General features: G+C 61.7%; 43 protein-coding genes (2 of these 43 running past the window's edge). 27 read left to right on the forward strand and 16 right to left on the reverse strand.

Annotated elements, in window-relative coordinates; genetic code table 11:
• The 16 genes from FM101_RS13525 to FM101_RS13600 all read left to right on the forward strand — a co-directional run.
• A protein-coding gene (locus FM101_RS13525; RefSeq protein ID WP_143269296.1) for a helix-turn-helix domain-containing protein crosses the window boundary here: on the forward strand, positions 1-310 show its end. It extends 2219 nt beyond the left edge of the window; the window shows 310 of its 2529 coding nt (coding positions 2220-2529); its start codon lies off the left edge, out of view; it ends in the stop codon at positions 308-310.
• Between the two features lie 107 nt (positions 311-417).
• Positions 418-2973: a LuxR C-terminal-related transcriptional regulator gene (locus FM101_RS13530; protein WP_179204335.1), complete on the forward strand. Its 2556-nt coding sequence runs from the start codon at positions 418-420 to the stop codon at positions 2971-2973.
• Positions 2974-3540: 567 nt separating this feature from the next.
• Complete coding sequence (locus tag FM101_RS13535) at positions 3541-5112, forward strand: sugar transferase (protein ID WP_087000526.1); 1572 nt, start codon at positions 3541-3543, stop codon at positions 5110-5112.
• Positions 5112-6206 carry a Gfo/Idh/MocA family protein gene (locus FM101_RS13540; protein WP_087000528.1) on the forward strand — a complete coding sequence of 365 codons (1095 nt, stop codon included), beginning with the start codon at positions 5112-5114 and terminating at the stop codon, positions 6204-6206. Before FM101_RS13535 ends, FM101_RS13540 begins: the two co-directional genes overlap by 1 nt.
• 8 nt (positions 6207-6214) lie before the next feature.
• Complete coding sequence (locus FM101_RS13545; protein ID WP_087000655.1) at positions 6215-7225, forward strand: NAD-dependent epimerase/dehydratase family protein; 1011 nt, start codon at positions 6215-6217, stop codon at positions 7223-7225.
• Positions 7226-7274: 49 nt separating this feature from the next.
• The gene (locus tag FM101_RS13550) at positions 7275-8396 is read left to right on the forward strand and encodes a DegT/DnrJ/EryC1/StrS family aminotransferase (RefSeq protein ID WP_218778286.1); all 1122 of its coding nucleotides are present in this window, start codon (positions 7275-7277) and stop codon (positions 8394-8396) included.
• A gap of 2 nt (positions 8397-8398) precedes the next feature.
• A complete protein-coding gene (locus tag FM101_RS13555) occupies positions 8399-9076 on the forward strand; it encodes a NeuD/PglB/VioB family sugar acetyltransferase (RefSeq protein WP_087000532.1) in 678 nt (225 codons plus the stop codon).
• Positions 9073-10269, forward strand: coding sequence for a glycosyltransferase (locus FM101_RS13560; protein ID WP_087000534.1), 1197 nt, complete (start codon positions 9073-9075; stop codon positions 10267-10269). Before FM101_RS13555 ends, FM101_RS13560 begins: the two co-directional genes overlap by 4 nt.
• Positions 10266-11375, forward strand: coding sequence for a DegT/DnrJ/EryC1/StrS family aminotransferase (locus FM101_RS13565; protein ID WP_087000536.1), 1110 nt, complete (start codon positions 10266-10268; stop codon positions 11373-11375). The genes FM101_RS13560 and FM101_RS13565 overlap by 4 nt, the downstream gene beginning before the upstream one ends.
• Before the next feature lie 80 nt (positions 11376-11455).
• Complete coding sequence (locus FM101_RS13570) at positions 11456-12856, forward strand: oligosaccharide flippase family protein (RefSeq protein WP_087000538.1); 1401 nt, start codon at positions 11456-11458, stop codon at positions 12854-12856.
• The gene (locus FM101_RS13575; RefSeq protein WP_087000540.1) at positions 12853-14118 is read left to right on the forward strand and encodes a glycosyltransferase; all 1266 of its coding nucleotides are present in this window, start codon (positions 12853-12855) and stop codon (positions 14116-14118) included. The genes FM101_RS13570 and FM101_RS13575 overlap by 4 nt, the downstream gene beginning before the upstream one ends.
• Positions 14115-15257, forward strand: coding sequence for a glycosyltransferase (locus tag FM101_RS13580; RefSeq protein ID WP_087000542.1), 1143 nt, complete (start codon positions 14115-14117; stop codon positions 15255-15257). The genes FM101_RS13575 and FM101_RS13580 overlap by 4 nt, the downstream gene beginning before the upstream one ends.
• Positions 15254-16555 (forward strand): hypothetical protein, encoded by a 1302-nt coding sequence (locus FM101_RS13585; protein WP_143269297.1) that lies wholly within the window; start codon positions 15254-15256, stop codon positions 16553-16555. Before FM101_RS13580 ends, FM101_RS13585 begins: the two co-directional genes overlap by 4 nt.
• Entirely contained in the window at positions 16552-17427 is an 876-nt protein-coding gene (locus FM101_RS13590) for a glycosyltransferase (protein ID WP_087000546.1), read from the forward strand. Before FM101_RS13585 ends, FM101_RS13590 begins: the two co-directional genes overlap by 4 nt.
• A 75-nt stretch (positions 17428-17502) precedes the next feature.
• Positions 17503-18309: a hypothetical protein gene (locus tag FM101_RS13595; protein WP_087000548.1), complete on the forward strand. Its 807-nt coding sequence runs from the start codon at positions 17503-17505 to the stop codon at positions 18307-18309.
• Between the two features lie 37 nt (positions 18310-18346).
• Positions 18347-20287, forward strand: coding sequence for an O-antigen ligase family protein (locus FM101_RS13600; protein ID WP_087000550.1), 1941 nt, complete (start codon positions 18347-18349; stop codon positions 20285-20287).
• 182 nt (positions 20288-20469) lie between these two features.
• Here the strand turns inward: FM101_RS13600 and FM101_RS13605 are convergent, their stop codons facing one another.
• Together FM101_RS13605 and FM101_RS13610 are read right to left on the reverse strand one after the other, a co-directional pair.
• A complete protein-coding gene (locus FM101_RS13605; protein WP_087000552.1) occupies positions 20470-23196 on the reverse strand; it encodes a WecB/TagA/CpsF family glycosyltransferase in 2727 nt (908 codons plus the stop codon).
• Between the two features lie 114 nt (positions 23197-23310).
• Positions 23311-23895 (reverse strand): acyltransferase, encoded by a 585-nt coding sequence (locus FM101_RS13610; protein WP_087000554.1) that lies wholly within the window; start codon positions 23893-23895, stop codon positions 23311-23313.
• A 1050-nt stretch (positions 23896-24945) separates the two neighbouring features.
• On the opposite strand from FM101_RS13610, the gene FM101_RS13615 reads away from it, so the two are divergent.
• Together FM101_RS13615 and FM101_RS16020 are read left to right on the forward strand one after the other, a co-directional pair.
• On the forward strand, positions 24946-26250 hold the full coding sequence (locus FM101_RS13615; RefSeq protein WP_087000556.1) for an MFS transporter: 1305 nt from the start codon (positions 24946-24948) through the stop codon (positions 26248-26250).
• Between the two features lie 440 nt (positions 26251-26690).
• Positions 26691-27269 (forward strand): TolB family protein, encoded by a 579-nt coding sequence (locus tag FM101_RS16020; protein WP_245806703.1) that lies wholly within the window; start codon positions 26691-26693, stop codon positions 27267-27269.
• Positions 27270-27379: 110 nt separating this feature from the next.
• Here FM101_RS16020 and FM101_RS13625 read toward each other — a convergent pair whose 3' ends face one another.
• On the reverse strand, positions 27380-31975 hold the full coding sequence (locus FM101_RS13625) for a DUF4082 domain-containing protein (protein ID WP_087000560.1): 4596 nt from the start codon (positions 31973-31975) through the stop codon (positions 27380-27382).
• A gap of 277 nt (positions 31976-32252) precedes the next feature.
• On the opposite strand from FM101_RS13625, the gene glmU reads away from it, so the two are divergent.
• The 6 genes from glmU (at position 32253) to sufU (ending at position 38287) form a co-directional block, all read left to right on the forward strand.
• Positions 32253-33719, forward strand: a complete 1467-nt coding sequence (gene glmU, locus FM101_RS13630) for a bifunctional UDP-N-acetylglucosamine diphosphorylase/glucosamine-1-phosphate N-acetyltransferase GlmU (RefSeq protein WP_087000562.1) — start codon at positions 32253-32255, stop codon at positions 33717-33719.
• 45 nt (positions 33720-33764) lie between these two features.
• On the forward strand, positions 33765-34745 hold the full coding sequence (locus tag FM101_RS13635; protein ID WP_087000564.1) for a ribose-phosphate diphosphokinase: 981 nt from the start codon (positions 33765-33767) through the stop codon (positions 34743-34745).
• A gap of 246 nt (positions 34746-34991) precedes the next feature.
• The gene (locus FM101_RS13640) at positions 34992-35612 is read left to right on the forward strand and encodes a 50S ribosomal protein L25/general stress protein Ctc (RefSeq protein WP_087000567.1); all 621 of its coding nucleotides are present in this window, start codon (positions 34992-34994) and stop codon (positions 35610-35612) included.
• A 17-nt stretch (positions 35613-35629) separates the two neighbouring features.
• Entirely contained in the window at positions 35630-36211 is a 582-nt protein-coding gene (gene pth / locus FM101_RS13645) for an aminoacyl-tRNA hydrolase (RefSeq protein WP_087000569.1), read from the forward strand.
• A gap of 289 nt (positions 36212-36500) precedes the next feature.
• Positions 36501-37826 (forward strand): aminotransferase class V-fold PLP-dependent enzyme, encoded by a 1326-nt coding sequence (locus FM101_RS13650; protein WP_428844166.1) that lies wholly within the window; start codon positions 36501-36503, stop codon positions 37824-37826.
• Entirely contained in the window at positions 37823-38287 is a 465-nt protein-coding gene (gene sufU / locus FM101_RS13655; protein ID WP_087000573.1) for a Fe-S cluster assembly sulfur transfer protein SufU, read from the forward strand. Before FM101_RS13650 ends, sufU begins: the two co-directional genes overlap by 4 nt.
• Positions 38288-38376: 89 nt before the next feature.
• Here sufU and nhaA read toward each other — a convergent pair whose 3' ends face one another.
• The 3 genes from nhaA to FM101_RS13670 all read right to left on the reverse strand — a co-directional run bounded on the left by nhaA (position 38377) and on the right by FM101_RS13670 (position 40722).
• Positions 38377-39708 carry a Na+/H+ antiporter NhaA gene (gene nhaA, locus FM101_RS13660; protein ID WP_087000575.1) on the reverse strand — a complete coding sequence of 444 codons (1332 nt, stop codon included), beginning with the start codon at positions 39706-39708 and terminating at the stop codon, positions 38377-38379.
• A gap of 73 nt (positions 39709-39781) precedes the next feature.
• The gene (locus tag FM101_RS13665) at positions 39782-40243 is read right to left on the reverse strand and encodes a VanZ family protein (protein WP_087000577.1); all 462 of its coding nucleotides are present in this window, start codon (positions 40241-40243) and stop codon (positions 39782-39784) included.
• Positions 40222-40722, reverse strand: coding sequence for a DUF2505 domain-containing protein (locus tag FM101_RS13670; RefSeq protein ID WP_087000579.1), 501 nt, complete (start codon positions 40720-40722; stop codon positions 40222-40224). The genes FM101_RS13665 and FM101_RS13670 overlap by 22 nt, the downstream gene beginning before the upstream one ends.
• A gap of 171 nt (positions 40723-40893) precedes the next feature.
• Here FM101_RS13670 and mfd point away from each other — a divergent pair, with 171 nt between their 5' ends.
• Complete coding sequence (gene mfd / locus FM101_RS13675; protein WP_087000581.1) at positions 40894-44493, forward strand: transcription-repair coupling factor; 3600 nt, start codon at positions 40894-40896, stop codon at positions 44491-44493.
• A gap of 96 nt (positions 44494-44589) precedes the next feature.
• Here the strand turns inward: mfd and FM101_RS13680 are convergent, their stop codons facing one another.
• From FM101_RS13680 to FM101_RS13700, 5 genes are all read right to left on the reverse strand, one after another.
• Positions 44590-44979 carry a YtxH domain-containing protein gene (locus FM101_RS13680; protein ID WP_087000583.1) on the reverse strand — a complete coding sequence of 130 codons (390 nt, stop codon included), beginning with the start codon at positions 44977-44979 and terminating at the stop codon, positions 44590-44592.
• 154 nt (positions 44980-45133) lie between these two features.
• Positions 45134-45394, reverse strand: a complete 261-nt coding sequence (locus FM101_RS13685) for a hypothetical protein (protein ID WP_087000585.1) — start codon at positions 45392-45394, stop codon at positions 45134-45136.
• A 50-nt stretch (positions 45395-45444) separates the two neighbouring features.
• Entirely contained in the window at positions 45445-46131 is a 687-nt protein-coding gene (gene deoC, locus FM101_RS13690; protein WP_087000587.1) for a deoxyribose-phosphate aldolase, read from the reverse strand.
• Between the two features lie 33 nt (positions 46132-46164).
• Complete coding sequence (locus FM101_RS13695; protein ID WP_087000589.1) at positions 46165-47919, reverse strand: phospho-sugar mutase; 1755 nt, start codon at positions 47917-47919, stop codon at positions 46165-46167.
• Positions 47920-47964: 45 nt separating this feature from the next.
• Entirely contained in the window at positions 47965-48774 is an 810-nt protein-coding gene (locus tag FM101_RS13700) for a purine-nucleoside phosphorylase (RefSeq protein ID WP_179204336.1), read from the reverse strand.
• An 84-nt stretch (positions 48775-48858) separates the two neighbouring features.
• Here FM101_RS13700 and FM101_RS13705 point away from each other — a divergent pair, with 84 nt between their 5' ends.
• Together FM101_RS13705 and FM101_RS13710 are read left to right on the forward strand one after the other, a co-directional pair.
• On the forward strand, positions 48859-50262 hold the full coding sequence (locus tag FM101_RS13705) for an NAD(P)H-quinone dehydrogenase (protein ID WP_241895293.1): 1404 nt from the start codon (positions 48859-48861) through the stop codon (positions 50260-50262).
• 157 nt (positions 50263-50419) lie between these two features.
• Positions 50420-51808 carry an MFS transporter gene (locus FM101_RS13710; protein ID WP_087000591.1) on the forward strand — a complete coding sequence of 463 codons (1389 nt, stop codon included), beginning with the start codon at positions 50420-50422 and terminating at the stop codon, positions 51806-51808.
• A gap of 68 nt (positions 51809-51876) precedes the next feature.
• On the opposite strand, the gene FM101_RS13715 is transcribed toward FM101_RS13710, so the two are convergent.
• The 5 genes from FM101_RS13715 to FM101_RS13735 all read right to left on the reverse strand — a co-directional run.
• Entirely contained in the window at positions 51877-53643 is a 1767-nt protein-coding gene (locus tag FM101_RS13715; protein WP_087000593.1) for an acetyl/propionyl/methylcrotonyl-CoA carboxylase subunit alpha, read from the reverse strand.
• A gap of 129 nt (positions 53644-53772) precedes the next feature.
• Positions 53773-54093, reverse strand: coding sequence for a winged helix-turn-helix domain-containing protein (locus FM101_RS13720; protein ID WP_087000595.1), 321 nt, complete (start codon positions 54091-54093; stop codon positions 53773-53775).
• Positions 54090-54773: a hypothetical protein gene (locus FM101_RS15790; protein WP_087000597.1), complete on the reverse strand. Its 684-nt coding sequence runs from the start codon at positions 54771-54773 to the stop codon at positions 54090-54092. The genes FM101_RS13720 and FM101_RS15790 overlap by 4 nt, the downstream gene beginning before the upstream one ends.
• A gap of 102 nt (positions 54774-54875) precedes the next feature.
• Positions 54876-55589, reverse strand: coding sequence for a nucleoside triphosphate pyrophosphatase (locus tag FM101_RS13730; RefSeq protein ID WP_087000599.1), 714 nt, complete (start codon positions 55587-55589; stop codon positions 54876-54878).
• A gap of 4 nt (positions 55590-55593) precedes the next feature.
• Positions 55594-57671: the 3' portion of an MMPL family transporter gene (locus FM101_RS13735; RefSeq protein WP_087000601.1), read on the reverse strand. The gene runs 769 nt beyond the window's last position; 2078 of the gene's 2847 nt are visible here — the last part of the coding sequence; its start codon lies off the right edge, out of view; its stop codon occupies positions 55594-55596.

Below are 57671 nucleotides of genomic sequence, written 5' to 3' on the forward strand. Positions count from 1 at the left end.
ACGACGGGTGGCCGCTGCGCGGTCCAGATCTCAGCAGGGGGATGGACATGGACCGTCAACGGGTGCGGTTCCGCTGCAGGAAGTGACCGATGAGCCAGCATGGCTGGGCGAACTGACTAAACGGGAGGCGCAAATCGCCTTGCGCGTGGTTTCCGGGATGTCCAACGCAGAAATTGCCCGACAGAGTGGGGTTTCGGTACGCACCGTCGAAGGGCACCTTTACCAAGTATATTCCAAACTCCAGGTCCGCAATCGGCAGGAACTCGCTGGCCTCGACCGTGCTAGCCGGTTCCCGGTGGGCGCCCGATGAGCCCGGGTTCACAGCCCAGGTCCGCTGCTTCACCCGAGTATGCCGAGCTGGTCGACATCCTGACTCGGGGCGGGGCCGGGGGGGCCATTGTTCTCGGGGGCCCCGGCATGGGAAAAACCAGTCTGGTCCAGGCGGCCATGGCGCGGCCGGGGATCGCGCCTCCGGTGTTGCGGTTGCATTGCAGCACGACCCTGACTTCCGTGCCCTACGGGGCCTTGTCGCCGTACCTGAGCTCGCTGGAACGAGTGGAGGATCCGGTACAGGTACTGCGCGAAATCAGCACGATCGTCGGCAACGCCCGTACCGAGAAAACACCGCCGACGGTCCTCGTGGAGGACGCCCAGTTCCTGGATCCGGAATCCTCTTTCGTACTGTCCATGCTGGTGGAGAACTCAGCCATCAAACTCATTGCCATCGGTGCCGGTCGCATCGACGGAGAATCGACACTCTTTTCCCTGACTGACTCGGGTCTGCTCTCAACGATCGTGGTCCAGCCATTGGAAGTGGAAGGGATTCGGCGTCTGGCGCAGGCACTGACCGGGGGACGACTGACCGAGGGCACCTTGCAGGTGATTCGCTCCATGACTGGAGGAAATGCCAGCCTCGTGAGGGCCTTCGTCCAATCGTGCCTCAGCCAAGGGGTGCTGGTGCGCGACGAAGGGTCAGCAGCAGGGGAGTTATGGGTCCTCGCCCGGTTATCGCCGGAAACTGATGATGCCCTCGTTGAAGTGGTTCGCGATATTCATTCTTTTCTGCCGGAGAGACAGCAGCGGATCCTTGAATTGTTGGCGTTGGGAGGTCCACAATCCCGGGCCCTCCTCGTGGCCTGTGAGGGCAGCGACTACCGACACTTGCTCGAATCCGGCGTCCTGACCGTCCAACGCGATGGGATGATCCGTTTCGGGGCAGAAATACATGGCCTCGTCCTGCGTCACCTCGTGGCTCCCGGCCGCAGTGCCAAACTCCATGCCGTCTGGGATACCCACCGACGGGAGCTACAACCGGATTTGAACCCTGAGCAGGTGCTCTGGAGCTTGGAAGTGCGGGCTGAGGTCCCTTCGGCTGAGGTTTTGGAAGCAGTGGAGACCGCGAACGACGAGTTGGACTACCCGCTGGCGTGGAAGCTGTGCTCGATCTCGGGCGTTGGCACTGCCTCGGACCGTGGAGCGCTGGCTGAATGTCGCACGCTGTTGGGGCTGGGACGGTTCTACTCCGCACGAGCCAAGCTTGGGCAGTTGACGCGGAGCACTGCGGACACGCTCATCGGACAGAGAGCGCTGACGATGTTGAGATTGGCTTTAATCCGGCAGGGGGGAGACGACACCGAGACGGTGCATCTGCCGGAACAATGGAGGGCCGGGACGCGAGAGCTGGAGAATCGTGCTGAATTCACTCTCATCCAGGAAGAATATGCCCGAACGACCGAGGTCGTTGAACTGTGGAGGGCAGCCCAGGAAGCCCGATCGGGTGAAAGTCTGAGAGCCCAAGCCGAGCGGATATTGGACCAACCTCGCCTGTCGTCAGAAAACCGGACCGTCGCCCTCTTGGTCCTCTCCGACCTCTACTCGGTGGAAGGGAAGACCGATACGGCGCTCGGATTCGCGCGCCAAGCCATGGCAGAGCTGGATCAGAATGCCGCATTGAATGGGAACTATCAACTGCATGTGCTGTTGCGCATCGGATGGAACTTGGTCTTCTCGGGCCGCTACGCCGAAGCGGAGGAGTTCGTGTCCCAGCGGGCGGGGTCCACGGTCAGGACGCTGCTGCACCGTCGGGGAACCCTTTCCCTGATCCGGGGTATCGCGCAGCTTCTCAAGGGTCAAACCGAACAGGCACGCATCACTTTGGCCGAGGTAAAGGCCGAATTCCGCTTGCGGGAGCCCTCACGGGTGGTCTTGGCGGAAATGTTCCAGGAGCTTGCCCGTGACCGGCGTCTCACCGGGGCGCAATTTGGAGCCGAGCAGCGGCAACCTCCAGGGCCCAGCGGAGCGATGGGACAGGACCCAGCGGAGGCGGATGTCTCACGGCGGATGTTGTACAGGGCGGTCGCCGCGGGTCTAGGGGGACCGGGGCACGAGACGCTCGAAGACTTCCCGCTGATCGCCCGTGAAGTCCTTTTTCTCGCGGAGGAACGCCTCCAGGCCGATCCTGAACCGGAGGCGGATCTCAATGCGCAGCTGGCCGGCCTCGTTCTGGAGATGGAAGGTACACGCGCCCAACTCTTAGGTCGTTTGGCGGCCGCCCACGGGGGCAGCGGAAGCGCCGAAGATTTGCGTGACTTGGCCTGCGATGCGACCCAAGCTCAGGAATATCACGTGGCGGTTGAAGCCATGGCCAAATCAGCCAACCTATATGTCGAGGTGGGGGACAACCGGAATTGTGGCATGGTGCTGCGCGAGCTGACACAGCTTTTGCGGTCACACCAGGTTACTGCTGGCCCTTACGCAGTTCGCGCATTGGCCATGGCCGAACTCACCACGCGTGAAGAGGAGATCGTCGAATTGGCGCGAGGCGGCCGGAATAATGCCGAGATTGCCCGCATCTTGACGGTGTCGCAACGCACCGTCGAAGGGCACCTCTACCGGGTGTTCGCGAAGCTGGGGATCAATGACCGTTCAGAACTGACGGGCCTGCCCTTACTTGCGGGTACTTCGCGAGACTAAAGCGCGTAGTCGTGAGCCGATTATTGGGTACGCGCCACCCGTGTGAGCGCCCCGGACCGTGACTAGGCTTGAGGACAGGAACACGAGGGCAACTCTGCCCCGTGCATCTGCTAGAAACACCGACACTGGACACGATGAGTTCGTTTCGGTGAATCCCCTTGGACGGAGTCGGCGGTTAGTGGGCCTTCGTGGCCCAGCCCCCCAGCGGCCGCCGACTCCTTGAAGTAAGGCCCCGCATCCGTTCCCTGATGGGACGGCTGCGGGGCCGTTTCGTTGTCGAGACCCCCGATAGCAAGTGCTTGGACGCTGACTGAGTAGGCACCAAGTAATGAACTGGGTGCAGGTGGTGCTCCCGATCAACAAATCGAGTACCTCGTCACTCGTGTGTTGTTTCGGCCCCCAACCTAGGCTCGATTTCAACGAGGCCCGACAGGCCCCCGGAGCTCTCAGCCCGGGCAGATTGCTACACATTTTTGGGGGATGACCACATGCGAAGCTACGCGGCCACTCGCGGTGCCACGAGGCATCGCCGCAGTTGGGGCATTCCGACGCTAGGGGGTGAGAATCATGTCGCAGCTGAGTGAACGGGTAGGCGGTACCGGTTTTGAGGCGCCTCGGGTCTGGACTCCACGCCTGGTCTCCTCCAAACAGAACCGGATTTCGACCGCAGTCGATTGGCGCAGGCGGTACCGCAGGAAACTGCTGGTCACCGATGTGGTGTTGGTCGGTGCTGCGGCCTCACTGCCTACCGTGGCTTCTTTGGTCCAGGTGCAGGGTGCAGGACGTTTCGGTGCCTTAGCCGCCCGGGCCAGCGGTGCCGGCTTTGTGATGGAGAGCTACGGTTGGTCACTCCTGCTGGGACTGATCGTTGCCGTGAGCTGGCTGGTGGCACTGCAGGTCTTCCAAAGCCGCTCCTCTGCCCGCATCGCCATCGGTGCGTTTGAATACAAGGCGGTGATTGACGCCAGTGCCACGCTTGCCGGCGGAATTGCCATCATCGGCCTCCTCGGGGAGAACACCGGCCTGCGCGCCTACCTCGTCCTCACGGTTCCGGTGGGAATGCTCGCCCTGCTGCTGGGACGGTGGCTGTGGAGAAACTGGCTGCAACGCCAGCGGCTCCGAGGGCATGCACTCAGCGACGTCGTTGTTTACGGACAAGCTAAGGACACGCCCTACGTCATTCGTCAGATCACCAATAAAAGCGGTGGGGCTTATCGGGTCGTTGGCGTCGTGCTCGATGGGGAACCCGATGAGGATGCAGAGAACCTCATCCGTGTCACCAGCCCGGCCTTGCCGATGATTCACGGTGGGTCGGTGATCGAGGAGGAGATTAGCCGGCTCGGGGCAGATGCCGTCGTCGTCGCCGGGGCACTCCAAGGAGGCAACCATGCCCTCCAGGAATTGGGCTGGCGACTCGAGAAGTCGCGCACCGACGTCATCCTGGTCTCGTCGTTGACCAACGTGGCGGGACCACGCTTCAGCGTTCGCCCGGTCGAGGGACTTCCGCTCATGCACGTGGAACAGCCGACGTTCAGCGGGGTCAAACATGTCCTGAAGCGGGGTATGGACATGTGCGTTGCCACCACCGCATTGATCGCGCTCTCCCCGCTGTTCCTGGTGTTGGGCCTGTTGATTAGCAGGGACAGCAAGGGCGGGGTGTTCTTCCAACAGGAACGCACTGGACGCCACGGCCAGCCGTTCAAGATGTATAAGTTCCGTTCGATGGTGGACACCGCCGAAAAAGATCTCGAAGCACTGAAAGAGTCCAACGACGGCGCCGGACCGCTTTTCAAACTCAAGCAGGATCCTCGAGTCACTCGCGTCGGCAGAATCTTGCGCAAGTTCTCCTTGGACGAACTGCCCCAGTTCTTCAACGTCCTCAAGGGCGATATGTCGGTCGTCGGGCCACGGCCGCCCCTGCCCTCCGAAGTAGCCGACTATGAAGGCCACACCTACCGTCGCCTCTACATCAAACCTGGCGTCACCGGCCTCTGGCAGGTCAGCGGGCGATCGGATCTGGATTGGGAAGAAAGCGTCCGACTGGACCTCTATTACGTCGAAAACTGGTCAGCCACCGGAGATCTGATGATCATGTGGCGCACCTTCAAAGTCATGATCAACCCGGCTGGAGCCTACTGATGAGCATTGCACCCGAAACCTCCGTCCATCCTGCCCTGCGTATCGCGGTCATCGGTGCCGGTTACTGGGGCCCGAATCTGGCCCGGAACTTTGCGATGAGCACTGACTGGGAACTGGTGGCCATCTGCGACAGGGACCTCGACCGGGCTTCGGCTCTGGCCAGGAAGACCGGAGAGCCTGCAGTGGTTGCCTCCGTGGAGGAGCTTCTGCGTGAGCACACCATCGACGCGGTTGCTATCGCTACCCCGGCCCGCACCCATCACGGCATTGCCATGGCCGCGATCGCAGCCGGCAAACATGTGCTGGTGGAGAAGCCATTGGCGGATAACAGCATCCACGGTCGGGAGATGGTCGAGGCTGCCCGGGCGGCAGGCACCATTCTGATGGCCGATCACACCTACTGTTATACCCCGGCCGTGTTGAAGATCCGCGATCTCCTAGCCAGCGGTGAGTTGGGGGAGATCCTCTATATCGATTCGGTACGGATCAACCTCGGACTCGTTCAACCAGACGTCGACGTGTTCTGGGATCTGGCTCCCCATGATCTATCGATCCTGGACTTCATCCTCCCCGGTGGGCTGAAACCCGTGGCGGTTTCCGCGCAGGGAGCGGATCCCCTGAACTCCGGAAAATCCTGTGTGGGCTACCTGAGCCTGCCCCTGGAAAACGGGGCGCTGGCGCATATTCACGTGAACTGGTTGTCGCCGACGAAGATTCGGCAGATGGTCATTGGTGGAAGTCGCAAGACCCTGGTGTGGGACGACCTGAATCCACAGCAGCGGCTGAGCGTCTTCGACCGAGGGGTTGATCTGGGGCGGCAGGAAGCTGTGCGCGACGACGTCGAGGACCGCAAGGGTGCCATGATCTCCTACCGGTTGGGCGACACCTGGTCCCCGGCGCTCTCCGAATTCGAACCGTTAGGACTCATGGTTTCCGAGTACGCGGCCAGCATCCGCGCCGGCCGCCCGGCACCGACCGACGGCGAATCCGCGCTCCGTGTCCTCTCCGTGCTGGAAGCGGCAAGCCGCAGCCTCGCCGAAGGCCGGGCAACTCGTGACGAAGTCAACCACCCCATTCTGGAGGAAGCCCTGTGAAGACAGACCTGAACACATTCGAAGGCGGCAGGTACCTCGTCACCGGTGGCGCAGGAACCATTGGTTCCGAAATCGTCCACCAGCTCTTGGACGCCGGTGCCGAACACGTCGACGTTCTGGATAATCTGGTGCGTGGACGTCGGGATAACATCGCCGGCCCGCTCGCCAGTGGTCGCGTCGAGCTCATCGAAGGAGATCTCGCCGACCGACAGCTGGTCCGCGACCTCGTTCACAACCAGGATGCCATCTTCCACCAGGCGGCCATCCGCATCACGCAGTGTGCCGAGGAACCGCGACTAGCCGTCGACGTCATGGTTAACGGGACGTTCAATGTCCTCGAAGCTGCCGTCGAAGCCAAGACGTCTAAAATCGTCGCCGCATCAAGTGCTTCCGTCTATGGGATGGCTGAGGAGTTCCCGACCGGGGAGCGACATCACCCGTATAACAATGACACCGTCTACGGCGCTGCCAAGACCTTCAACGAAGGAATGCTGAAGAGTTTTCACTCCATGTATGGGCTCGATTACGTGGCCTTGCGGTATTTCAACGTCTACGGACCCCGAATGGACGTCCACGGCGCCTATACCGAGGTTCTGGTGCGCTGGATGGAACGCATCGATGATGGTCTGCCTCCACTGATCTTCGGAGACGGAAGCCAGACCATGGATTTCGTCTTCTCCGAGGACATTGCTCGGGCGAACCTCTTAGCCGCCGCCAGCCCGGTCACCGCTGGTGTCTACAACGTCGCCAGCGGCACCGAGACCAGCCTCCGGGAACTTGCCGAAACCCTCTTGCACGTTATGGGTTCCAAACAGGCCATCGACTACGGGCCAGAGCGAGCGGTGAACTCGGTGAGCCGTCGTCTCGCTGATACCAGTGCTGGCTGCCGAGACTTGGGATTCGAATCCACGATCGGGCTGGAGGAAGGGCTCGCCCGGCTCGTGGAATGGTGGCGTCCCTTGCGTGAACAGGTCGCGGCAGGACGGGCGCTGAAACGACCAGTTTCCGTCACCAACTGACATAACGAATAAAGACTGGGGAAGCACGAAGATGAACAGAATCAGTGTCATGAAGCCGTGGCTCGGTGCGGCCGAAAGTGATGCCGTCGCCGAGGTGATCGCCTCGGGCTGGGTTGCTCAAGGGCCGAAGACGGCAGCCTTTGAACAGGCGTTTGCCGAACACCAGGGGGTCGCCCACGCAGTGGCCACGTCGAGTTGCACGACGGCCCTCCAGCTGGCCCTGATCGTCGCCGGTGTCACCGAGGGCGACGACGTGGTGGTCCCGTCGTTCTCGTTTATCGCCACGGCAAATGCCCCGGTCTATCTGGGGGCCCGCCCGGTGTTCGCCGATGTGGATGTCGAGACGGGGAACGTCACGGCCGAGACCATTGCCGTGGCACTGACCCCGGCTACGCGGGCCATCATTGCCGTTGATCAGGGCGGGATGCCGCTGGACCTTGCCCCGTTGCGCGCGCTGTGCGACGAACGGGGTATTGCGTTGATCGAAGATGCAGCCTGCGGCGCCGGATCAACGTACCGAGATGCGCCGGTCGGTGTCGGAGCCGACATCAGTGCTTGGTCCTTCCACCCGCGGAAGCTCCTCACCACCGGTGAGGGTGGCATGCTGACCACCAATAGCAAGGAGTGGGCCGATCGGGCCCGCCGGCTGCGTGAACATTCAATGGACGTCTCGGCTGCCGAGCGTCATGGCTCGCTGTTGGCACCTCAGGAAAGCTACTCCGAGGTCGGCTACAACTTCCGGATGACCGACTTGCAGGCCGCGATGGGTCTGGTCCAGTTGGGCAAACTCGACGTGATGGTCCAACGCCGTCGCGGGCTGGCCGACAGATACCGCTCGGAACTCATCGACGTCCCGGGACTGCGCTGCGCGCAGGATCCCGGATATGGAACCTCGAACTACCAGTCCTTCTGGATCGAGGTGCTTCCAGAGTTCCCGATGGGACGGGAGCAACTACTCGAGAAGTTGGCTACCGACGAGATCTCCGCTCGTCGCGGCATCATGGCCGCCCACCGTCAACCTGCCTACACCGGACATTCCGGCCAGATGGTCCAGCTACCGGTGACCGAACGATTGACCGATAACACGCTGATTCTGCCGCTCTACCACGACCTGAGTCCCGCAGATCAGGACCGTGTGGTCGACAGCATCCGCGCTGCTGGGGGAGTCTGACCGTGGCCCGCCTCCTGCTGATTGCCGCCGGCGGACTTGCCCGCGAGACGATCGCCTCCATTCGCGCCACCGGGGACCACCATCTCGTGGGGTTGCTCGACGACGACGCGGCCCTGCATGGACGAAATATTGCCGGGGTGCGGGTACTGGGTGGGATCGAGATGGCTGCAACGTCGGGGGACCACATGCTGATTTGCGCTGGATCGGGGGCTGCCCGGGCGGCCGTCAGTGCCCGGCTGGAAGCGTGGGGGGTCGCTCACGACCAGTTTGCCACTCATGTGCATTCCACCGCTGTCATTGGCGAAGGCACGGTGATCGGCGCGGGGAGCATCATCTTGGCCGGCACCGTGCTGACCTGCGATGTACGCATCGGCCATCAGGTAGTCCTGATGCCGCAGGTGACGCTGACCCACGACGACGACCTTGCCGACTTCGTGACGTTGGCTGCGGGTGCCTCGGTAGGCGGAAGGGTCGAGATCGGTCGGTGCTCCTATCTCGGAATGAACGCCGCGGTGCGGCAGGACCTGAAGATCGGCGAAGACGCCGTCCTGGGAATGGGCGCCGTACTCCTGGAGGACCTGCCCACCGGAGAAACGTGGGCAGGGAATCCTGCCCGGATGATCAGCACGTCTGCCCGGCCACAGGAAATGGCCGCACCGCAAGGAGGAATCGGAAAATGAGAATCCTGGTCTGCCCGCATCAGCTGGGCATGGGTGGAAGCCAACTCAATGCCATCGAGATGGCCGTTGCCGTGCGGCGTCATGGCCACGAAGCGGTCGTCTACGCACCGTCGGGAGTGCTCTGCGAAGCCTTGGAAGCAACGGGCGTGCCGTGGATTGAAGCCCCAGTGCCGTCCTCCCGCAATGGTGCGTGGACCCGTCGGCTGGGACAAACCATCAAACGCGAGCACGTTGATCTCATCCATACCTATGAATGGCGTCCCGGCCTGCAAGCGGCGTTCGCTAGTGGACTGCGCACTCCGACCCTGATGTCGGTCATGTCCATGCAGGTTCCTTCTTTCCTACCAACCCATCTCCCTCTGGTAGTGGGCACCCCGGATCTACAGCAGCGGATGGAAGCCGAAGGAAGGACCGCCTACCTGATGGAACCACCCGTCGATATGTCCCACCACATGACCCGTGATGAGGCCGGCGCCCGTAAATCATGGGGAATTGGCGAACTGGAGGTCGTCATTTCGGTAGTCTCCATGCTGACCACCGATCTGGAAAAGCTCCAAGGTGTCCTGACAGCGATCTCTGTTGTCGACCGCCTGGCGGAAACGCATCGGGTGCGCTTGCTGATCGCCGGTGACGGGGAGGGTCTGGCTACGGTCCAGACCCGGGCGGAGCAGGTCAACCTTCGGCATGGCCGCACGGTCATCCAACCGGTGGGCTTCCTGCTGGATCCCGCCCCGGTCTATGAGGCGGCCGACATCGTGTTGGGGATGGGGAGTTCGGCGATCAAGGGACTGGCCCATTCCAAGGCGGTCATCGTGCAAGGAGAAGGGGGCTTCTGGAAGACCCTCGATGAAAACACTGCCGAGGAATTTATGACCAACGGATGGTTCGGCCAAGAGGGCGCCGGTGTCAGGGACCTGCTCGTGGCGTTGACCGACCTGCTCGAAGATCCCTGGCATTGCAGACGTCTGGGAGCCTTCGGTCGTCAACTCGTGGAGCGGCGCTACAGCTTGGCTCAGGCGGGCACGGACCTGGCCGGAATCTACGTGGAAACGGTGATGCGGCCGCAGGGATTCAGTACCACGACACGATCCTTGGCCCGCAGCGCCATCGAGAGTGCAAAATACTTCGCCACGATGCAATTCGGCAGTGTGGTCGACCGCGAAACATGGGCACGCCAGGGGGCAAATTCATGAACACCACCATTCCTCTCGTCGATCTGGGAGCTCAACAGCTGGAGATCGACGAAGAGGTCATGACGGGCCTCAAGGAAATCTTTGCGACCACGTCGTTCATTGGCGGGGCAGCAGTGAACCGATTCGAGCAGTCCTATGCCGACTACCTCGGAGCGCGGCATTGCATCGGTGTCGGCAACGGAACCGACGCCTTGGAGCTGGCGTTGCGTGCAGCGGGGGTGACTGCAGGCGGTGAGGTCATTCTCCCCGCAAACACTTTCATTGCCACGGCCGAGGCTGTCTGTCGCCTCGGCGCCGTTCCCGTATTGGTGGACGTCGATCCCGAGCACCTGTTAATCGATCCAGAGTGTGTGCGGGCGACCGTGTCGGAACGGACCCAGGCCATCGTCCCCGTCCATCTCTTCGGGCAAACGGCTTTTGTCGAGCAGCTCGAACCAATCGCCGCCTCCTGCGGCGCCGTCATCATCGAAGACGCAGCCCAGTCGCAAGGTGCCACCCGATTCGGTAGGGCTGCGGGCACGCTAGGTGTTGCCGCCGGGACCAGCTTCTATCCGGGCAAGAATCTCGGCGCAGCAGGTGACGCCGGAGCCGTGCTGACCGAAAACGACGCGGTAGCCGCGCAAGTCCGTCTCCTGTCCGCTCATGGCAGTGCCCAGAAGTACGAGCACTCAGCCGTCGGGATGAATTCACGCCTGGATACCGTCCAGGCAGTGGTGCTCAATGCCAAGTTGGCACGGCTGGAGCGGTGGAACGAACGACGCCGCCAGGCCGCAGAACGGTATGGCGCGTTATTGAGCGCTGTTGATGGGGTGGAACTGCCGCGGCAAGCCGAGGGGAACCAGGATGTCTGGCACCTGTACGTTGTTCGCGTCGATGATCGTGACCGGGTCCTAGCCGAGCTGAACGAAGCAGGAATCGGCGCCGGCATCCACTATCCGACGCCGGTGCACCTCACCGAGGCTTTCGCCGATCTTGGGCTAGACGAGGGGACGTACCCCGTCGCTGAAGAAGCGGCCGGACGCATCCTGTCGTTGCCGCTCTACCCACATATCACCGAAGAACAACAGCAGCGGGTCGTTGACGTGCTGGCAGCAACGGTTTCTTAATGTTTAGCCGTCGCGCGGACCGCTTCAAGAGCAGGGGACCGAGTCCTTCGAGTGCCAGTGGCGCATTTGCTTGGAGTTTGATGAATACGCTCGTTTCACGCTTAGGAACGTTAGGCATCGGGATAATCCTGGCGCGGGTTCTGGGCCCAGAGCAGTTTGGAACATTTGCAATTGCCTTGGTGGCACTCATGGCGGTGCTCAGTTTCAACGAACTGGGCGTCAGCCTTGCCATCGTTAGGTGGCCTGGCGATCCTGCCTTGATCGCGCCGACAGTTAATACCATTTCTCTCGTTGGAAGTGCGCTGTTCTGCGCGGTTAGCTGGTTTGCCGCGCCGGCCTTCACCTCGGCCATGGGCGACCCGGAAGCGACCGGGGTTGTTCGGCTCCTGATCATGAGCGTGTTGGTCAACGGGGCCGTCGCCAGTCCTGCTGCACTGTTGCAGCGTGCCTTCCTGGAGAAAACCCGGATGGGCATCGATCAAGTGAATGTCTGGGTCGGTGCCATTGTTTCAGTGGCGTTGGCTCTGATGGGTATGGGCGCTATGGCGTTAGCGATTGGTCGCGTGCTCGGAAGTGTTATTTCGGCCTTGCTCTTCATCCGGGCTTCACCCTTGCCTTACCGTCTGGGCTGGCGCCGGGAGAAGGTCAAGCCACTTCTGAACTTTGGGCTCCCTCTGGCAGGATCCAGCATTATCGTTTTTACGATCGGCTACTCGGATCAACTGATCGCCGGCTCACTCATTGGAACGGTGGCATTGGGATACTACGTTCTGGCTTTCAATCTTTCGAGCTGGCCGGTCAGCATTGTCTCTCAGCCACTGCGCCGCGTCGCGCCGGCAGCCTTCGCTGCCATACAAGGTGATCCGATTAGACTACGCGCAGCCATTCTCGGCCTGTTCAGCGTTCTGGGGTGTGCGACGATCCCCGCCTTTTCCGCGTTGGCCGGAGCGTCGGTGCCTTTGGTCAGGTTCGTTTATGGCGATATTTGGCTCCCAGCTGCGGCGGCCCTGAGCTGGCTGGTCATTTCTGCGCTGGCCAAGGTCTTTTGCGAATTGGCATATGACTACATTGTGGTTATTGGACGCACCGGCAAGGTTTTGATGATTCAAATTGTTGGGCTCCTAGTGTTGATTCCTGCGTTGGTCGGAGGCTCCATATGGGGTGGACTGGTGGGTATTGCCGCTGCACAGGCAGCTGTCTCGTTTCTTGTCCTCCTGCCCATGTATCTGTGGCAATTGCGCGGTGCCGGTATCGGCATCACCGACGTTCTCGGAAAACTGTGGCTTCCTGGCCTTGCCGGAGTCGCTGTTGGCTGCCTTGCCTGGCTGGCCGCTACTAACGTGCATCACGTCTTCTGGGCGCTAACTTTGGGTGGAGTGGCCGCACTGACGGGTATGGCTGTGCTCGTCTATTTGCGACGAGGCGACGTACTCGCCATCCGAGGCATTGTCCGGGCTGAAGCAGCGGCGGCGATCGCGTGAAAATCCTCGTCTACCCACACGACCTGTCTATCGGGGGAAGCCAGCTCAACGCAGTCGAGATCGCGGCTGCGGTTCAAGAACGTGGTCATTCAATTGCCATCATTGGTTCTCCCGGACAGCTTGAAACTCGAATCGCCGAGTTAGGAATCGAGTTCATCGAGCTTGCGGCGCCGGGTCGTCGGCCCAGCCCACGTACGGTGAGAGAGGTCAGAAGACTGATCTCTGAACGTAAAATTGATGCCATCCACGGCTACGAATGGCCACCGTCGCTCGAAGCCTTGATGGCCTGTCACGGAAGTCGGGCGACCGCAGTCTCAACGGTTCTTTCCATGTCGGTGGCTCCTTTCCTGCCTAAGGGGCTGCCCCTGATGGTTGGAACGGAACAAATAGCGGAGGCAGAGCGGTCTTTCGGACGGTCAACGGTGGCATTGATGGAACCTCCTGTCGATACAAGATTGAATAGTCCCCAGATCGAGCTTCCCGTAGAACAATTCGTGACTGACTGGGGATTGCGTCGCGACTACCAGACGATAGTGATCGTCTCCAGGTTGGCGCATGAGATGAAACTTGAGGGCATCCTGGCGGCCATGAGCGCAGTGGCAGAAGTATCAGGCACTACGAGGGTCCAACTGCTAATCGCCGGCTCGGGGCCTGCCGAACCCGAAGTGAGACTCCGCGCAAATGCCGTCAATCAGTCGGTAGGAGAGCGGCGCGTGGTGCTCACTGGGGAGTTACAGGATCCACGCTGCGCATACGCTGTTGCCGACGTGGTCCTCGGCATGGGCGGCTCCGCGTTGCGGGGAATGGCTTTTGCGAAGCCACTTATTGTCCAAGGTGAAGAAGGTTTTTGGAAGACATTAATGCCGGAAACTCTCCACGAGTTTTTGTGGCAGGGCTGGTATGGGGTTGGCTCGGGCGCCGTCCACGGTGTCAGCCAACTCCGTTCAGAACTTGAACCGTTATTGCGTGATGGCGCGCGTAGAACAGAACTGGGAAACTTTGCCTTGGCGACGCTACAAAGCAGATTTTCCCTCGATGCCGCCGCGACGAACCAAATCGATTTCTACGAAAATGCAATCCGCAGAGGATCAACAACAGGGGATAAATGGGGGGAGAACCTTGCCTCGGCTGCTCGATTCGGCGCATACAAAACATCTCGGTTAATTTCCAGATGGCGCGGTAGGGCCACGGCAGACGATTTCAACGCGCAGCCCATACTGCGGCATTCGAAGGATGACGTAAGAAATGAAGTGAAGCCATGAAAAGCGCTGACTGGATTGTGGTTTTGGCCGGCAGCCGATGGGACGACACCCGTGGGACCGACCATCGGATGGCCGAGGCACTTTCTAAAAAAGTACGCGTGTTATGGGTAGATCCACCCGTCCCGATCATAGGCTCGGCGTCAGGAGGACACCCTGCGGTCATTCCTGGCTATTCTGTTGATCCCATCCAAGCAGGATTAGTTCGTTTGCGGGTGGCCGTACCGCCAGCGTTCACCAAACCACTGATGCGCAACATCGCCAGTGCTCTGGTTCATCGAGCCATTCGATCCGTGACCAGATCACAGAAAACGGCACCGCTGGCAACCGTGCTGTTGTCCCCACGAGATGTCTTTCCACGAAATAATACTGGACACCGAGTTCTACATGTCACCGACGATTGGCCGGCGGGCGCCCAGATGATGGGGCTGACACGTGCCCAAGTCGTTCGAACTTTGCGTCAGAACATCCAGCGCGCGGACTCGGTCACGGTTGTTACTCCTTACCTCGTAGGGAATCTGCCGAGGACGCGCGAACGGGTGACGCCCGTGGTGCTCCCCAACGGGTGCGGGGTCCCGGAGCCGACCCTGGAAAATACGCGAGAACACTCGGCTTCCGGCATTGGTCTCATCGGCCAGCTGAATGAGCGACTTGACATGGATTTGCTAGACGAACTTGCAGCTAGTGGTCTTCCGATAGAGGTTATCGGCCCACGAAGGGAGCGTCAGTCTGAGACGGTCGAGCGTTTGGACCGTTTCCTTCACGCCGAGAATGTCACTTGGATGGGTGAGATGTCGGAAGATGCTCTCCGGATCCGTCTGCAAAAGTTGGCCGTAGGCATCACCCCATATGCCGACAACGAATTCAACCGGGCTAGCTTTCCGTTGAAGACCATGGATTATTTGGCGGCCGGGCTAGCTGTGGTTTCGACCGATTTGCCCGCCGTGCATTGGCTCAATAGTTCTTTGATCTCTGTCGGTTCGACACACCGAGATTTCGTTGACCAAGTTGCATGTGCCCACGCCACCCCCGCTGACTTCCAAACGCGAAACGAACGTCGTTCCTTCGCGCGGCGACATACTTGGGATGCTAGGGCGGAGCAGCTCCTAGGCCTGATCCGTGCAGAAAAGGAAATAACATGAGCTCGACAAAGCGATGGCGAGCAACAGGACCTGCCCTATTCACCATGTGTCTAGGGGTAGCACTTTTGACTTCCTGTACAGCGGCCGAGCCGACGGATCCTTTGGCGGATCTCAGTACTGAAACCGGGGAATTGGGACTCCCATTGGTGCCGTGGGAAGGCGGGTCGGAATATTGGAAACAGTTCGAGAAGGCCGATCAAGCAGGGTGGTCTGACCCCTCGTTCTTTCCCATTGTCGCTTGGTATGACTCAGCGTCGGATGATTCAGAGATTCTTTTTGATAAGAAGCTGGGAATCAATACATACGTTGGAATGCCCGATACGTTGGACTCACAACTCCTTGATGATCACGATATGTACTGGATCGGGGGGGCGCTCAACAAAACCTTTACCAGCAAAACCAAGAGTTGGGTCGGTCATTTCCTCGACGATGAAGTCGACGGGCGTTTTTCTCCCAAAGAAGGAAAGAAACACCTTGCCGAGCGAAAGGCCGAGGCGCCCGAAGGTTTGTTCTCGTATGCGAATTTCACTTACATGGTCTTGGAAAACGATTTGGACGCTTCGGTCTCGACCAGTTACATAAACAATTTCACCGATGTCGTTTCTGTGGATAAATATTGGTACACCATTCCGCATTGTTCGGCGAAGCCGTATCGGGACGTCTCCGCGGTCCCGGTGACACAAGAATGGTGCCGATCGTCTTCGAGCTATGGCAAGACTATGCAGGCCCTGCGTCAACGAGACGCGGCTGATGGGGAGCTCCAGCCACTCTGGCAATTCGTAGAAAACATGACAGGGGCTGACCAGGAAACGAATTTCGACCAGTACGTCGATGCTGATCAATTGGCGGGGGCTGTGATGGCCTCAGTTATCAACGAGGCCCGGGGAATCGTATATTTCAACCAGAGCTTTGCCGGACCGTGCAAGTCGAGCAACGTTTTCCGATCAGCCCAGGTGGTTCCCGAATTTTGTGGCCAGAAACAGGTTTCGTCAGTTCAGAAGGTGAATGGGCAGATCCACTCTTTGGCGCCGGTAATCAACACGCAGTCTCTGGAATATTCCTTTGGTAAAGGTCTATCGACGATGCTCAAAATTCACGATGGGTATGCGTACCTCTTTGCTATGACCGATGGGCAGTCGCCTGCCGGTGAACGCGCCTTTGAATGGCCCGAGGGAATTTCGGGGACCACTGCCAAGGTGATGTTCGAAAACCGGAGTGTTGAGTTTGGAGCGAACGGTCGCATGACCGACGATTTTGCTTCGGAATCCAACTACCACATATACAAGGTGAGAATATGAGTTTGGAAATTTCGCATGTCCTACTGACGCGCTTCAACCTTCCGACACCCGGCGTGGAGAGCCTCATCCGGGCCAAAGACGGCTGGCTGCGTGATCGGCAAGCCCTTTTTGAACGATATTGTCTGCCGTCGGTAAAAGACCAATCCGAGCGCAACTTCCACTGGATCATTTACTTTGATGCTGAGAGCCCAAAATGGCTGAGAGCCCGTATCGCTGAGCTCAGCTCAGATGGCACGTTCGTGCCTTTGTTCAGGCAAAGCGTACCGCACGCTCAGCTAGTACAAGACGTCGAAGAGGTGGCCGGCCGGCGAACAGAAATCCTAATGACGACAAACCTAGACAACGATGACGCGATTTCTAAGGATTTCGTAGCTCGTCTTCAGGCGGCAGTTCTGGGACCAGAGAGGAGGGCATTCTACGTCAGCTATGGGCTTATCCAACAAGGGCGGAGGCTGTTTCTGAGACTTGATCCCACGAATGCTTTCTGCACTGTTAGCGAATCGTGGGAGGAACCTTCGACATGTTGGTTCGATTGGCATAACCGTTTGGACCGGCATATGCCGACAACGCAGATTCCCGGTGAACCGGGCTGGCTCCAGATGGTGCATGAGGGGAACGTCAGCAACCGAATCCGGGGACGTCGGGTGAGTCCCGCGGGGTTCGCTGATGCTTTTGGGCAAGTCTTGCAAGGAGTAGAGATTCCTGGCGCTGGAGAGTTGCTCTTCGACCGGTTCGTGGCAGCGCCGATTCGCAGGGCACGTGACTTTCTCCGTGACGGCGCGAAAGGCATTATCATGCGCCTGGGCGGTAAGAACGGTCTCGACCGTCTGAAGCTTGCTGTGGCGCGGGGAAACCGAAATCAACCGCAATGATTGACATCAAGGGGATACTGGGAAGTTCGAGGAACGTCAGCGAACTTGCTGGCGCATTGGCGATGGGGGTAGGCAATGTTCGTTCGTGATCTGATCATGAGTTGTCTGCGACGGTGGTATCTGCTCCTCATCGGCCTGATGTTAACAGCCGTTGCTGTCTATGCAGTATTTGATACAGTGACGCCTACCTATGAGGCCAAGGCCAGCATGGTATTGGTTCCTCCTCAAGTTGCAGTGACTAAGGGGGATAACCCTTTCCTATACCTTGGTGGCCTTGACCAAGCGCTCGGCGTATTGCAAGTTAAGGTCACTGCCCCCGAGATCGCTGGCCCACTTGTTGAACGGTACGAAGGCTCGGAGGTGGCAGTTACCCAGGACGACGCAACATCCGGGCCGATTTTGGTGGTCTCGGTGACCGGACCAGACCAGACAGCGACAATGGGGCTGCTTCGAGAAATGCAGAAGACAGTCCCCAAGACACTGACTGATCTGCAGGACCAGCTCAAGGTCCCGGACTCATCTGTAATCACGATGCTTACCTTGTCTACCGACGAGAAGCCAACTGTCGTGAGAAAGAAGCAGATACAGCTGACCGCAGTCGTCGGTGCATTAGGTGTCGGCGGAACGGTCCTACTGACCGGTCTAGCCGACGGTCTGCTTATTCGTCGCAGAGAGCGTCGGAGAAAAGGGCCCGCGTCGACGACTGTCCCCAAGAGGTACCCGGCGTCGGATGAGTCCAGCAGCGATGTTGCTGCAGGCAAGGCGGAGAGGCCTCGAAAAGCGCTGAAAAATGCGCCCGAAGTTGTCCCGTCCGATACCGATTCGACTCAACAATCGTCGGATAAAAAATCAGTGATGTCGCGTAGTGAAAACCGCAGTTGACGCTACCCCCAGACGGTCGAGCTCCATACGTACTTACATGGATGCGACCTCGGTTCTGACGTTCTACGCCTTCTTGTTGCTGGCCATCCCGTCAGACCAGAGCATCGCCGCTTTGGGGGGCGCCGGGGCACCATCGACGATATTTGGGCTCGGAATGCTCTTGTGGTGGGCATGGCATAACCTGCAGAACGCCAGCCCGCACTCCGTCCGTCGACTACAGCCAGTGAGAACTGCGCTCGTCTTCTTCCTTGTTTGCGTTATGACTAGCTATGTCTTGGCAGCGCTCATGCCACTGCCTTACGTGGATGGCAATGGTTCCACGATGACTCTGGTCAATGTGGCGTCATACGCCGGAGTCATTCTTGTCGCCAATGATGGTGTCCAAGACCGGGGAAGATTCCTCGCTCTCTTGAAACGCCTTGCCATCATGGGAGGCCTCTATGCCCTCGTCGGTGTCCTTCAATTTTTCAGCAGCGTGGACTTCATGGAATCCTTCCAGATACCTGGCCTGACCTCCACAGGTCTGGGCGGCGTCGATGTGCGTGGTGGTTTTATCCGCTCTGAGTCCACCGCGAGGCATCCACTTGAATACGCGGCCGTTCTAGCGATGTTGCTTCCTGTGGCGCTTACTCTCGCGATTCGGGATACGTCACGTGGTTTTCTACTTCGTTTCTTGCCCGCGGGTGTCATGTTCCTCGCGGCATTTGTCTCGGTTACTAGGTCTGCACTCCTGGGCATTGCCGCGGGCCTGATCGTACTTTTTCCGACATGGGAACGTCGGCTACGGATGAAGATAGCGGCGGCCGGAGTAGCAGGAATTGGAATCCTGTACTTCTTCGTCCCGGGTCTCGGCGGAACCATCTTCGGCATGTTTTCCGGATCGGATCCGAGCGTCGACTCCCGTACATCCAGTATCGACGTGGCCTTTGGGTACTTGTCCCTGGAGCCGAGCTTTGGCAGAGGACTCGGCACGATGAGCCCCATGTACCGAATTTTTGACAATCAATACTTCGGCCTCTTGATCGAAGTAGGGCTCGTTGGAACTCTTTCCTTTCTAGCACTGGTGCTTGTGGGGACTATGTCGACTTTTCTCCGCCATAGCCGTTCCGACCAGTTACTTGGCGATCTTGGCCCAGCACTGGCTGGTGGGGTTCTTGCCGGGGCGCTGTTGTGCGCATTTTTTGACGCGTTTCATTTCCCGCAAGCAGTTGGCATGCTGATGATGATGCTTGGACTCTGCGGGGCATATTGGAATGTGAAGAGCTTCCGTGAGGCAGAAGCAGGGAAGCCTCTGATCAGAGGACGTCTGTTCTTGGCAACAGCAGGATTCCAGCACGTCGTAGCTGTTCTTCGTCGTCGTTGGTACGTCGTCGTCGCAGTCCTTTTATTGACTGTTCCAGCTGTAATCGCATCAATGGAGGTCAAGGGTGTCTACTACACGAAGTTTGAGATGGGTTTCGAGGCTCCAGCCGCTGCGACTAAAAATAATGCCCTGCGGACTGAAGGTTCGACTACAGTAAACTTTGCCGCAGTCGTTCAGCGAATCTACGAGGGAACCCACCCGAATCCCGTGGTGATTCCAACAACCGCGCCGCTGTACGGGACCGGAATACGTGACGCGACGGCTGTTTACCTGCCAAATTCTGGGGGCCAGTGGCAATCGAATTTCAACAAGCCCAGCGTCGTCGTCGAGATCGTGCGCAGTAGTCCCGAGGCGGTCCTGAAAACTGCGGCCGAGGTCTCCGGCGAACTTCAAAAATTGGCAACTACCCAACAGGAAGCTCTCGGGATTTGGGAGAGCGCACAAATCTCAACCAACCAGAGGCCGGGAACGGTCGATATCAGTTACATCGGTGTTCGGACGAAATATGCCTTAGTTGGTATCGCAACTCTTGGCCTCGGATTGGCTTTCGCCTCCGCCATCTATCTGGATCGGGCCATTCAGGCTGTCGCCCGCCGCCGCGAGTCGCAGAGGTAAAGGCGTTCTGCACCGATGGGCGCCGGAGGGTTTTCCGGTTATTTGGACAGTCAAAATGGGGACTGAAGCAGCAAGGGCGAATAAATGGCTGATGCAGATTTATACGCACCGTCGCAATCGACCTCGAGGCTGGGACTTCATTGGGCAAGACAGCATCGGAAAGTGACTCTGCCTCTCCTGGATTACTGTCTGCTGCTGGTGTCGCGCTCCCATATGGTGGATGCGGTCCGTTTACCACCGAGACGATACAGTCGGGCAGCGGCCACGTAACCCGCGTATATCAAGGCGTCGAAAGCACTCATGGGGCCGTGAATTGCTCCCACCAGTTCGCGAACAGTTCGACGCGTGGTCGAGTAAGGAGCGGTGGCTTGAACACCGCCCGTGGCTCTGGAGCTTAACATTTCTGCTTGGCCACGGTAATTGCGTCTGAGGATGGCCAGAAGCGATGAACTGGTCCGTGGCGTGGAAACTGCAACGGGTGGCGTGTACATGATGGCCTTCTCTGAATGCTCGAACTGTTGATCTATGAACAGGTCGTCTGCCGTCAGGGAGGGAAAAATGCCGAACCGGGCATGACCGCTCTTTGTGAGGCCGTAGGCACCGGCACCCCAGAGTGCTTCATCGGTCGATGGCAACCGCCGTCGAGCCCGGTAGAAAGACTTGACCGTCCAGGAAGCGCCGGAGTCGTCATAACGATAGGCCGGCCGTGCGGCGAGGACATCGCCCCTCTTGAGACGTTCTAATACAAGTCGCAGCGTGGTGGGACTGATGGGGATATCCGCATCGAGGTAGAGCCTTGGCCAAAAGGAAGCAATCGCATCTGCCTCATTGAGAGCGGCCGTTTTAGACGCTGTGCCTACCTCGAGAACGGTGACTCCAAAGAACCCGCGGGCTATTTCTGCCGAATTGTCAGTGCAGCCGTTGCAGGCGACAATGACTTCGATGTTTCCGGTATCGACTACCGGTTGGAGGCTTCTCAAGGTGCGGCCGATGACAGCTGCTTCGTTGTGAGCAGGGATGATGATGGTACCTCTGGGAAAACCATCGAGAACGTGCAGGAGGCGCTCGGCAGGTGTGGGGCCTGGTAAAGATCCCCAGCTTGCTTCGTCCATGATCGTCCGGAAGATCTCCAGTCTAGTTGGCTTGTAGAGGCGCAAAAGTTCGGTGAGCGCCACACCATTACGGAACCACCGTGCATACCGTGCGTCGTGGTATTTGCGGACATACCTCACGCGGTTCACGGCTAATAATGCGTTGAGACTCGCCGAAGTCCCTGAACCACCACCGTGGTGGACCATCGTGGAAGCTGGTTCGTACCAAGCCGTCTCGCCAGTCTCCCGAGCCCGTCGGAAGTAGTCGACTTCCTCCGAGTAGAGGAAGAAACGCTCGTCCCAGTCACCAAGTCGTTTGGCGAGATCAGACCGCACCATGAGAGCGGCGCCGGAGGCCCAGTCGATTCTATGGGCGTGCTGGTACGTTTCGCTCGCATAATCGGTTTCAGCGAGCCAGCCCGGACGGGTGGGCCACTTGGCGCCGAAAAGTGCGTCACCGAAGGCAGTGGTGACGGTTGGTTCGCGACGGAGCGATTCATAAATGGAACCATCGGTTTCCAACAGTTTCGGAACCACGAGTCCCGCCCCCGTGGCGACCAATCTCCGGTGTAACGCGGTAATCGACCCAGGCATCACCTCGAGATCGGGATTTAGCACAAGTACGGCACGAGTATCCCCGGAGACGCGATGGGCAGCGTTGATGCCGCTCGCATAGCCAAGGTTGCCACCCGTGGACAGGGTGTACGCATCGGGGTAGGACCGGAGTTCGTGGAGGGTTCCGTCGGCGGAGTCGTTGTCGGCGACGATCACGCGGAGCCGGAGGGTTTTGGCTTCCCGACGAAGACTCGTCATGAGAGGAGCGAGCGACGATTCACTGTTATACGTCACGATGTAAACCACCACATCGGCTGGAGCGCCCACGGGTACGAATGAGCCGTCGGGCTCTCCAGAGGCCAAGTCGTCACGGCTGAGCGTGAGACTCGAGTTGGCGGGGGTGGCCGCTGGGGAGATCGTGGAACTATCGCGTCTCAGCTGGAGCAGACTAGGCGGATCATCCACGAGATATCGGCGAGCCAGACGTCGCGGTTCCAATGCGAGCCTCCACGCCCATTCCAAGCCGTGTTCACTGGCCCAGTCAGGGGCACGTTGGATGGCTCCCGCGAGGAAGTCGACGACGGCGCCGAAGGCAAGGAGGACTCCAGCCCCCGTTGCATTTCCATACTTTGCCATCCAAAGTTCTTGGCGGGGTTTCCCCAGTCCGACGATCAGTAGCTGGGCTCCTGACTCCCGGATAGTTCGGGCCAGATCCAACGATTTCTTGTGGTCTGCCAGGTCTGCACGGTCGGGGGACCACATGCCAGCAATGACGAGGTCGGGGCGTCCCCTGGTTAGCTGACGAGACAGCAGACGCTGAATGAGATACGAGCCCCCCAAAAAACCGACCGTTGCACCAGACCGCTGAGCTTCATCAAGTAAGGGGCCAATCAGGTCACTACCGGCCAACCGGGGCCAACTCCGGCCCGTCAGCTTAGTTGCTTGCGCCACCAACGGTGCCCCGTCAAGGAGCGTCAGCCACTCCATGGGTTCACCACCTTGTGCGGACTCTGCGTCCAAAGCTATCGGTTGGATTGTTGGACGTAGCGAATCGCCCAGAGTTTCCTGCCAACGTCCACCACGACCGAATTGGGCAATGTGGTCTAGGTTTGCTGACACGACCGACAAGGGGGGTTCAGCATCCGCTGTTACCGGGGATGTGGTGGCGTGTGTCCGGTCAATGATTTGCTGGATCGCAAGGGGCTGATCGACCAAATCGACGACGATGCCCGCGAGGTTGATACGTTGTTGTTTGGAAGACATGTTCCCAACCTTGTGAATTCAGATGGTGAGTACTAGCGGTAAACGGTCACTGAGCCGTCGACGATCCGTGGTTTGGGTGTCGGCTCTCTCGGCGGTAGAGGGACAGATGAACGATTAGACGGGTTTCAGGCGCCCGGATATTTCCTGATAACGCTGTCCGGTGGACGGGCAAACCCAATAGTCTCCGTCCTGGCCAAGTGGCTGACCTGCTTCGCCGACCCATCCTGCGTGATGAGCGGGGACACCAACGACCAGCGAATAATCGGGAACGTCCTTCGTGACGACGGCGCCGGCGGCAATCATGGCCCATGCTCCAATTCGTAGTGGAGCAATACAGACCGCGCGTGCACCGATGGCAGCCCCTCGGCCGACGACTACGCCGACGGATTCCCAATCGTTTTGTCCTTTGAGACTTCCATCGACGTTGATAGCACGGGGAAACAAGTCATTCGTTAGTACCGCTGCAGGGCCAATGAAGACGCCGTCAGCCAGCCTTGCTGGCTCATAGACCAAGGCGTAATTCTGGATCTTGCAATTGGCTCCGAGCTCGACTTCGGGGCCGATGTATGCCCCACGGCCGATGTTGCATCCCGCGCCGAGGACAGCACCTTCGCGAATCTGGGCCAGATGCCAGACGAAGGTGTCGGCGCCGATGCTTGCCGTCGGCGAAACGTCAGCACTGCTTTCAAAACGAGTCATGAACTTCCCCGCCCCCTAGATGTCCTTGAATGGACATGCCCCCTTGAGCCTTCGCTGCATTAGCAAAAGGCCTTATTATGCTCACCGTATGTCTACCTTCTGGGGGCTTCAACACGCTCGTGACGAAGCGCGTGAATATCGAGTAGCGGGGTTGTTGCTGGCAAGTAATCCACGTGTTGGGCACGTGCGATTTACCCTTCTCCAAGTTCGTACCGCTGGCCTAGCATGATGCTAAGCAGGCGCGTCATCGGCCGTGCCGGCAGTGACGCTGGGGGAGTGCATGAAAACGAAATACTGGATCGTGGCTGTCTTTGCCGCAGCAGTGCTCGTAGCCGGATTGGCGTGGTCATTGGACACCGGTTTGATTGGCGGGAAGACTCCGACGGCTGGCTCGGATGTTTCGTCTCGCGAGGCGGAAACATCCACGCCAAACGGAAAAATACCGGAATCTCAAGTCGAAAAATCCTCACTGGCCAGTGCCCGTCGAACGGGACCCGTGAAAACAGATGCGTCGGCGTCTACTAGCAGACGTCATCCGGGATCAAGTTCTCCCCGGCATCCAGCAGCGACTGGGACTCGACCCAGCTGGAACCCGCAACCTCCCGCTTCGAAAGCAGCTGGTTTGGAGATGCCCACGGAGGCTCCCAGTGCACGGACGAGCCTTCCGAAGTCTAAAGACCAGAATCGTGCGCTGGCTTCAAAACCCCCGACGGGTGAGTCCACGGGGAAACTGACATCCGGGTTTCCGATAAAGGCGGTTCCGCATCCTAAAGGGACAGCGATTACTTCATCTGCCGTATCCGCGCAGGGCAAACGGGTTCTCGTCTCCTTTGAAGGCCGCACCAAAACTTCACCGTCGAAAGTCATCGCTTTCTACGCTGAGGATTTTGCGGCTAAGGGCTGGGCCAGTACTCCCAGTTCTCCGCAGGCCGGGGAGTCTGCGCTACAGGGGGGGTATAAGGGTGATTCGGTGGTAGTGACCACGAGGAAGTTACCGACGGGGCAGACCGCCTTCGTTGTAGCCGGCGCATTTACTGTGGGTGGCTGAGTATGTACCTGAGCCTCTCCGACTGGACAGCTCGACGCGATGCAGCCGCAGGGAGCGGTGCCGCACGCGTTGCGTTCAAAGCCTCGCCGACAGTCATCGCGCTGGGGATCGTCAGCATGCTGACCGATATCTCCTCCGAATCAGTTGCGGCAGTACTTCCGCTCTACATCACCGGCGCCCTGGGGCTGTCCATGGTTGCCTACGGTTTTCTCGAAGGCCTTCACCAAGGGATGAGCGCAGTGGTCAGGATCGCTGCCGGGTATACGGCAGACCGTAGCAACCACCCCAAACCGATAGCCCTAGGCGGGTACGTCTTCTCCATGATCGCCCGGGTGGGCCTGTTATTTGTCCAGGGCTTCGCCGGCATCACGGCGATCGTCGGGGCCGATCGGATTGGCAAAGGCATCAGAACGGCCCCTCGTGATGCCATGATCCAGCAAGCCTCCCAACCGGAGCACCTGGCCAGATCATTTGGTCTGCACCGCATGCTGGACACCATTGGGGCCACCGTGGGCCCCCTTCTGGCCTTCGTCGTGCTCTTAATCGTTCCCGATGGCTACCGGGTTGTCTTCGTAGTTTCCCTTGCCGCGGCCGTCCTCGGTGTGGCTGTGCTCGGACTCATTGTTCCGAACCGTCGTCTGCATCAATCGGCCTCGCCCGAAAAAGAGGCTTCCCGAGAAACCGCTGCCGTCCAGGCTTTTCCCAAGAACCGTCCACGGCTTCGGACGCTGCTTCGAGGCCCGTTGCGGTATGTCCTTCTGGCTGCCGGTGTTCTGGGACTGCTCACCGTCGGTGACGGGTTCGTGTACTTGGCTTTGATGCAACATGGGCGTCTGGAGACGTTGTGGTTTCCGTTGCTGTTTGTCGGATCCAACGCAGTTTTTCTCACTTTGGCCATCCCGCTGGGCAGGGTTGCCGACCGGACGTCTAGAGCGGGAGTCTTCGTTCTGGGGCATCTCGCGTTGGCAGGTGCCTACCTCGTTGCTGGTCTCGGCGGTACCTTTCCTGCCGTAGCTCTCTGCCTGATACTTCTCGGGACCTTCTATGCAGCCACGGACGGTGTCCTTGCTGCCCTCGCCGGACAGCTTTCACCTAGAGGAGCGACCGCGACAGGTATCGCTGCTGCACAGACGGTCGTTGCGGTCACACGCTTGATTGCCTCGACGGGTTTCGGGGCTCTTTGGATACTGTTCGGAGCCGTGCCGACGATGGTGGGCGCGGCAGTGGTTCTTGCCTTCCTGGTTCCCATCGCCTGGTACTTCCTTGCCGGGCGACGCAGTGCAGTCCCACTGGACGTTGACGCATGAGTCGTCGCAACTGGTGGACTTCGGCACGTGTGCGCTGGGCAGCCCTAGGGTTGATTGCGGTTTTGTCCTTGGGAGGAGCGACCGTTTTTGCCGTACAGGCCTATCATCGGTACCAGGAGCGGCACACCGGAGTTTCAGCGGCATCGGTCACTGATGAACTTCCGGCAGAACATCGCATAGTTTTCCGGAACACAGCTTCAGGTACAGGGTATGGAATGGTCGCCGCGGTCCCGCTTGCGGATCCCTCGGGACCGAGAGGTTTAGGGACCATCGCGTGCGATCGCGTCGACGCAGCCGAGGGTCTCTTGTCATGCATGCGAACGGTGCGGGGGATCCCCACCACCTTCGAGACCCGGGTTCTGGACGCGAGTGGGCAAACGGTAGAGACTCAGCCCCTTCCAGGTATTCCGAGCCGGACCAGGGTCTCTGATGACGGACTAGTGGCCACTACGGCGTTCGTCACCGGGCATTCGTATGCCACGAATTCTTTTTCCACCGAAACCACGGTCACTTCCCCAGACGGACGGGACTTTGGCAATCTCGAGAACTTCACGATGATGGTCGATGGGCGTGAACTCACGGCAATCGACCGTAACGTGTGGGGAGTGACGTTTGCCAGAGATGGCGATTTCTACGCGACGGTGGCTTCCGGTGGAAAGACCTGGCTGATGTCCGGGGACTTCACGGACAAAAGACTGGACTCCATCACGGAAAACGCGGAATGCCCTTCGATCTCACCGGACGGTCGGCGCGTTGCCTATAAGAAGCGCAAAGCAGGTGCTGGCGCTGTCCATTGGGATATCGCCGTTCTAGACCTCTCGTCGAAAAAGGAGACTCTTCTGCCCTTGGAAAAAGGGCTGGACGATCAAGTCGAATGGTTGGACGATGAGACGCTGCTTTTCGGCCTGCCGCGTGAAGACGCTGTAGGGGATAGCGATGTCTACAGTATTGACATCCATACTGATTCACAGCCGCAGTTGTTTATCGAGCACGCGTGGTCACCATCTGTCGAACGCTGAACGGTCGAAAGTCCGTCACGGCGATGAGGCTGACTTCATTCGGAGAGCAAGTGGGATGCTCCGAAACTGGCCGCAACGAAACACGTTGGGCGACCGATGGGGGCCTGGCATCAGTTCCCTATGGTGAAGGCAACATCGACGAAGTAGTTTGAGGATCTGTAGGTCGAAACCGGCTTGTTTCCGCCCTTGTCCGAATAACGGTATCGTCCATTCGTGGACGTCGCTGAGACCGGACCGGACTTTATCTTCGCGAAATCTGTGTTCTCGGCCCACGCATATCCACCATGCGGAGTGAAATAACTCACGGTGTAAGTCCCGGGGCCCAGCGGGATCGGCTCGTCGAAGGTGACTTCTTGCCATCCGCTGCCGGTGTGACCCGTGAAAGTGGCAGTTCCCATGAGAACTCCGGCGTCGTCGTAGAGATATCCTGGAAGGGGCTCACCGCCGTCGGTGGATTTGTCGAATCCGACCCCGTAGACAGTGATGGCCTCACTCGTGGTGAACTCCAACCCAAGTTCGACCGAGCGGGATTCATCCGAGTAGGCGACATCGGATGGGTTCGCTGTATGGTCCATGAGCCAAGAGACTCCCGCGGGGAATTCCGGTGCTTGAGTTGAAGAACCGCTCGGTGATGGCGACGGCGTCGGGGAAGTAGACGCTGTCGGGGACGCCGAAGGCGACGGGTCGGGGGTGGCCGTCGCCGAGGTGGGGGCCGCCGTCGGGGAGGACCCTGGGCTCTCTGTTAGCAGATCAGGGACGGAGTAAAGTACGTCAACGAAGTAGTTGGTGTCGTTCCAGGAATCGGTAGGTAAGGCACTTCCGGAACCGTAAACAAAGACCCCGTTGGAACCGACGAGACTTAAGGATCCCTTCGACTGACCGTGGGAGAACGCCGACGGGCTGAAGACGTATCCACCAGTTGGCGCATGGTATGAAACGGTGAAGACCTCGTTAGCGGCGATCTCCACGGGCTGGTCGAGGTAGGCAGTCTGCCAGCCCGATGACGTTTCGCTGGAGAAGGTCACCGTCGCTAATTTCGTCCCTGACTCATCCCAGACTGTCCCGGTGTGCTTTCCTGATGCCATCGGACCTTTGTAGTAGCGAACGGCATGCAACTCCACGTCCTGCGTGGCCTTCATCCGCATACCCAATTCCACGGCCGATCCATCTTGCGGGTCGAGTTGAGTCGGCTCTTCGTTCTCTTGGAACGATTCAAGTGCCGCTCCCGTACCTGTCGTGCGGAAGGACCAAGCGTTGATCTGTGCCTCTCCAGTTTCCACCCCGGAGATATCGGTGGGGGTTACCGTGACAACAGTCCCTGAAGGAAGTGGGGCGTCAGCCGTGAAGGTCAGTGTCTTGCCGTTTGCGGAGACCTTAGTGGAACCATCGACGTCACCTACTGATGTGGAGACGGCGAGACTGGCACCGGTCTTGAGTGCTTCGGTGAATGTCGCCTTGATGTCGGCGGTGGGATCGACATCATTCGCGCCCGCCTCTGGGGAGCGAGAGCTCACGGAAATCGGTGGCGCGTCCTGGACGAACCTAACGTCCACCAAATAGCTCGATGTCACCTGAGAGCCAGGGAAACCAGTGTCGTAGCCGTAGTGGCCAGCCGCGAAGCTCGTCCGCAAAGGACCACTCGTCGTGTCATTTGAGAACGCGCCGGGTGTGGCTGCGTACGTTCCATTGCTCCGGTAGGCCGCGACATATTCGGTACCGGCAGAGACATCCACGGGGGTATCAAACTTGGCATATTGCCAACCCGAAACAGAATCGTCCTTGAAGGTGACCGTTCCCAAGACGGTGCCGGTCGTGGAGTAGAGCCATCCCTGATGCGGTCCAGTCTCGCCAGGGCTGCGGTAGAACTCCAAACCAGTCAGTTTGCCGTCAACGTCCGCAGAGAATCGCGTGCCCAGCGTAACTGGGGTCCCGTCCTTTATGACGGGAATCGTCGGTGCCGTGGAGTCTGAGAAGAGTCCACAGGGGCAAACCGTCGGATCGGTTGTTGGCAAGACTGTCCGGAAGGACCAGTTGGCGCCCTCTTCAACAGCGTTGCCAGCGGAGTCCTCGGCCATAACGGAGACCGAATAGGTGGTTCCCTCGTTCATTTCCGAAGTCGGGTTAAATGTGGCGCGCCGAGTCTCGGGGTCGTACGTAGTCTGGCCGGAAACGGCCTTCTCATCGGCGTCGAGCATTTTGATGATGACGCTTGAAGGGACGACTGGTTTCGAAAGAGTGACCCCGATTGGTGCTGTGGTCGGTACGCTAACGGCTGTGTCGGCAGGTTCCTGGACGCCCGCGCTCAGCGGGATATCAGCCGTGGTCTCGAAGACGGGGTCGACGAAGTAGTTGGTCTTTTCGTAAGAACTGACAGGGAACCCCGGATCTGTCTTGTAGACGCCGGCCGAAGGGGCATTGAACCCGCCCTCAACTTTCAGCGGTGCTGCGTCAGTCCCGCGGTAGGCAAAATATTGTAGATCTGCGGAATAATGACCCTTTGGCGCGGAGTAAGAAACAATGTATTCGGTGCCAGCCGTGACGGCCACCGGGGTATCGAAGGCGAGGCTCTGCCAACCTTCGTTGGTTTCATCCTGAAAGTCAGCGGTGGCGAGAGCTTCGCCGGTTAGGGACCAGAGAGTCCCTGTGTGAGTTCCGGTATTGGCTTTGCTCTTATAGAACCGGACACCCGAGATATAGCCGTCGGCTGTCGGCGAGAACCGTAGCCCGAGTTCTGTTGAACTGCCGTCTCCGGAATCTATGGATTCGGGCTTCGCGTTGCCGAATACGGTGTAGGGCCCCTTGACGTTCAGAGGAATTGCGGCTGCTTCGGGGGGGTAGTTGGCCGAATCGTCGATGCCCCGCACGAGAAGTTCTTCGTTACCGACACCATGTTGGATGGTGTTGAAGGTCCAGGCGGTTGTTCCCTGCGCGGCCCGCCAAGAGGTTCCACCGTCAGTGGAGTATTCGACCCCGGCGACACGTCCGCCGGCATCACTGGCCGTCCCGGAGACCGTAATCTCGTCTCCATTTTTGACCACTCCCTCCGGAGCGGAGGTGACGTTTACCGTTGGTGCAGTTTTATCAGTCGAGGCTGAAGAGGTTGCCAACCCGTCCATGAGTGTTTGGGGCTGTGCGCCCATATCAGCGAGGAGATTTACTTCTGCTTGTTGCATTTGCGCGTCCGCGGGAGCTCCATCGCCGTCGTGCCATTCGTCGAGTCCCCACGTCCACTGGATGCTTCCAGCCGAAAAGACTAGGGCCCCACTCGAAGCTTTGTAGAGCGTCACATGGTGTGTGGTTTCGCCAGCAGCAACAACGTTTCCGAAGTCTTGAAGGTATTCGGACACTTCGCCCGTCGTCGTCGATAAGTTGATCAGCCCCGGGGGTCTGAATCCATTTTCCAGAGGCTCGTCTGACTCATAGCCAACGGTGTGTGGGGCCAATTTCTGTTTAGTTCCTGGAGGCAGCGCCGACAGGGATGTGTTGCGCCAGAGTCGCAATTTCCCTTCCTCGTCGTTCACAGTCACCGGCAGGTCCCCATTATTCACCACATATGCAGTACCGGTCAGGCCGTTCTCCGGCAATCCTGCTCCGTCATCGGTGGAGGCAAAGCGCGGGTCGCGCCAGGTTCCTGTCCATTCATCGGAAGGGTCAATTTTCGAGTTGGACCACGTTTCCTTGTAGCTGGTCAGAGTTCGGTAGTCGTTGCCGCCGGTCGAAGACGGTTCATAACGGGTGCGCCAATAGACTTCATTGCCAGAGAGGAACTGGAGGTTCACCCCGGCGTCGCGGGCGGCTTCGACGTTTTTGCGTTGGCCGCCAGACCAATATTCATCGTGGCCCACGGACAAGAACGTCTGGTGATTGGTCAGTAAGGACCCCAACCGGTCCGTATCGACGCCGGAGAAATAGCTCACGTCATAACCGTTGCGTTCCAAGAACCGCACCATGGGGTATTCAGCGCCGAAATAGAAGTCACGCGCTTCAATACCTGCGCGGGTGGCGAATGGACGGTTATAGCTGATTTTGTAGGCGCGTCCGTTGTCCCCACCGGAATAGAAGTCAGACCCTCCATACGTGTTGTAAGCGTGCCAGGTAGGATCCGACGTCTGGAAAAGGACATCTGAGTGGCTGGATTCGTCTCGGACGATGAACGTAATGTGGCTGTCGTCCCCGTTGTCCTTGCGCGTCAGTTTCGCCAAGTAGACGCCCGAGACCGCGTCGGCCGGCACGGCCCAAGATGCTGAAACGGCCCACGTCCCACAGTCAGTTAGTTCGGTGCTGACATCGGAGAGACATTCGGGCTGGTTCTGGGGCAGACTAGCGCTGGGCGAGACGGACGCGATCTTACGAGCGCCCAGTCCCTGGTACCAGCCGGTGCGATAGATATCGATCGTGTAGTCAGAAGCGTCTGTGTCGATCTTGAATTCGATGGTCTTGCCGACATTGACACTGATGTCCGTGGCGAACCCTTGGATGGATGAGTCTCCCGCGCCGTCGATCTCCCATTCTTGCCACGGAGTGCCCGGCTTCGAGTTCTCGCAGACGATCTTATTCTGATCGGGGGCACATGGGTCAGCGGCCGCAGAAACCGGAACCACTCCGGGAACAAAGAGCACGGCGATGGAAAGGGCGACAATTTCGACCCGCCGCTTCCACCACGTGGGTCGACGGCCCGATACTGCTTGTCCCCGCCCGTTGGCCATGATGCCCCTCGCATTGGATGATTCGGGCGCGCCCCCAGTGTGCGGGCGCAGCCTGCCCCGTCGGCGCGGGGTCCTTAGCTCTCAGAGTAGGTTTGGCCTGAGACGTCGGATAGGGAAAACGCACAAAGCAAGCAATTAACGAGTATGGCGACCTGAAACAGAGCGCATGATCCAGCGATCCTGCCGGGGCGGGCGCTGCAGGCTCCGGGCGAAGCGGTAGACTGGGCTGGCCCGGACTCCGGGTCCGCAGACGCCAACATCGCAGGGAGTTCAGAACTTGAGCGTGGAAGCCACCACACCGGCCGCCGTCATCGTCCTCGCAGCAGGGGCCGGAACCCGAATGAAATCCGCGAAACCGAAGATCCTGCATGAGATTGCCGGACGTTCTCTCGTCGAACATGCGATCGCCGCGGCCCAGGGGTTGCAGCCCGAACGCCTGGTAGCTGTCGTCCGCTTCGAACGAGAAATCGTCGTCAAGCACCTGCTCGATATCGAACCGGCCATCACTATCGCCGATCAGGACGAGATCCCGGGAACGGGACGTGCTGTCCAGGTCGGTCTCGACCAGCTTCCTGGCGACCTCACGGGCACCGTGGTGGTGACCTACGGCGACGTCCCCTTGTTGACGACCGAGCTCATCGGTAGCCTCGTCGCCGCGCACGAGAGCGAGCGTAATGCCGTGACCGTTCTGACCGCTGAACTTTCTGACGCGACCGGCTACGGCCGCATCGTGCGTTCCGCCGACGGCACCGTGGAGGGGATCGTCGAGCATAAGGACGCCACGGCAGAACAGCTGGCCATCAACGAGGTCAACTCCGGGATCTATGCCTTCGATGCCGAGGTCCTGCGCAACGCACTGGCCAGTGTCACCACCGACAACGCGCAGGGCGAAATGTATCTGACCGACGTGTTGGGTATCGCCCGCAACGACGGCGGACGCGTTGCTGCCGTGGTCACCTCGGACCGGTGGCAGGTCGAAGGGGCCAATGATCGGGCCCAGCTGTCTTCGCTGGGCAAGGAAATGAACCGGCGCATCCTCGAGCAGTGGATGCGGGCCGGTGTGACGGTCATCGATCCGCAGACTACCTGGGTCGACGCCTCGGTCGCGCTGTCCCCGGACGTGACCATTAAGCCCGGCACCCAGCTCCACGGGTCCACGGCAGTCGGTACCGGAAGTGTCATCGGACCGGATTCCACACTGACCGACACCCAAGTGGGCCAGAACGCCGTCGTCAAGCGCAGCGACGTGACGTCATCGGTCATCGCAGCCGGCGCCTCGGTGGGGCCCTTCGCCTACTTGCGCCCGGGCACGGACCTGGGCGAAGCCGGCAAGATCGGGGCCTTTTACGAAACGAAGAATGTCACGGTCGGCCGTGGTTCCAAGCTCTCCCACCTGGGCTACGCGGGGGACGCGGAGATTGGCGAATACAGCAACATCGGTTGCGGCAACATCACCGCCAACTACGATGGCGTCAATAAGCACCGCACCGTGATCGGCTCGCATGTGCGCACCAGTTCCAACACCGTGTTCATTGCGCCCGTGAGCATCGGCGATGGCGCCTACACCGGCGCCGGGGCCATCGTGCGCAAAGACGTTCCGGCCGGGGCCTTGGCCCTGTCCGTGGCCCCGCAACAAAACAAAGAAGGCTGGACCGAGGCCAAGCGTCCCGGGAGTGCCGCCGCAGAGGCAGCTGCGCACGCCAGCCGCACCACCGATGCCAACCCACTTCCTGCCACCGACTGAACCCACCAGACAGCACGAAAACCTCCCGAGTCAGAAAGTGAACACATGAGCGAACTGCGCCACAACGTCGACAACAAGCTGGTGTTGGCCGCCGGCCGTGCACACCCGGAGCTGGCCGAAGAGATAGCCTCGGCCCTCGATACCGAACTGCTGCCCTTATCTGCCTATGACTTCGCCAACGGTGAGATCTACGTCCGCTCCGGTGAGAGCGTGCGTGGCAAGGACGTTTTCGTCATCCAAGCCCATCCGGCACCGCTGAACAACTGGTTGATGGAACAGCTGATCATGATTGATTCGATGAAGCGCGCCTCCGCTCGCCGCATCACCGTGGTCTCGCCGTTCTACCCCTACGCGCGTCAGGATAAGAAGGGTCGCGGCCGCGAGCCGATCTCGGCCCGCCTGGTCGCCGACCTCTACCGGACCGCCGGTGCTGACCGTGTGATGAGCGTGGACCTGCACACCGCGCAGATCCAGGGCTTCTTCGACGGACCGGTTGACCACCTCTTCGCCATCCCGTTGCTCGCCGATTACATCCGCACCCGCATCGAGGTCGACAACGTCACCGTCGTCTCCCCGGATACCGGCCGCGTCCGGGTCGCCGAACAGTGGGCCGAACGACTGGGCGGGGCACCGTTGGCCTTCGTGCACAAGTCACGTGATCTGACGGTTCCGAACCAGGCGATCTCCAAGACCGTCGTCGGACAGGTCAAGGGCCGTACCTGCGTACTGATCGACGACATGATCGACACCGGTGGCACCATCTCGGGTGCCGTGCGCGTGCTCATGGATGCCGGCGCCAAGGATGTCATCATCGCTGCCACCCACGCAGTGCTCTCCGATCCGGCAGCCCAGCGGCTCTCCGAATCGGGGGCCCGTGAGGTCGTGGTGACCAATACGCTGCCGATCCCGAATTCGAAGCGTTTCGCCCAGCTCACCGTCCTGTCGATTGCCCCGCTGATCGCCCGCGCGATCAAGGAGGTCTTCGAAGACGGATCGGTCACGAGCTTGTTCGACGGCAACGCCTAAAAACAACCGACGACGACGGGGCGGGGCCGGTTTCCACTTTCGAGTGGAAACCGGCCCCGTTTCGTGCTGCTAGACTAGTGCGCAGTGCCCAGGCGAGGGAACTGCCGGATGTTCGTCCGGTGGCTTCCGTGATCGACAAGGCCCAACGCCCTCGGCGTCCATCCTGCGGGATCGGCTTCGCTCGGTGTCCGGACCCCGAAATGCCTGGACAGACCGCAAGAGCCCCATCATCCCAGGAGATATTCCATGACTCACGACAAAGTCGTTCTGCCAGCAGAGATCCGCACCGATTTTGGCAAGGGTGCTGCCCGCAAGGCCCGCCGCGATTACAAGATCCCCGCAGTGATCTACGGGCACGGTGCCGAGCCGCTGCACGTTCTGCTGCCGAACCAGGAGACCACGCTGGCGGTGCGTTACTCCAACGCCCTGCTGACCATCGACGTCGAGGGCAAGACCCACTTGGCGCTGGCCAAGGACATCCAGCGCCACCCGCTGCGCCAGACCGTCGATCACCTCGACCTGCTGACCGTGAAGAAGGGCGAGAAGGTCAACGTTGACGTCTCCATCAACCTCGAGGGTGAAGTTGCTCCGGGCGCCGTCCTGGAGGTCGATGCCTACACCGTTTACGTTGAGGCCGACGCCACCAACCTGCCCGAGCAGGTCACCGTCAGCGTCGAAGGCCGCGAAATCGGCAACCACGTGCTGGCCTCCGATCTGGTGCTGCCGAAGGGCGTCACCTTGCTGATCGAAGAAGACACCGTCATCGCCACCATCGATGAGCCGAAGGTCCAGGATCTCGGCGACGAAGAAGAAGAGGGTGAGGCCACCGAGGCTGCCGCTCCGGCTGACGCCGAGTCTGCAGAGTAGGGAAACCACCTGCTCTGATGGCAAGCAACACCTGGATCGTAGCCGGGCTCGGAAACCCCGGGCCCGGCTACGCCCGTAATAGGCATAACGTGGGCCAAATGGTCCTCAGCGAGATGGGGACCCGTCTGGGCGGCTCCTTCAAAGCGCACAAGGCCAACGCCCAGGTCCTCGAAGGGCGCCTGGGTATCGGCGGTCCCCGTCTGATTCTGGCCCAACCGATGACGTACATGAACCTCTCGGGTGGCCCGGTCGCCGGCCTGGCCCGGTTCTTCGATGTGGATCCAGAGCACATTATTGCGATTCATGACGAAATCGATATTCCCTTCAACACCATTAAAATGAAGCTCGGTGGGGGAGAAGGCGGCCATAACGGACTCCGCGATATCTCGAAGGCCTTGTCGACCAAGGACTACTACCGGGTCCGTGTCGGCGTCGGCAGGCCTCCCGGACGGATGGAAACTGCAGACTTCGTGCTGCGAGATTTCGGCACCACCGAACGCAAGGAACTGCCCTTCCTGCTCGATGATGCCGCCGATGCCGCGGAACTACTCATTCGCGAGGGCCTGCAGGCGGCGCAGCAGAAACATCACGGCGTCTAGCCAGCCGGTGCCCAGAAAATTCGGTCCGGTTTTTGTTTGACAACAATTTCACATACTATCAATCCATGCCATATGGCTCCCTTAAGCGGGGCCGGTAGCTGGAGGCCTCTGAGACTGGGCCACCCCCATCCTGCTACCGGCCCCTTTTTTCATGCCCGCAGGCGGTGGGTAAGGCAGCACTGACGTGAACCCACCCACCGGACCGTGCGATCATTAGGTCATGGATTCGTTGCGGAATCCACGGGGCCGATGCCCCGCCGATCATTCCCGATCCAAGGATTTAACGAGCGTGGAAACAGTTACCGGCCCCCGCGGAGCGGATCAGACCGACCAGCCCCTGGCCCCGTTGGACGACACCGAAGTGCGGCGTCTGCGAGGTGACTTCACGCTGTTGGAACGCAGCATCAATTCGGTGCCCCTGGTGTATCTGGACTCCGGCGCCACCTCGCAGAAACCTCAATCCGTTCTCGATACCGAGCAACACTTCTACGAGAACTTCAACGCCGCCGTCCATCGCGGAGCTCATAGCCTGGCGGTGGAAGCCACCGATATTTATGAGGAAGCCCGTGAGAAGGCGGCACGGTTCGTGGGGGCCGCCACCGAGGAAATCGTCTGGACCTCGAACGCGACCGAGGCGCTGAACCTGCTGACCTATTCGTTCTCCAACGCCAGCCTGGGCCGCGGCGGCGACGCCGGACGGCAGTTCGCCCTCGGCCCGGGGGACGAGATCCTCGTCACCGAGCTCGAACACCATGCCAACCTCATCCCGTGGCAAGAACTGGCAGCGCGTACCGGTGCCAGCCTGAAATACATCCCGGTCGACGCCGAAGGCGCCTTGCGCATGGACCTGGCGGCCCATCTGGTGGGGCCCCGCACCCGGATCGTAGCCTTCACCCACGTCTCCAACGTCTTGGGCACCGTCACCGATGTCGCAGCACTGGTCCGCCTGGCCGCTACCGTGGGTGCCCTCACGGTCCTGGACGGCTGCCAATCGGTGCCCCACCTCCCCGTGGACGTCAAGGCGCTAGGCGTCGACTTCATGGCGTTCTCCGGCCATAAGATGCTGGGCCCCACCGGCATCGGAGCCCTCTACGGCCGCCGGGAACTACTCGATGCGATGCCCCCCTTCCTGACGGGGGGTTCGATGATCACTTCCGTCACGATGGAACGGGCCGAATTCCTGCCCGCACCCACCCGTTTCGAGGCGGGTACCCAGCGGATCTCCCAGGCCGTCGCACTAGCCGCCGCCGTGGACTACCTCGACGAGGTCGGGATGGAACGGATCGCAGCCTGGGAAGAATACCTGGGCGGACGGCTCTCCGCCGGTCTGGCCTCGATTCCGGGGATTCGCCAGCTGGGCCCCACTACGGGAGCGCGTATCGGCACGGCAACCATCGACATCCCGGGGGTTCACCCCCATGACGTGGGACAGTTCCTGGACAGCCGTGGGGTGGCAGTACGCGTCGGACACCACTGTGCGCAACCGTTGCATCGTGCTCTGGGCGTCACGGCAAGCACCCGGGCCAGCACCTACCTCTACAACACTGCCGAGGACGTGGACACGTTCCTCAATGCGGTGGCCGATGTGCGGGGGTTCTTCGGGGTGGGCGCATGAGTGAGTTGGAACAGCTATACCAGCAGGTGATCCTCGACCACGCCAAACGACGTCGGGGGGAGGGACTGATCACCCCCGAGGCCGGGCATGTCTGGGGGGAGTCTCATCAGCACAACCCGGTCTGTGGCGACCAAATTCGACTTCGGGTGGAAATAGAGGACCAGACGATCACGAAGATCAGTTGGGAAGGCGATGGATGTTCGATCTCGATGGCCTCTGCCTCCGTGCTGACCGAACTGGCTGCCGGGTCCAGCAGGGGAAGCCTCGTGGAGCTGACCGACGAGTTCAGGACCCTGATGCGTTCACGCGGAAGCCTCGAAGGGGACGAGGAGGTTCTGGGGGATGCTGCGGCCTTCGCCGGGGTTTCGAAGTTCCCCGCCCGGGTCAAATGCGCGATGTTGGCGTGGGTGGCTGCCGAACAGTCGCTCCTCGACGCGGGCACCGGGCCGGCACGTCTTTAGAGTCCCCGCCACGGCGCGCGGGAGGGGGGGGCCGGCCGTTTCCGGACCAGCGGACGACGGCGGGATCCTTCCCGCCGTCGTCCGGCGGATCAGTCTTGCTGGTAGACGTCGGGGATGCCGTCAGCGTCATCGTCTCGCTGCGCTTCCAATTCCCACTTCCGGTACCTCCGGTTGCGGGGAATGAGCCAGGCGGCGCCGAGGACCGCGGCGAGCAACGAACCGGTGAGGATGGCCACCTTGGCATGTTCGTAGTGCGGGGACTCGAGCCCGAAGCTCAGCTCGGAAACCAACAGTGAGACGGTGAAGCCGATACCCGCCAGCAAGGTCACCCCGAGCAAGTCGACCCATCGCACCGCCGGGTCGAGATTGGCATGTCGGGTTTTGGTGAGCAGGAAGGTCGAGCCCAGAATGCCGATGGGCTTGCCCAGCACCAGCCCGGCCACGATGCCCCAGACCACCGGGTCGGCCATGGCCTTGGTGATGCCTTCGACACCGCCGATGGCCACACCCGCGGAGAAGAACGCGAAGATCGGTACGCAGAAACCGGAGGACAAGGGGCGGAAGCGGTGCTCGAAACGCTCGGCGACCCCCGTACCCTCCCTCTTGTCGTGTCGGAGCACCGGGACGGAGAAGCCCAGGAGGACCCCGGCCACCGTGGCGTGGATACCCGACTGCAGCACGAAAGCCCAGGTGACGATGCCCAGCGGCAACAGGATGACCCAGGCGGTCCAGGCCCGGGTGGCGAAGTACTTCTGGTACCGGTGGGAGATGAAGAAGAACAAGGCCAAGGGAATCAGGGCCAGACCCAGGAACAGGAAATCCAGGGTGTCCGTATAGACGATGGCGATGATCATGATGGCGATCAGATCGTCCACGACGGCCAAGGTCAGCAGGAAGATCCGCAAGGGTGAGGGAAGGCTTGAGCCGATCACCGCCAGAACGGCGACGGCGAAGGCGATGTCGGTGGCCGTGGGGATGGCCCAGCCATGCAGTGTCGAGCCGCCCTCGCTGATGTTGAGCGCCACGTAGATCAGTGCCGGGATGAGCACGCCGCCGAAGGCCGCGGTGACCGGGACGATCGCCTTGCTGAAATCGCGAAGGTCCCCAATCACGAATTCCTTCTTCAATTCCAGGCCAACCAGGAAGAAGAACACCGCCAACAGGCCATCGGAGGCCCAATGGCCCAGACTCAAATCGAGGTCGATCCACGGCACCGGGATATTCAGGTGCAGGTCACGTAGGGCGAAGTAGCTATCGCCCCAGGGCGTGTTCGCCCAGATAATCGCGACGGCAGCCGCGACGATGAGCACCAGTCCACCGACGGTTTCCTTGCGCAGGATCGCACCAATACGTTGGGATTCGCGATAGCTCCCCAGACCCAGAATGGTCTGGCGTGGAGGGGCGGGTTCGGGATTGGTCATGAATCGTCCTCAACTTCGAGTGGGCATGGTTGTTGCATTGCCGACCAGACTTCCCGGCTCACCGTCAACGATCCTACCGCTTCGCGCGGCGCCTGACGCAAAAAATGACGAGTGCGGTGCCCGCATATCCGATCACTGCACCCGCGGTATTGGCCACGATATCGGCGGCGGATGCGAAGCGGGCCGGGAGGAAGACGTATTGGGCGCTTTCCACCGCGGCGCTGGCCAGCAGCCCCGAAAAGGGGACCAGCCACCACCAGCTGCGGGGCAGAATTAAGGTGCCCAGCACACCCCAGGGGAGGAACATGACCACGTTGGCCAGCCACTCAATCAGCTGATAGTCCACCCACAACGGGACCCCGGCGGCATGCCAGCTCTCCAACAACTTTGGCAGCGTGTCCTGGGCAGGACGGTCGACCGGGACCGGCCAGAAGACGATGAACGCCACCGCGAGGAGATAAATCGTCGCCGTGACGCCCAGCGCCACGACGCGGCGACGCCGGCCGGTGGAGGCTACTGCTTCTGGTCCAGCCACGTACGTGCTTCGCTGGTCTGCAGATTCAGGACCTTGGCCAGCATCGGTTCGGCGCTGGAAGCGATCTTGGGGCCCAGGAACGGAATCGAGGAGCTGACCTTGCCATCCAGCTCGACCGTGGTTCCCTCACTGTCGGTGATGAGCTTCTGCACAGCTGTCACGGTAACGGGGGCTCCGGCAACCTCGATCTTGATGTCTGCGGACCGGCTGCCATCGGCAGCCGGCGCCGACCAGTTCTCGCGTTGGGTGAGCGATAAGGTGGCCCCGACAAATTTTTTGACCAGATCCGGGAGCCGGTCGGTGGGGACGGTCCGGGTCGTGGTCAGGGTGAACGCCGCATCGGTGGACCCGGAGAGGGTGAAATCGTTCAAGGTGGCACCGGCACGTTGGCTAATGTGCTCGGCGAAGTCCTTCCGGGTGAAAACCCGGGTGAGGGCGTCAACGGGGTACGGCAGCGAGGTGGAAGCATTCAGCGGCATGGCACTCCTGTGCTCTGGGTTCAGCGTGGATGGCGTCGTGCGCCGGCCCGGGAGGCACAGCGCGGTCTGGGACCATGCTACGGGTCCGGAGGTGAATCGCGGTAAGCTGGCACCCTCCCCGGGATCCAGTATGGATTCCGGGCTTTTGTGCTGTTTCCCGGAAGGAACCCCATGGCCCTGACTGGCCTTCGTGCGGCTTTGGCCGCCGACCCGTCCTATGCGCGCGTGCGCACCTACGCCTCGAAGGGCTTCGACGATCGCAGTCAGGATCTCCAGGTGGCTGCGCCGGCGGGGCTGCGGGCCGCCTTGGTCACCGAAATCGTTGATGGGCTCTCCACCGCCGGTACCGGAATCGTCCTGGCGGTGACCGCCACCGGCCGGGAGGCCGAAGAACTCACCGGGGCCCTGCGCGCCTATCTGCCCGACGGTGCCGTGGACGAGTTCCCGAGTTGGGAGACCCTCCCGCATGAGAGGTTGTCCCCGCGCTCGGACACCGTGGGACGACGCCTGAAGGTGATGCGCCGACTGGCCCACCCCGACGGCAGCCTGCAGGTCGTCGTCGCCCCCATCCGTTCGGTGGTCCAGCCGCTCGTCAAAGGACTGGGGGATCTGGCCCCGGTGCGTTTGGCCCTGGGGGAGGAACGCCCCTTCGACGCGGTCGTCCACGAATTGGCCGACGCCGCGTATGCGCGCGTGGATATGGTGACCCACCGCGGTGAGTTCGCCGTTCGCGGCGGGATCCTTGACGTCTTCCCACCCACCGAGGACCACCCGATCCGTATCGACTTCTTCGGTGACGAGGTCGAATCCATGCGCTGGTTCGCCGTCGCCGACCAGCGGTCCTTCTCCAAGGCAGATAAATCCGAAGGCGGTATTGCCGACCCCACGGTCCTGTACGCGCCACCGTGCCGCGAACTGTTGATCACCCCGTCGGTGATGTCCCGCGCCGCCCGGCTCAAGGAGTCGATGCCCGCAGCGGCGGACATGTTGGAAAAGATTGCCGGTGGCATTGCCGTGGAGGGTATGGAGTCCCTGGCGCCGGTCCTGGTGGATGGCATGGTCCCGTTCGTCAGCCAACTACCGGCAGATTCCGTTGCGGTGATCATGGAACCCGAACGGGTCAGAACCCGCTCCCACGACCTCTCCGAAACCAATGCAGAATTCTTGGCTGCTGCCTGGTCCACCGCCTCCGACGGCGGCGCAGCCCCCGTGGATCTCCTCCAGACCCAGGGGATCAGTGACGTTTTGGATGCCGGGAACTTCTCCACCCTGGCCGATACCCGGTCCAACGCCCTGGCCTCCCAGGTCAGCTGGTGGTCGATCACGTCGCTGACCCAGGACGAGGACATCGAACTGGATATTGATTCGCTCAATGTTCAGGCCCGTGAACCGCGCGGATACCAGGGCGACGTGGCCGAAATGATGGAGTTCATCGGCTCCCGGGTCAGGGACAACTGGCGCGTGGTCGTGGCCACCGACGGGCCGGGTCCTGCCAGCCGGCTGGCCGAGCTCTTCCACGACGCGGGGATTCCGTGCCACCGGGTGGACAGCGTGGACGACACCCCCACCGAGGGGCTCATCGAAATCACGACGGCGGTGGCCGGCAGGGGTTTCGTCTTCGACTCGCTCAAATTGGGGTTGCTCACCGAGGCTGACCTCTTGGGCAGGTCCAGCGCCTATTCGGCGAAGTCGACCCGCAAACTGGCCGCCCGTCGTCGTCACGCCGTGGATCCGTTGCAATTAAGCGAAGGCGACTTCGTGGTGCACGAGCAACATGGCATCGCCCGTTTCCTCGAGTTGATCCAGCGCAAGGTCGGCGGAACCTCGGGGGCCGTCCGCGAATACCTGGTCCTCGAATACGCCCCGTCCAAACGCGGGGCCCCGGGCGACAAGCTCTTCGTGCCCACCGACCAGCTGGACCAGGTCACCCGCTATGTCGGTGGTGAGGCCCCTTCCCTGTCCAAGATGGGTGGCAGCGACTGGTCGAACACGAAGTCCAAGGCGCGCCGGGCGGTCAAGGAGATCGCCGCCGACCTCATCCGGCTCTACTCCGCCCGGATGGCTTCCCGCGGCCACGCCTTCGCCGCGGACACCCCCTGGCAGTCCGAACTCGAGGAGGCCTTCCCCTTCATCGAGACCCCAGATCAGCTAACCACCATCAATGAGGTCAAGGCCGATATGGAGCGGGAGATCCCGATGGACCGGCTCATCTCCGGTGACGTCGGATTCGGCAAAACCGAGGTCGCGGTGCGTGCGGCATTCAAGGCGGTGCAGGACGGCAAACAAGTGGCCGTCCTGGTGCCCACGACCCTGCTGGCCCGCCAGCACGTCGAGACCTTCGGCGACCGGTTCTCGGGTTTCCCCGTCAGGGTGGCATCGCTCTCGCGTTTCCAGACACCCAAGGAGGCCAAGGAGGCCGTGGAGGGGCTGAAGAACGGATCGATCGACGTCGTCGTCGGCACCCACCGGCTGCTCTCGAAGGAAGTCCAGTTCAAGGACCTGGGGTTGGTGATCGTCGATGAGGAGCAACGTTTCGGCGTCGAACATAAGGAAGCGCTGAAGCAGATGCGCACCGACGTCGACGTTCTGGCCATGTCGGCGACACCGATCCCGCGGACCCTGGAGATGTCGCTGACCGGGATCCGGGAGACCTCCACGTTGGCCACCCCGCCGGAGGAACGCCATCCGGTGCTGACCTATGTCGGTCCGCATACCGATAAACAAGTCTCTGCGGCGATCCGGCGTGAACTCATGCGTGAAGGGCAGGTGTTCTTCGTCCACAACCGGGTCTCCTCCATCGACTCGGTGGCCGCGAAGCTGCGTGAAATCGTCCCCGAGGCCCGGGTCGAAGTTGCGCACGGCAAGATGAGCGAAGCCAGGCTCGAGCAGATCATCGTGGATTTTTGGGATCGGAAATTCGATGTCCTCGTCTCCACCACCATCATCGAAACCGGTCTGGATATTTCCAATGCGAACACCCTGATCGTGGACCGGGCGAACAACTACGGCCTGAGCCAGCTACACCAGCTGCGTGGCCGGGTGGGGCGCGGCCGCGACCGGGCCTACGCCTATTTCCTCTGGAACGCGGAGAAACCGTTGGGGGAGGTGGCCCTGGAACGGCTCAAGGCCGTAGCGGCCCATAACGAGTTGGGTTCGGGCTTCCAGCTGGCCATGAAGGACCTGGAAATCCGTGGTGCGGGCAACCTGCTGGGTGGTGAACAGTCGGGGCATATCGCCGGGGTCGGGTTCGACCTGTATATCCGGTTGGTCGGCGAAGCCGTGGCCGACTTCAAGGGCGAAACCGAAGAGAAGGTGGCCGATATGAAGATCGAGCTGCCGGTCAACGCCCACCTGCCGCACGATTACGTGCCGGGGGAGCGGCTGCGCCTGGAGGCCTACCGCAAGCTGGCCGGTGCCACCGATACCGAGGGCATCGATGGCGTCGTCGCCGAGCTCACCGACCGTTATGGCGAACCGCCGGCAGCGGTGGCCAACCTGATCGAGGTGGCCCGTTTCCGGGTGAGGGCGCGTGCGGCGGGGCTGACGGATGTGGCGATGCAAGGAAACTTCATCAAGTTCGCCCCCGCCACCTTGCCCGAATCGAAACTCTTGCGCCTGAATCGCATGTATAAGGGGGCGCAGAACAAGCCGGCCCTGGATGCAGTGATGATCCCCAAACCCAAGACGGCCCCGGTCGGTGGGCGCGACCTGGCCGACGCCGCGATCCTCACCTGGGCGGGCCAGGTGCTGGAGGCCCTGTTCGAGGACTGAGACGCCGGCACCACGAGCGAGGCCCGGCCGAACCGTGCTGGTTCGACCGGGCCGAGCCGGACACCGAGGCCAGGCCCCGATGGGTTGATCGTGCTGCTATTTGACGACGCTGGGACCCGACGGCGTGGCGCCACCCTCATCGGCCCAATCGCTGGTGCCCCCGGCCGAGCCCAGCGACGGATCGGAAACGTGGTCGCTGGCATGAGGCGGGGTATCGGAGTCGGATGACTTGGCGCGGTGCGAAGCATTGGTCGCGGTTTCCTTGACCTTGTCGGCGACGGTGCCTGCCGCGGAAGCGGCTGCCGAACCTACATCGGGCGCCTTTTCCTTGATCGTGGAGCCGACGTCGTTCAGCTTCTCCTGGGTACGGGGGTCATTCCACAGGTCCTGTGCCTTATCGCGGATCTGGTCATACCTCTCGCGGCCAGCGCGGGCGCCGACCAGGTATCCCACCGCTGCTCCGGCCAGAAACGTAAAGATGCGCATTGCAATCCTCCTTAGCTCAAGCGTGGGATCCGGTATGGAACCCGTTTCCCACACTAACGTGTTCGCAGCTGCTGTGCAGTGCCCGCAGCCCCTCAGATGACGAAGGTGCCCACCGGAAAACCGGTGGGCACCTTCTCTGCGTGGGGGTGTTGCTTTACTTCTTGACGACCTCGGCGGCAACGACACGATCAGCCTGGTGGGAATCGGCGCGGCCCAAGAGGTGCTGGGGGATCCCGAACGCCAGGAAGGCCAGAAGGAAGCAGGCCAGGCCAGGCAACCAGGCGTTTTCCAACGTCCAGAAGGTCAAGGAGTACAAGGCGCCCAAGAAGAGGATGAAGAACACGGCGAAAGCCAGGAAGTTGCCTGCGAAGTTGCCTTGGCCCGAATAGGCCTTGCTCTTGCCATCTGAGTACACGGTGATTCTCCTTGTTGTCCAGCGCCGGCTGGCGGTGGTGCGCGCTCGCGCTAGTAGCCGGCGGTTCCCTGCTCACCCTCTACAATAGCAACTCCTGAGCTGGCTCCAAGCCGGGTGGCTCCGGCGTCGATCATTGCTTGGGCATCGGCGAGGGAACGGACCCCTCCCGAGGCTTTCACCCCCAGGCCTTCCCCGACCGTGCGGCGCATCAAGGTGATGTCTTCCACGGTGGCCCCGCCGCCGGCGAAACCGGTGGATGTCTTCACGAAATCGGCTCCCGCTTCGACTGCTGCCTCACAGGCCAGAACCTTGGCCTCGTCATCGAGCAGGGAGGTTTCAATGATCACCTTCAGGATCGCACCGCCGTCGTGCACCGTGCCGGCGACACCGCCGATATCGGCGACCAGGGCGTCCCGATCACCGCGGCGCGCCGCGGCAATGTCGATGACCATATCGATTTCACTGGCCCCATCGGCGATCGCCCCCGCGGCCTCGAAGGACTTCACTGCGGTGGTGGTTGCCCCGAAAGGGAAACCGATGACCGAGCAGGTCAGGACGTTCGAATCCTTGAGCGCCCGGGCGACGGTGGCCACCCAGAGCGGGTTCACACACACCGATTTGAACCCGTATTCCGCGGCTTCTGCAGCGATCTTCAGCACTGCCTCGCGCGAGGCGTCCGGCTTGAGTAGCGTGTGGTCGATATAGGCGGCAATGGTGGCGCCGGTGGGCTGGGTCATGTCTACCTCTCGGTGGTTTTCAGGTGGTGGGGGTTAGAGGCCGAGGGCGGTGCCGGTGTCGGTGCGCACCGCGGCCAATCGTTGCCGGGCCCGCTCGCGGGCGGCGGGCAGATCCTTGGGTGAGGCGACCGGCTCGATGACCTCGAGGTAGCACTTGAGTTTGGGCTCGGTGCCACTGGGGCGGACGATGACCCGGCTGTCATCCTCGGTGATGTACAGCATGGCATCGGTGGGCGGTAGCCCGTCGGTCCCCGCCGCCAGATCGGTGACGGTTATCACCGGGGAACCGGCCAAGGAGGCGGGGGACCGGGTCCGCAGGCGTGCCATGAGCTGGTCGAGTTCCTCAAGCGAGGAAACCCGGACCGAGAGTTGATCCGTTGCATGTACCCCGTGGTCCAGGGCCAACTCGTCGAGCTCGTCGAGCAGGCTGCGTGAGGAGGCCTTGAGGTGGGCCGCGAATTCGGCCAGCAGCAGGGCTGCCGACATCCCGTCCTTATCGCGGACCAGTTCCGGGGCGACGCAGTAGCCCAGGGCCTCCTCATAGCCGAAGGACAAACCTGGAACCCTGGAAATCCATTTGAAGCCGGTCAAGGTGGCCCCGTGGGCGATACCGGCACCGGCAGCGATCCGTGAGAGCAATCGGGAAGACACAATCGAATTCGCAAAAACCGGCGGAGGCCCCGACGGGGCCTCCGCCCGGGAGAGCCGACGAGCAACATGGGTGCCGAGCAGGGCGCCGACCTCGTCGCCGGTGAGCATCCGCCATCCGGTGGCCGGATCATTCACGGCCGCGGCGCAACGGTCGGCATCCGGGTCGTTGGCGATGACCAGATCGGCGTCCGCGTTCCGGGCGAGGGCCACAGCCAGGTCGATGGCCCCGGGTTCCTCCGGGTTGGGGAAGGCGACCGTAGGAAAGTCCGGATCGGGCTCTGCCTGTTCGGCAACGAGCCGGATATCGGTGAAAGCGGTAGCGGTGAAGGCCCGCGCCATCGTGTCGCCCCCGACACCGTGCATCGGGGTCAGGACGATGCGCAGGGCCGAACGGCTCGCCCGTTCGGCCTCATCGGCTGGGACCAGGGAAGTGATCGCCTCAAGATAGCGGGCCTGGATATCTCCAGGTTCGCCGGCTGCGGGCAGGACGGTCCACCCGGCCTCTGCGAGTTCGATGCCCGCTAGCGGGCCGCTGGCGGCAATCCGCTCGGCGATATCGACGTCCATGGGGGCGACAATCTGGGCGCCCTGGCCCGCGTCGGTGACGGCCCGGCCGCCGAGGTAGACCTTATAGCCGTTGTCCTGGGGAGGGTTGTGACTGGCGGTCACCATGACCCCTGCTTCGCACCCCAACGCCAGAACGGCCCAAGCGAGGACCGGGGTGGGCAGCAGGGCAGGCATCAGGAACGTTTCGATGCCGGCGGCAGTGAAGATCGCTGCCGTTTCCTCGGCAAAGACATCCGAGTTGTAGCGGGCGTCGAAACCCACCACGGCCCGGGGGGTGTACGCTCCGGCAGCGATATCGAGCAGATACCGTGCGACACCGGCAGCCGTATGCCGCACGACGACGCGATTCATCCGGTTCGGGCCGGCCCCCAGGGCCGCTCGCAGGCCTGCCGTCCCGAAAGCCAAGGGTCCGGAAAACCTATCAGCGAGTTCTTCGCGGGAATCGGCGTCGTTCCCCGCCGCGCTCACCAGTCCGGTGAGCTCGGCGGCGGTAGCCGGGTCAGGGTCTGCGGCAGCCCACGCGGCGGCGCGGGCCAGAAGGCCGTCGGACGGTGCGGATGCGGGGTTCACGGTGCTCCTCAGGTTCGGTCAGATGCTGCTGGGCGGCCGGAGGACTCAGATACGTCCGACGATATCGGCCAACAACGCGGAGATCCGCGGTCCTGCGGCTTGGCCCGCCTCGATGACTTCGGCATGGCTCAAGGGGACCGGGCTGATCCCGGCGGCGAGGTTGGTCACCAGCGAGATACCGAAGACCTCCAGACCGGCATGGCGGGCGGCGATGGCCTCCAAAGCGGTGGACATTCCCACCAGGTCCGCTCCGATCCGCTTGGCGTACTGCACTTCGGCGGGGGTTTCGTAGTGCGGGCCGGTGAACTGGGCGTAGACGCCCTCGTCCAGGCTCGGGTCGACCTCGCGGGCGATCGCGCGCAGACGCGGGGAATACAGATCGGTCAGGTCAACGAAGGTGGCACCTTCGAGCGGTGAAGCAGCGGTGAGATTAATGTGGTCGCTGATCAGCACCGGTGTCCCCGGGGTCCAGGCCTCGTTGAGGCCGCCACAACCGTTGGTCAACACGAGCGTGGCGCAGCCGGCGGCAGCTGCCGTGCGGACCCCATGGACGACCGAGCGGACGCCCTGACCTTCGTAATAGTGGGTGCGTGCCCCCAGTACCAGGACCCGCTTCCCGGCGGGCGTCAGGATGGAACGAATCGTTCCCGTATGCCCGACGACGGCGGGGGCATGAAAACCCGGAAGGGTCGCCGCATCCAGGGTGTGGGTGGTTTCCCCGATCAGTTCGGCGGCCTCCCCCCAACCAGAGCCCAGCACCAGGGCAATGTCATGGGCTGGCACGCCGGTCTGTTCGGCAATGGCGGCAGCTGCTTCGTCGGCCAATCGGAAGGGGGCATCGTTGAAATCGTTCACCCCACCAATCTACCGGTGGATACCGCGCTGCCGGTACAGGGGCTGGTGTGCAAGTTGCTCGCCGGTAGTGGAGAATGGGCTGGCGTGAGCGTAGAACAAAGCAAAACATCCCAGCGGCTAATCATCCTCGGCGGCGGACCGGGCGGCTATGAGGCGGCCATCGTGGCTGCCCAACTCGGCGCCGAGGTGACGATCGTCGAACGGGCAGGCATGGGCGGTTCGGCGGTCTTGACCGATGTGGTTCCCTCCAAGACGCTGATCGCCACCGCCGATGCCATGCGCCGCGTCAGCGGTGCCGGCTCCTTCGGCGTCACCGTCGAGGGCAAGGCGGACGCCAGCGCCGACCTGCCCGTGGTGAACGCCCGACTCATGGAACTGGCCCATAGCCAGTCCAGGGACATCCGCATCGGCCTCGAACGCGCCGGAGTCCGGGTCGTCCTCGGGGAAGGGCGACTGCTGGACAACCGCACCATCGCCGTTGCCCGCAACGACGGGGGTGAAGAGACCCTGGAAGCCGACGCCATCCTGCTGGCCCTGGGTGCCCACCCCCGCGAATTGCCAACCGCCAAACCCGACGGCGAACGCATCTTCAACTGGACCCAGGTCTACAACCTCAAGGAACTACCCGAACACCTGATCGTCGTCGGATCCGGTGTGACCGGTGCCGAATTCGCCTCGGCCTACAGCCTGCTGGGAAGTCGCGTGACCCTCGTGTCATCGCGTGAACGAGTACTGCCCGGCGAGGACGCGGATGCCGCGGCGGTCCTCGAGGAAGCGTTTGAGGCCAACGGCTTGGAAGTGGCGGCCAAATCTCGCGCCCAGGCCGTGGACCGGACCGCCGATGGCGTGAAGGTCACGCTCAACGACGGGCGGGTCCTGGAAGGCAGCCACTGCTTGGTGGCTGTCGGCGGCATTCCGAATACCGCGGGTATCGGTCTGGAGGAGGCCGGCATCGAAATGAACGACTCCGGCCACATCCAGGTCGATGGGGTCTCACGCACCACTGCCCCCAACGTCTATGCGGCAGGGGACTGCACCGGCGTCTTCGCCTTGGCCTCCGTGGCGGCCATGCAGGGACGTATCGCCATTGCCCACCTGATGGGTGACGGGGTTCGGCCATTGAAGACCCACGAGGTTTCCGCCAATATCTTCACCAGCCCCGAGATCGCCACCGTCGGCGTGACCGAAGCCCAAGTGAACGAGGACAAATACCAGGGCGACATCATCAAGCTGGATCTGGCCACCAACGCCCGGGCGAAGATGATGAACGTCAAGGAAGGTTTCGTGAAGATCATCGCCCGCCGGGGTTCCGGCACGGTGATCGGCGGCGTGGTGGTCGCCCCGCGTGCTTCCGAACTGATCTACCCGATCGCACTGGCCGTACAGAACCGGTTGCATGTGGACGATATGGCCCAGACCTTCACGGTCTACCCCTCGCTGTCCGGTTCGGTCTCCGAAGCGGCACGCCGGTTGCATAAACACCTCTAGGCCCCTTCTGCAGCCACCGTGGGAACAGGGCGGCTGGGCAGGCGAGAGATCGAAGTGTCCACTATGTGGACACTTCGGCAAGCTTCTGGTCAAAAGTTCTAGGATTACCCAAGAATATTGATCATCTCGCACCAAAGGGGTCACGATAGTGTCCAGTATGCCCAGCACCGCCTCTCCAGAAGCGAACACGCGAGGTCGCGTGATTTTCTCGAGCATGATCGGGACGACGGTCGAGTTCTACGACTTCTATGCCTATGCGACGGCTTCCGTCCTGGTGTTCCCGGCGCTGTTCTTCCCCAATGCCACGAACATCAACGCCATCCTGAGCTCGTTCGCGATCTTCGGGGTCGCCTTCCTCGCCCGTCCTCTCGGTTCGGTGCTCTTCGGCCATTTCGGAGACAAGGTGGGACGCAAGGGGACCTTGGTGGCCTCGCTGATGACCATGGGCATCGCGACGTTCCTGATCGGCTTCCTGCCCGAGGCCAGTGGTGGCTTCGTGGTGTTGGCGCCCTTGCTGCTGGTCCTGCTGCGTTTCGCGCAGGGACTGGCCTTGGGAGGCGAATGGTCGGGTGCTGCGTTGCTGGCCACCGAGAACGCCCCGCCGAATAAACGCGCCATCTACGGCACCTTCCCGCAGTTGGGTGCCCCGATCGGTTTCATCATCGCCAACCTGGTCTTCGTCGGGCTGCAACTGGGGCTCTCCCCTGAGCAGTTCCAGGCCTGGGGGTGGCGGGTGCCCTTCATCCTCTCAGCGGTCCTCGTCGGCGTCGGGATCTATGTGCGGTTGAAGCTGGTGGAATCGGTATCGTTCCAGAACGTCGTGACCCAGAAAAAGGTCATGAATTCCCCGGTCAAGCAGACCTTCAAATTCCATTGGCGCCCGGTTCTGGCCGGCACCATCATCATGTTCGCCACCTACGTGCTGTTCTACCTGATGACGTCCTTCACGCTGACCTACGGCACCTCGGCGGCCACCGTCGATCAGGCCCGCGCCGCGGCCGAAGCCAAGGGCAAGGTCTTTGATGCCGCAGCCGAGGCAGCCTTCGTGCCGGGCCTGGGCGTTCCGCGGACCGAATTCCTGTGGATGCTGATCATCGGCATGGTGTTCTTCGGGATCTTCATCCTCATTTCAGGACCGCTGGCCGAGAAGTTCGGGCGGCGCCGGTTCCTGCTGGGTGTTTCGCTGCTGATCCTCGTGTTCGGTGCCTCCTGGACACTGTTCTTCGGCCCCGGTACCGGGGCCGCCATGGTCGGACTGATCATCGGGCTATCGCTGATGGGGCTGACCTTCGGGCCGATGGCGGCCTACTTGCCGGAACTTTTCCCCGCGAATGTGCGCTATACGGGCTCGGCCGTGGCCTATAACCTGTCCTCGGTGATCGGAGCGGCCCCCGCGTCCTTCGTGGCCATCGCACTGTGGCAAGCAGGAGGAGGCAATACGGTCTGGGTGGGCGTCTACCTTGCGGCAGCTGCGGCACTGACGATGGTGGCCTTGCTGATGACCGGCGAGACCAAGGACCAGGACTTCGAGAACAACGTCGCCTAATTCCTTCCCGAACCACTGAAGGCCTGCCACCCTCACGGGTGGCAGGCCTTCAGTCATGATCCGGAGGTTTAGTCCAGGATGCTGGCCAGAACCGCCCCGGCGGATACGGTCTCTCCCGCGGTGGCGGTCAGCCCCTTGATGGTTCCTGCGCGGTGGGCTGTCAGTGGCTGTTCCATCTTCATGGCCTCCAGCACGACGACAAGGTCACCTTCGGCCACGATGTCGCCATCGGCGACGGCAACCTTCACGATGGTTCCCTGCATGGGTGAGGTCAGGCTGTCACCGGTGGTCGTGCTGCCCGAACCGCTCCGGTTGGTGCGTTTACGTTTGGACTTGCCATTGCTCTTCGCGCTCCCTGAGGAGCCGCCCAGACCGGCCGGCAGGATGACCTCGAGGCGTTTGCCCCCGACTTCCACGGTGACCTTCTGGCGCTCATCCGGGTTCTCGGTGGCAGCCCCGGAAGGGCTCCACGGTTCGATGGTGTTCTCGTACTCCGTCTCGATCCAGCGGGTGTGGACGGTGAAGGCGCCGGTGGTGGGCACAAAAGCCGGATCTGCCATGACGGCGCGGTGGAAGGGGATCACCGTGGGCATGCCCTCGACGACCATTTCATCCAGGGCACGACGGGCCCTGCCGGCGGCTTCGTTGCGGGTAGCGCCGGTGACGATGAGCTTGGCGATCATCGAGTCGAAATTCCCCGAAACGGTTTCGCCTTGTTCCACCCCCGAATCGACGCGGACACCGGGCCCGGTGGGCAGGTGGAGCGTGGAGATGGTCCCGGGGGCGGGCATGAACCCGCGTCCGGCATCCTCGCCGTTGATGCGGAACTCGAAGGAGTGGCCCCGGAGCTGGGGGTCTGAATATCCGAGCTCTTCCCCGCGGGCCATTCTGAACTGTTCGCGCACCAGATCGATGCCGGAGACTTCTTCGGAGACGGTGTGCTCCACCTGGAGGCGGGTGTTGACCTCCAGGAAGGAGATGACCCCGTCAGTGCCGATCAGGAACTCGCAGGTACCGGCCCCCACGTAGTTCGCTTCGCGCAGGATGGCCTTGGAGGATTCGTAGAGGCTCCGGGTCTGTTCCTCGCTCAAGAAGGGGGCTGGAGCCTCTTCGACGAGCTTCTGGTTCCGGCGCTGCAGCGAGCAGTCGCGGGTGGAGACGATCACGACGTTGCCGTGGGAGTCGGCCAGGCACTGGGTTTCGACATGCCGGGGAGCATCGAGGAATCGCTCGATGAAACATTCACCACGGCCGAAGGCGGCGGTGGCCTCACGGACAGCAGACTCATAGGCCTCAGCGATTTCATCCCGGTGGCGAACCACCTTGATGCCCCGGCCGCCACCACCGTAGGCGGCCTTGATGGCCAACGGCAGGCCGTGCTGGTCGGCGAATTCCAGGACTTCCTGCGTCGACTTGACCGGCTCTTTGGTTCCGGGGACCAGGGGAGCGCCGACCTTGGTGGCGATATGGCGGGCCTGTACCTTATCGCCGAGCTGGGCGATGGCTTCGGGGGAGGGGCCGATCCAGATCAGCCCTGCGTCAATGACCCGCTGGGCAAATTCGGCGTTCTCCGACAGGAAGCCGTAACCGGGATGCACGGCGTCGGCGCCGGAGGCCCGGGCGGCCTCCAGGACCTTATCCATCACCAGATACGAATCGGCGGCACTCTGGCCGCCGAGCGCGAAGGCCTCGTCGGCGAGCCGGACGTGCAGAGCCTCGCGGTCGGGTTCGGCGTAGACGGCGACGGAGGCGATGCCTTCGTCGCGGGCCGCGCGGATGACTCGGACGGCGATCTCGCCACGGTTGGCGATGAGGACCTTGGTCAGCTGGGGCATGGCGGGTGGAACTCCTTAAACTTTGCTGTTTGGAGCCTACCTGCGCTTGTGGGTTATCCACGTAATCCCACGCCATGCTCCGGAGAGTCTCCACCTAATTTTGTAGTCATCCTACAAAACAGTGGTTCCCTATCCGCCGTCGGCGATGTCCCGCAGGGCTGCGAGGTGCCGTTCCCAGGTCTCCCGCCCCTCGGAGGTGAGCGAAAACCAGGTCCGCGGACGTTTGCCGACGAAGCCCTTACGGACCTTCACGATCCCTGCCGTTTCGAGTTGGGAGGCCTGGCGGCTTAGGACCGAATCGCTGACCTGCAGATGATCCCGTACGACGGCGAACTCCGATTCGTCGGTGCCGGCGATGGCGGCGACCAGGGAGAAGCGCACGGGGTGGGCGAGTTGGTCGGAGAGTTTGAGCCGAGGGTGCTCATCCTGGTTCTCCTGTGCCGTGGTCATTTCCCCGCCTCCCACCAGGCACCGATGACCGAGTTCAGCGTCAGTGCCGTGGCGATGACGAGGGTGAACCAGAGTTCGCCGGAAAACACCGTGGTCGTCAGGATGACGCCGAGCGCCCAGAGGCCACCCCAGATCGCCATGAACGTCACCCAACGCCGGGCGAAACCGCGTTTGGTAGAACGCCCGAAGACCATCATGAAAGCCAGCAGGATCCCGAGCCAGATCAAGAGGGCGATGAGCGGCAGGGCCACGGCGGACTCGTCGAATAGTCCAACGAACCAGAAGGAGATCATGGTCAGGGAACTGATGGCTCCCAGCCCCAGCAGCATGGTGATATGCGGCCAGCTGGCTCCGGCGCGGGAGGCGGACTCCAACCGGCTCGCCTCGTCCAGTAAGCCGCGGGCGGCTTCGGCGGTGGGATGGGTGGGGGTGGTTTCCGGCATGGGTTCCGGCGTCGCCGGTTCCAGGGACTCGCGTCGTGCGGCGGCAGTGGCAGCGGCGGAGGTGGAAGCCCAGACGGCGCCCAGCAGGGCGCCGATGGATCCGGCCATGACCGGGAGCTGGGGTTTGCCCGTGGTCAGGCCGAAGATGAATAGGCCGACCATGCAGGCGATGCCCAGGGCAAAGCCGATCCATGCGTAGCGCTGGCCGTTGACTGTCTTTTTCTCTGCTGTGTGCATCTCGACTCCTGGGACGGGGCGGCCGGGCCGGAGAGCCCGACCACCTGACGCACTCAGTTTAGAAAGTACTTTCCATTATTGCAAGTACTTTCTAGAAATTATTCAGCCCCACAGATCGGTGATCGACAGCTCCGCGGAGACCAGCAGGTGACGCAGCGTGTTCACTGATAGGCCGACCACGGTGTGCGGGTCGCCGTCGATGCCGGTGATGAAGGCTGCGCCGCGGCCGTCGATGGTGAAGGCCCCGGCGCAGGGCAACGGTTCCCCGGTGGCCACATAGGCCTCGATCTCCTCATCGGTGACCTCATCGAAGCTGACCGAGGCCGAGGCCACGGTGCCCAGCGTGGCCCCCGTACCGCCGTCGTCCTCTTCGGTGCTGCGGTTGTCCACGAGCCAATGGCCGGTGTGGAGCACCCCGGTCTTCCCCCGCATCGCCTTCCAGCGCTCGATGGCCACCTCGGCGGCAGGGGGTTTGCCGTAGGAGACCCCGTCGAGTTCAAAAACCGAGTCGCAGCCCAGAACGACGGCGCCGTCGGCCGCTTCGAGGGCTGCCACCGACTCCGCCTTGGTCCGGGCGAGCAGCAACGCCATCGACGGGGCATCCAGTGAACCTCCCAGACGCTCGGCGGCCTCGGCCACGGCAGCGTCCTCATCGACGTCGGAGACGATGGCCTCGAAGTCGATGCCCGCGTCCGTCAGGATCCTGGCCCGTCCCGGGGAGCGGGAGGCCAGCACCAGCAGTGGCGGTTCCTCCTCGGCCCCGGGGTCTGCGGGATCGGCGTTGGCGGTACGGGGGGAGGAAGGGTCCATGCTCATGCCCCTACCGTAATGCGTCCACCGGGGTGTCGGCACGGTGGGCGGGATGGCCCGGTCCGCCGGTGTCGTCGCTGCCGTCGTCTCCGCCTCCACCGTGGGGGCCGCCGGACTCGGGGTCTGATCCACCGGCCGGGCCCCCCGCGGGGCCGGCCGTGTCCAGTGCGGCGATCTTCGCGCCTTCGACGTCCACATCGGGAAGGACCTTATCCAGCCACTTCGGGATGTACCACGCGCGGCGCCCCAGCAGGTGCATGATCGCCGGGGTGATCGTCATCCTGACCACGAACGCATCCAGCAGCACACCAATCGCCAGCGCGAAGCCGATGGCCCGGATCATCGTCAGTTCGGCGAAGATGAAGCCGGCGAAGACGCTGGTCATGATCAGTGCCGCGGCGGTGACCACGGGGGCCGAATGAGCGAACCCCGAGCGGACGGCGGCCTTCGGGTCCTCGCCGTGGGCAAAGGACTCCCGCATGCCCGAAACCAGGAACACCTGGTAGTCCATGGCCAGGCCGAAGAGGATGCCGATCAGCAAGATCGGCAGGAAACTCATGATCGGCCCCGGGGTCGCCACCCCGAAGATCCCTGAGAGCCAACCCCATTGATAAACCGCGACCGTGGCACCGAAGGAGGCCATCAGGGACAGCAGGAAACCTCCAGTGGCCAGGATCGGCACGATCACCGAACGGAAGACCAGCAGCAGGAGCACCAGGGAGAGCCCGACGACGATGCCCAGGTAGAGCGGCAACACCTCGGCCAGACGCTCGGAGACGTCAATCTGCGCGGTGACCTGGCCGGTCAGGGCCAGATGTGCTCCGGTCTCGGCTTCGATCCCCGACGAAGCGTTGCGGATGTCGGTGACCACTTGCTCGGTCGCCGGGTCGGCAGGGCCTTCCTCGGGGACGATCTGCAGCACTGCCAGCGTGTTGTCATCGTTGATGCCCACGGGAACTGCGGCGACGACTCCGTTGATGCCGCGCAGTTCGTCAGCGATGTCCAGGTTCTTGGCTTCAGCTTCATCTGCGTCCAACCCGGCCGGCAGATCAGCCAAGGCGATGATGGGCCCGTTATAGCCGGCACCAAATTTATCGCTGAGCAGTTCGTACGCCTGGTGGGCGCTGGAATCGACAGGTTCCGCGCTGCCGTCGGGCAGGGCCGTGCGGAGTTGCAGGGCAGGGATCGCCATGATGCCCAGCAACAGGATGCCGATCAAACCCATGAGGATCGGCTTCCTGGTCACGAAGGCACCCCATCCGCGATTGCCCGCGGCATTGGGGTGGGCTGCGGAATCGACACTGTCGTCGGCGGGGCCTGTCGCCGGCGCGACAGCCGTGGCGGCAGCCTTGCGCCAGGCGCGCTTGCTGATGAGCCGGCGGCCGATGAAGCCCAGCAGTGCCGGGGTGAGTGTGATGGCGATGAGCACGGCCATGGCCACGGTGAAGGCGGCCGAAAGTCCCAGCACCGACAGGAACGGCAGGGCGGGAACGGCCAGCGCCGAGAGGGCGATGATCACCGTCAGGCCGGCGAAGACCACGGCGTTGCCGCTGGTGCCGGTCGCCCGCCCGATCGATTCCTCCAGGTCCATGCCGTCCAACAGCTGTCGACGATGTCGGTGCACGATGAACAGCGAATAGTCGATGCCTACGGCCAGCCCGAGCATCAGGGCCAGTGCGGGAGTGATCGAAGCCATCTCGATCACACTGGACAGGGCAAGGGTTCCGCCGACACCGGCTCCGACGCCGAGGACTGCCATCAGCAGTGGCAGGCCGGCGGCGACGAACGTTCCGAGCATCACCAACAGGACGACGGCGGCAATCACCAGCCCGATGATCTCGGCCGAACCGAAGATGGAGGAGATGTCCTGGACGATTTCCGTGGAGTAGTCCACCTTCAATCCGGTGGACGTCGCTTCGCCGGCAATATCCTTGATCTCATCGCGGGTTTCAGAGGTCAGGGCATCGGCAGAGCCGGTGAAGGAGACATTGACGGCAACGGTTGTCCCGTCCTGGGAGACGAAGCGCATGCCATCGGTGGATTTGGCCTGGCGTTTGCCCAGGGCCAGATCCTTCTTGCCTTGCTCAA

Source organism: Arthrobacter rhombi (genome assembly GCF_900163545.1).
Lineage (GTDB): Bacteria > Actinomycetota > Actinomycetes > Actinomycetales > Micrococcaceae > Arthrobacter_H > Arthrobacter_H rhombi_A.

Bases quoted from the DNA above. Each gene is read 5' to 3' on its own strand.
- FM101_RS13600 (WP_087000550.1), top strand. From the start codon at position 18,347: ATGGATGCGACCTCGGTTCTGACGTTCTACGCCTTCTTGTTGCTGGCC.
- FM101_RS13635 (WP_087000564.1), top strand. From the start codon at position 33,765: ATGAGCGAACTGCGCCACAACGTCGACAACAAGCTGGTGTTGGCCGCC.
- mfd (WP_087000581.1), top strand. From the start codon at position 40,894: ATGGCCCTGACTGGCCTTCGTGCGGCTTTGGCCGCCGACCCGTCCTAT.
- FM101_RS13570 (WP_087000538.1), top strand. From the start codon at position 11,456: ATGAATACGCTCGTTTCACGCTTAGGAACGTTAGGCATCGGGATAATC.
- FM101_RS13605 (WP_087000552.1), bottom strand. From the start codon at position 23,196: ATGTCTTCCAAACAACAACGTATCAACCTCGCGGGCATCGTCGTCGAT.
- FM101_RS13710 (WP_087000591.1), top strand. From the start codon at position 50,420: ATGCCCAGCACCGCCTCTCCAGAAGCGAACACGCGAGGTCGCGTGATT.
- FM101_RS13580 (WP_087000542.1), top strand. From the start codon at position 14,115: ATGAAAAGCGCTGACTGGATTGTGGTTTTGGCCGGCAGCCGATGGGAC.
- FM101_RS13670 (WP_087000579.1), bottom strand. From the start codon at position 40,722: ATGCCGCTGAATGCTTCCACCTCGCTGCCGTACCCCGTTGACGCCCTC.
- FM101_RS13530 (WP_179204335.1), top strand. From the start codon at position 418: ATGGGAAAAACCAGTCTGGTCCAGGCGGCCATGGCGCGGCCGGGGATC.
- FM101_RS15790 (WP_087000597.1), bottom strand. From the start codon at position 54,773: ATGCACACAGCAGAGAAAAAGACAGTCAACGGCCAGCGCTACGCATGG.
- FM101_RS13615 (WP_087000556.1), top strand. From the start codon at position 24,946: ATGTACCTGAGCCTCTCCGACTGGACAGCTCGACGCGATGCAGCCGCA.
- sufU (WP_087000573.1), top strand. From the start codon at position 37,823: ATGAGTGAGTTGGAACAGCTATACCAGCAGGTGATCCTCGACCACGCC.
- FM101_RS13640 (WP_087000567.1), top strand. From the start codon at position 34,992: ATGACTCACGACAAAGTCGTTCTGCCAGCAGAGATCCGCACCGATTTT.
- FM101_RS13540 (WP_087000528.1), top strand. From the start codon at position 5,112: ATGAGCATTGCACCCGAAACCTCCGTCCATCCTGCCCTGCGTATCGCG.
- FM101_RS13590 (WP_087000546.1), top strand. From the start codon at position 16,552: ATGAGTTTGGAAATTTCGCATGTCCTACTGACGCGCTTCAACCTTCCG.
- nhaA (WP_087000575.1), bottom strand. From the start codon at position 39,708: ATGACCAATCCCGAACCCGCCCCTCCACGCCAGACCATTCTGGGTCTG.
- FM101_RS13535 (WP_087000526.1), top strand. From the start codon at position 3,541: ATGTCGCAGCTGAGTGAACGGGTAGGCGGTACCGGTTTTGAGGCGCCT.
- FM101_RS13595 (WP_087000548.1), top strand. From the start codon at position 17,503: ATGTTCGTTCGTGATCTGATCATGAGTTGTCTGCGACGGTGGTATCTG.
- FM101_RS13625 (WP_087000560.1), bottom strand. From the start codon at position 31,975: ATGGCCAACGGGCGGGGACAAGCAGTATCGGGCCGTCGACCCACGTGG.
- FM101_RS13560 (WP_087000534.1), top strand. From the start codon at position 9,073: ATGAGAATCCTGGTCTGCCCGCATCAGCTGGGCATGGGTGGAAGCCAA.
- FM101_RS13715 (WP_087000593.1), bottom strand. From the start codon at position 53,643: ATGCCCCAGCTGACCAAGGTCCTCATCGCCAACCGTGGCGAGATCGCC.
- pth (WP_087000569.1), top strand. From the start codon at position 35,630: ATGGCAAGCAACACCTGGATCGTAGCCGGGCTCGGAAACCCCGGGCCC.
- FM101_RS13680 (WP_087000583.1), bottom strand. From the start codon at position 44,979: ATGCGCATCTTTACGTTTCTGGCCGGAGCAGCGGTGGGATACCTGGTC.
- FM101_RS13730 (WP_087000599.1), bottom strand. From the start codon at position 55,589: ATGAGCATGGACCCTTCCTCCCCCCGTACCGCCAACGCCGATCCCGCA.
- deoC (WP_087000587.1), bottom strand. From the start codon at position 46,131: ATGACCCAGCCCACCGGCGCCACCATTGCCGCCTATATCGACCACACG.
- FM101_RS13585 (WP_143269297.1), top strand. From the start codon at position 15,254: ATGAGCTCGACAAAGCGATGGCGAGCAACAGGACCTGCCCTATTCACC.
- FM101_RS13720 (WP_087000595.1), bottom strand. From the start codon at position 54,093: ATGACCACGGCACAGGAGAACCAGGATGAGCACCCTCGGCTCAAACTC.
- FM101_RS13565 (WP_087000536.1), top strand. From the start codon at position 10,266: ATGAACACCACCATTCCTCTCGTCGATCTGGGAGCTCAACAGCTGGAG.
- FM101_RS13550 (WP_218778286.1), top strand. From the start codon at position 7,275: ATGAAGCCGTGGCTCGGTGCGGCCGAAAGTGATGCCGTCGCCGAGGTG.
- FM101_RS13610 (WP_087000554.1), bottom strand. From the start codon at position 23,895: ATGACTCGTTTTGAAAGCAGTGCTGACGTTTCGCCGACGGCAAGCATC.